Source organism: Streptomyces sp. NPDC020983, from assembly GCF_044333485.1.
Lineage (GTDB): Bacteria > Actinomycetota > Actinomycetes > Streptomycetales > Streptomycetaceae > Actinacidiphila.
Genome location: NZ_JBIRRA010000015.1, coordinates 1 through 55,219, shown reverse-complemented (window position 1 = coordinate 55,219; position 55,219 = coordinate 1). Strand labels below are relative to the sequence as shown.

Below are 55,219 nucleotides of genomic sequence, written 5' to 3'. Positions count from 1 at the left end.
CGCGCCGGCAGGACGGCGTGGCGCCGCAGCCCGCGCCGGGCGTCCCGTCGCTCGCCGTGTGCGCCACCCGACGCTCCCTCGGCCGCCCTCGCGGGGGACGGGTCCCCCGGACGGCGCAAACCCGCCGCCTCGGGGGGCGGAGCAGGAATGCGGCGTTCCGGATCGGGTAGCCGCCGCAGCAGGGAGCGGCGGGCCGCGGTGCGGCCCGGACCGCCACCACACCCCATCCGCAGGGAGGCGTGTATGACGGGCAGCGGGCAGGACGGCGGCGCCGCGGCCGCGCTCTTCGACGTCGACGGCACGCTGATGGACACCGTGCAGCTGCACACCGTCGCGTGGTGGGAGGCGCTGCGCCAGAGCGGCCGGACCGTCGCCATGACCGACGTCCAGCGGGCCGTCGGGATGGACGGTACGCACCTGCTGGACGCCCTGGTGGGCGAGGACCGCGACCGCGAGGGCGACAAAGGCCTGAAGGCGGCGCACGACGCCCTCTACGCGCAGTTCTGGTCGCGCCTGGTCCCGCTGGAGGGCGCCGCCGACCTGCTGCGGGCGTGCGCCGCGCGCGGGCTGCGGGTCGTCCTGGCCTCCTCGGCGTCGGCCAGGGAGGCGGAGGTGATGCTCCGCGCCCTGGACGCCGGGGACGCGATCCACGCCGTGACCACGTCCGACGACGTGGAGGCCGGCAAACCCGCGCCCGACGTGGTGCAGCAGGCGCTCGAACGGGCGGACGTCGGCCCCGGCCGGGCCGTCTTCGTCGGCGACGCGGTGTGGGACCTGCGGTCCGCCGGAAAGGCCGGCGTCACCGGCCTCGGCGTCCTCACCGGCGGCGGTTACTCCCGCGAGGAGCTGCTGGCGGCGGGCGCGGCCGCCGTCTACCGCTCTCCCGCCGAGCTGCTCGACCGGCTCGACGGCAGCCCGATCGGCGCGCTGGCCCGGGGGAGGAGCCCCGGCTGAGCCGCCGCGCCGCCACGCCCCCCGAAACCCCCGACGAGAGGAGCGGCACGATGCCCGCCGGATCCAGCAGCAAGCGCGAACGGCAGTACGAGCACATCAAGGACAGCGCGCAGAAGCGCGGCGCGTCCGCGGGACGCGCCAAGGAGATCGCCGCCCGCACCGTGAACAAGGAGCGGGCCCGCTCCGGCGAGTCGCGCTCGGCGAGCAGGACGTCGACCGGTGACCCCAAGTCGGCCTCCCAGCGCGGCGGCCAGCGCTCGCACAGCGGCGCCCAGGGGCCGACCAGGGACCAGCTCTACGAGGAGGCCAGGAAGAAGAACGTCGAGGGCCGCTCGCAGATGAACAAGGAGCAGCTGCGCCGGGCCGTCGGGCGCTGAGCACCCGGAGGACCGGCCGCCGTCACGCCTCGCGCGTGGCGGCGGCCCGCGCGTGCAGCAGTTCCAGGGCGTCGAGCAGCACGGTGCGCCGGTACCACGACAGCCAGCGGGCGGTGTCGGCCGCCAGGGCGCCCAGCGCCGCGTGGAGGCCCGGCGGCGGCGTCCGGCCGGGCCCGGCCTGCTGCACGGACAGCGCGCCCGTGCACGCGGAGCCCGGCGCCACGACGGGTACGGCGTGCACGGTGTGCGCGCCCGCGATGTGCGCACGCTCCTCGCCCGGATGCGCCGGGACGGTCTCGGTGCCGGTGACCGGGCGCCCGCTGTCGTGCGCGCGGGCGGCGGCGGTGGCGGCGCTCACCACGTGCGCGTAGGCGTCGCAGTACTCCGCGGTGTGTCCGCGGTGGGCCTCGAGGACCAGCGCCCCGCCCTGCCCGCGGTCCGCGAGGTGCAGTGCCGCGGCGTCCGCGCCCGTGCGCTCCACGGCGCCGGCGACGACGGCCTGCAGCACCCGCCCGCGCTCGGCGGGATGCCCGCCGAGCGCGGCGAGCAGCGGCACGTCGGGCGGCGGTACGCGCCGCCGGCCCGCGAACCACGGCCCCGAGCGCGGGGGCGGGGGAGCGGACACCAGTGCCGAGGCGAGCACCCTCAGCGGCACGTTGCGGGCCTGCGACACGTCGCGCAGGAGGGCGAAGGCGGCCTGCGGCTCCGCCAGGCCGTAGCGGGCCAGCACCATGCCCTGCGCGACGCCGATCAGGCCGCGCGACCGCGCCCTGGCCCGCAGCCCGTACAGCTCCGCGCGCAATCCGGCCACGCTCCCGCCGGCGGGAGCCGCGCCCGCCGCCCCGGGCGCCTCCGGCAGGGGGGCCGCCGTGGGACCGGCCGCGAGGGCCGCGAGCGCGTCGGTGACGGACGCGTGCACTCCCACCCCGGGCAGCAGCGCCCGGACCAGCGCCTGCCGGGTCCGCGGGTCCGGGGTGACCGCCGCGACAACGCCCCCGTCGTACTGCCGGGTCGCCGCGTCGAGCGCCGCGACCGCGGCCTCGCCGAGCAGTGTGACGTCGGCGAGGTCCAGCACCAGCGGCTGCCCGAGCGTACGGGCGGCCGCCACGTGGCGGGCCATGCGCCCGGCGAGTGCCGCGGCGCGGGAGGCGTCCAGCACGCCTGCCAGGCGTACGACCTGCACGCCCCGCACGTCGGGACCGGTGGCGGCGGGCAGGACGCCGCCGGACGCTGCACGACGCGGATCCACCGCACACCCCGGCCCTCGGTCGGACTCCGGCCGCTGCCTGACCGCTTTCGCCTACCCCGCCACTCTTGCCGCCGGCCGCCGGGAGCCGCAAGCGCGCCCGGCGCCCGGTTGACCCGCCTCGGCCGGCCGCCCGCGGCGGACACGCCCCGCCGGGACAGCCCGGAGCCCCGGAGGCCGTTGGGCCGTCCGGGGCTCCGGGCGCCGTCGCCGCGCCTGCCTCGCGTGCCGTCAGGTCCGCGGGTCGCCGTCGTGCGAGCGGGCCGAGTGGTGCGTCTCGTCCTCCCGGGGCTCGTGCCATCCGGGACCCTCGCTCCCGGCCTCGCCGTGCGAGCGCATCGTGTGGTGGGTCTCGCCCTCCTGCGGTTCGTGCCACGACCCGGCCCGGGGCTGCGGCTCGCGCACGGGGCCGCGCCGGCGCTGCAGCGCACGGGCGCCCCACCAGAAGGCGAGGATGAGCACGCCCACGATGATGACGCCGAAGATCACGGCCCACGCGGTGACGCTCGACGACGCCAGCTCGGTGGTCTGCCGTACCGCTGTGATCACGGAAATCCGCCTCCCTTGCAAGTCCGGTCCGCGCGCGAGGCGGATCCGCTTCCGGTCATGGCCGGAAGAGCATCTTGATGGCGCCGTCTTCCTTCTTCTGGAAGGTCGCGTACGCGTCCGGCGCCTCGTCCAGTGGCACGTGGTGCGTGGCGAAGCCGTCGACGCCCAGCGGGTCGTCGTCGGTGAGCAGCGGCAGGATGTCGTCCGTCCAGCGGCGGACGTTGGCCTGCCCCATGCGCAACTGGATCTGCTTGTCGAACATGGTGAGCAGCGGCACCGGGTCGGCCGCGCCGCCGTAGACGCCGCTGACCGAGATCGTGCCGCCGCGCCGTACGAGCGCGATGGCCAGGTCCAGCGCGGCCATCCGGTCCACCCCCGCGACCTGCATCAGCTTCTCCGCCCAGGCCGACGGGAGCATGCCCGCCGCGGTCTGGGCGAGCCGGGCGGCCTGGCTGCCGTGCGCCTCGGTGCCGACGGCGTCGACGACCGCGTCCGGGCCGCGCCCGTCCGTGAGGTCCTTGACGGCGTCGACCAGCTCGTCCCGCGAGTCGTACTCGCGCAGGTCGAGGACCTTCACGCCGTCCGCCCTGGCCCGCTCCAGGCGCTCGGGCACGAGGTCGACGCCGATGACCGTCCCGGCACCGCGGTGCCGGGCGATCCGGCAGGACATCGCGCCGATCGGGCCGAGGCCCAGCACCGCGATGCTGCCGCCGTCCGGCACGTCGGCGTACGCGACCGCCTGCCAGGCGGTGGGGAGCACGTCGGAGAGGTAGACGAAGCGGTCGTCGTCCGGTCCGTGCGGCACCTTGATCGGGCCGAACTGCGCCTGCGGGACGCGCAGGTACTCCGCCTGGGCGCCCGGCACCGCGCCGTACAGCTTGGTGTAGCCGAACAGCCGCGCGCCCATGCCGTGCTCGGTGACCTGGGTGGTCTCGCACTGCGTGAACAGGCCGCGGGAGCACATCCAGCACGTGCCGCAGGCGATCTGGAAGGGGACGACGACGCGGTCGCCCGGCTTGAGGTTCCGCACCGCGGGGCCCGTCTCCTCCACGATGCCCATCGGCTCGTGCCCGAGGATGTCGCCGGGTGTCATGAACGGTGTCAGGACCTCGTACAGGTGCAGGTCGGAACCGCACAGTCCGGACGAGGTGACGCGGATGACGGCGTCGGTGTCCTCCTCGATCCGTGGATCGGGGACGTGCTCCACCCGGACGTCCCGCTTGCCGTGCCACACGGTGGCGCGCATACGTCTCCACCTTCCTTCGGACGTGCCCGCTGCGGACTCTTCCGGCCGCGTCCGGTCCTCACCGGCCCGGACGGCCACAGGTGCGCGTGCCCCGATTGTCCGCCGCGAAACGAGTCCGCGCGTGGTGTTTTGCGACGCTACGGACGGAAATGCGCGTCTATGAGATCCCCCGACGACGAGGACGGAAGGCGGAGACCGGCATGGGCAGGAACACGCAGGCCAACGACGCGCGGCGCAGCCGCCGCGGCGCCTCCGCGGAGGAGTCGGCGCGCGGCAGGGCGGGCACGGACCGGAAGACCGGGCCGGGCGGACCGGACACCCGCGCGCACGGCACCGACAAGGGCGGCCGCGGCGGCGGCCGCGGCGGGGGAGTGCCCCCGGAGCAGCACCCCGACCACCCGTGACCGCCGGGGCGGCCCGGACGCCCGCCGCGTCCGTGCCGCCCCGCGTCCCGCACCCCAGGAGGCCGCACATGGCCGTACGCCACCAACTCGTCAGGCGCCCCCGCGAGGACGTGTGGGAGGTGCTCGCCGACCGGGACGCCTACGCCGACTGGGTCGCCGGGACGTCCGCGTCCCACGGCGGCAGCGGCGACTGGCCCCGGGAGGGCGCGAGCCTGGAGTACGACGTCAAGCTCGGGCCCTGGTCGCTGACCGGCAGCACGGTGGTCCGCGAGGAGCACCGGCCGTCGCGGCTCGCGCTGGAGATCGACAGCGGCGCCCTCGGCACCGCGCGCGTCGACATCGAGGTCCGCCCGTGGGGCGGCGACAGCCTGGTCATCCTGGACGAGCACCCGCTGACCGGCTTCGGCGGCGGCGCCCACAACGGGGCTCTGGACGCGGTGCTCCACCTGCGGCACCGCCGCATGCTGGCGCGCCTCGCGCAGGTCGTCGAAGGCAGGGCGCGCAAGGCGCCGGGAGACGGGGACGGCGGCCCCCGTGCCTGACGCCGTGGTCATCGGCGCCGGGCCCAACGGCCTGGTCGCCGCGAACGTGCTGGCCGACGCGGGCTGGAGCGTGGAGGTCCTGGAGGCGCAGGACGAGCCGGGCGGCGCGGTCCGCAGCGACCGGGGCGTGGACCCCGGCTTCGTCAGCGACGTCTTCAGCGCCTTCTATCCCATGGCCGCTGCCTCGCCCGCCCTGCACGCACTGGAACTGGAGAAGGAGGGGCTGCGCTGGAGCCACGCGCCCGCCGTCCTCGCCCACCCCCTCCCCGACGGACGGTGCGCGGTCCTGTCCCGCGACCCGGACGCCACCGCGGGAAGCGTCGGCTCCTTCGCCGCCGGCGACGGCGAGGCCTGGCACGAGTGGTACGCCCTCTGGCAGCGCGTCGGCGGTCCCCTGCTCGACTCCCTCTTCACCCCCTTCCCGCCGCTGCGGGCCGGAGCCCGGCTGGCGGCGCGGCTGCGGGCGGCCGGCGGGCTGCGCTTCGCGCGGATGATGCTGCTGCCCGCCCGCCGGCTGGCCGAGGAGCAGTTCGCGGGGGAGGGCGGCCGGCTGCTGCTCGCGGGCAACGCCCTGCACGCCGACCTCGCACCCGAGAGCGCGGGCGGCGGGGCCTTCGGCTGGCTGATGTCGATGCTCGCCCAGGACGTCGGCTTCCCCGTACCCGTCGGCGGCGCGGGCGCGCTCTCCGCCGCGCTGGCCGCCCGGCTGGAGCGGCGCGGGGGCACGGTCCGCTGCGGCGAGCGCGTCACCGGCGTCGTGGTGCGCTCCGGACGCGCGGTGGCGGTGCGCACGGCCCGCGGCGAGGCGGTGCCCGCCCGGCGCGCGGTGCTGGCCGCGGTGCCGGCGCCGCTGCTGTACGGGAGCATGCTGCGCCCGGCGGACCTGCCCGCCGGACTGCTGCGCCTGCTGCGGAAGTTCCAGTGGGACCTCTCGACCTTCAAGGTCGACTGGGCGCTCGGCGGACCGGTGCCCTGGACGGCCGTGCCCGCGCGCGGCGCGGGCACGCTCCACCTCGCCGACGGCGTGGACGACCTGACGCGCTTCGCGGCCCAGCTGGCCACCCGCCGCGTGCCGGACCACCCCTTCGCCCTCTTCGGCCAGATGACCACCGCCGACCCGACCCGCTCGCCGCCCGGCACCGAGTCCGCGTGGGCGTACACGCACCTACCGCAGAACGTCGCGGGGGACGCGGGCGGGGACGGCATCACCGGCCGCTGGGACGAGCGCGAGCAGAACGCGATGGCCGACCGGATCGAGCGCCACGTCGAGCGCTACGCACCGGGCTTCCGCGCCCTCGTCCGCGCCCGCCGGATCCTGGCGCCGCCGACGCTCCAGCACCTGGACGCCTCCCTGCAGGGCGGTGCCGTCAACGGCGGCACCACCGCGCTCCACCAGCAGCTGGTCTTCCGCCCCGTCCCCGGCCTGGGCCGCCCGGAGACACCCGTCCGCGGCCTCTTCCTGGCCTCGTCCTCGGCCCATCCCGGCGGCGCGGTACACGGCGCCCCCGGAGCGAACGCCGCCCGCGCGGCCCTGGCGCGGCCACCGGTGAACGCCCTCGTGAGCCGGGCCCAGCGCCGCCTCGCGGACGGATGACCGGCACTTTTCTGCTCCGGCGCCCAGCGAGTACCCGGAACGCTCATGCGCCCAGCGGGTACCCGGAACCGGAGAGCCGGGGACCCACGACCGCGGAGGAGATCCGGCATGCCCACCACCGTCACCACCGCTGCGGAGGGATCCGGGCCCTCCACCGTCCCGCCCTCCCGTGCGGCCCCGCCGCCGCCACCGGTGAACGGGGAGGAGGGCGTGCCGGGCACGGATCGCTCCGGCGGCACGCACCTGACCCCCCACCTCCCGCCGCGGGTGGGCAACCCCGACCTCGCGGGCCAGGGCGGCCCGCGCCCGGAGGAGGACCGCGGCGGACGCGGTGACCCCGCCGCCCGCGACCCCGCGGCCGCACGGCCGCGGGCCGGGCGCGGGCACAGGAAGGCCCCGCGGCACCCCGTCCGGTGACGGGAGCGCGGGGCCCTCTGACAAAGGTCACCATCGATACCAGCGGCGGCGTCCGCCGCCTTCGGCGGCCCGGAAGACGAAACCGAGCAGCCAGACGACGAGGACCACGGCGGCGACCCACCACAGGACCTTCAGGGCGAAGCCGAGCCCGAAGAGAACCACGGCCAGCAACAGGACGAGAAGCAATGCAGCCATTGTTAACACCTCCGCCGGGCCGTCTGCCCCGCCTCACGCCGTCGATGCCCTCGGCGTCGCAACTTCCCCGGACGGCCGCATCCCGGTGTTTCACCCGGTCGGCGGGCGGTGCCACGAGGGCGGCGGCGGTGGACGGGCCGCCGCGGCGGTCGTGTGCGACGGTCGGAGCGGACAGCCGGAAAGGGGCGACCGATGAAGCTCGGGAAGGCGACGACGGCGGCGGAGCTGCTCCGCCGCGCACTGCCGGATCCGGAGGGCCCCGGACGGGTGCTCGCGCTGATGGGCCGTGTCGAGCGGGCCGAGGTGCTGGACGGGCCCGCCGGGATACTGCGGCGCGTCGTGCGGTCGGTTCCGCTCGGTGGCTGCCGGGACGTGCTGCACGGCCGCTGGCTGGGCCATCCGCTGCACCCCGTCACAGTGCAGCTGCCGGTGGGCGCGTGGACGTCCGCGGCGCTGCTGGACTGCACGCCCGGCGGGCGGCGCCCCGCCGCGCTGCTCGTCGCGGTGGGACTGTGCGGCGCGGCCCCCGCCGCCGTGGCGGGCCTCGTCGACTGGGCCGAGCTGGAGCCCGAGCAGGCCCGGGTCGGACTGCTGCACGCCACGCTCAACTGCGTGGCCGTGGGCTGGTACGCGGCCTCGCTCGCCGCGCGCCTGTCCGGCCACCGGCTGCGCGGGCGGGCCTACGCCCTCGCCGGGCTGTGCTCGGTGGGGCTCGCCGCGGCCGCGGGCGGCCACATGGCCTACCGCCAGGCGTCGGGCGCCAACCACGCCGAGGCCGTGGCCCGCCGGGTGCCGCCCGGCTGGCACTCCGTCGGGCCGGTCGACGGCATCCCGCACGGGCGGCCCGTGCGTCGCACGGTGGGCGACGTGGCGCTCGCCGTGGTGTGCGACGGCGACGGGTCGTGGACCGCGCTCGCCGACCTGTGCAGCCACGACGGCGGCCCGCTGTCGGAGGGCCGCGTCGAGGACGGCTGCCTGCGCTGCCCCTGGCACGGCAGTGCCTTCCGGCTCAGCGACGGCTGGAACGCCGCGGGGCCGGCCACCGCGCCGCAGCCCGCCTTCGACACCCGGGTCAGGGACGGCGAACTGCACGTACGGCTGCGCACCCGGCCCCCCGGCGCCGACTGACACGGGTCCGCCGCCGGACCGGCGCATCGCGGCGGCGCCGCGGCCCGGCGCCGGCGGGGCCGGCACGGCACGGCACGAGAGCAGGTGCCGGACATGGACGACGGAACGGACCGCGCCCTCCGCGACGTGCTCGACCGGCCGGCGCTGCTGTCCGCGGCCACCACGGCACTGGCCGGCACGCTGGACGCGGACGCCGGGACGCGCCGCCTGGCCCGCACGCCGGTGCCGCGGCTGGCGGGCCGGTGCGTGGTGCACGCCGTCCCCGGCAGGACGGTCCGCGAGGTCGCGGTGGTGCACCGCGACCCCGCCCGGCCCGCCGACGCCGGCGTCGCCTCGCACGCGGTGGCCGTCCCCGCGCCCTCCGGCGACGGCCCACTTGCCCGCGCGCTGCGGGGCGAAGGTCCGCTGCTGCCGCCGCGGGCGGCGTTCCCGGCTCCCGCGGCGCCCGGCGTCAGCGTCGGGATCGACCCCACCGAGGACCGCACCCTGCTGCCCGCCGGCGCCATCCTGCTGCTCCACACCGACAGCCTCGTCGAGCGCCGCGGCGAGGTGCTCGACCGCGGCACGACCCGGCTGCGCCGCGAGGCCGCCTCCCGCGCGGGCGAGCCGGTGGACGCCCTCGTCGAGCACCTGCCGCGCGGCACGGGCGCCGACACCGACGACGACACCGCCCTGCTCGCCGTACGGGTGCCCTGGCCGTCCCGGCGCGCGGGCGGTGCCCCCCGGGTGGGCCACGTGCACATGCGGATCCCGCAGCACCCCCCGAGGCTGAGGGCATGGCAGAAGAACGCTCCCGGCCGCCCAAGGCCGCAGCCCGCCGCACCGGTACACGCACCGCATCCGTCAAGGGCGCGGAGGACGCCGCCCTGCGGGCCGCCGACAGCCTCAGCCGGCTGATCGGCCACGCCAGCGACGGCTGTTCGGGAGTCACCCCTGCCGACGACGGCTGGCGCGTGTGCGTGGACGTCGTGGAGGTTCCCCGCATCCCCGACACCACGAGCCTGCTGGCGACCTACGAGGTGGACCTCGACGGCGACGGCACGCTCCGTGCGTACCGCAGGGTGCGCCGTTACCGCCGCGGCGCCGCCGACCAGTGAGGCGACCGCCCCCGGCCCGACCCGAGACCCCGAGCCAAGGAAGAAGCGTGCCGTCATGACCGTCATCGCCGAAGACGTCGTCTGCGCCCCCCGCGCAGGCACCCTCTACGACGTCCTGGACCTCATCCTCGACCGTGGCATGGTCATCGACGTCTTCCTGCGGGTGTCCCTGGTCGGGATCGAGATCCTCAAGGTCGACGCCCGCATCGTGGTGGCCAGCGTCGACACCTACCTGCGCTTCGCCGAGATCTGCAACCGGCTCGACCTGGACCACGACTCCACGAGCCGGACCGTCCCGGAGCTCTTCGGCGGCGCGAGCGGGGCGATGACCCGGGCCGGCACCAAGAAGGCCGCGCACTCGGTGGGCGACAAGGTCAAGGACGCGCTCGGCATGGGGGACGGGCACGACGAGGACGGGGACGACGACGAGCGCGAGGACGAGCGCGAGGAGAGGGGCGGCGGCAAGAAGCGTGCCCGGTCCCGCACCGCCGCGCACAGCGGCTCGGGCAGCCGCAGCAGCCGCACCCGGCGCCGCGACGAGGAGGACTGACCACCCGTGAGCATCTACCTCTACGGAGTGACCCGCGCCGGCGTGCAGCTCCCGCCCGGCATCCGCGGCGTCGGCGACCCGCCCGGACGGGTGCGCACCATCCCCGCCGGGGACCTGGCCGCCGTCGTCGGCGCCGCCCCCGACGGGCTGCGCGCCCGCCGCCGGGACCTGAAGGCGCATCAGGACGTGCTGCTCGCGGTGGGCGCCGCCGGCCCGCTGCTGCCCACCCGCTTCGGTGTCGTGGCCGCCGACGAGGACGCCGTGACCGGGCGGCTGCTCGCCGACGCCGGCGGCTACGCGGCCGCCCTCGACCGGGTGGCGGGCCACTGCGAGGTGAACCTCAAGGCGTCACCGGTGGAGGACGGCCTCGCCGGCCTCCTGCGCGAGGACCCGCAGCTGCGCCGGCTCCGCCAGGAGACCCGGCAGCGCCCCGGCTACGACATGAGCGTCCGCCTCGGCGAGGCCGTCGTCGGCGGGCTGCGGCGCAGGGCCGCCGAGGCGGCACGGGAGGTCGCCGACGCGCTCGGCGCCCTCGCCGCCGAGGCGCAGCCGGGCCCCGAGGTGCCCGGGTGCGTGCTCAACGTCTCCTTCCTCGTCGCCGCGGAGCGCGCCGCCGCGTGCCGCGCCCTCTTCGACGGCATGGCGGAGCAGCTCGCCGACCGCGCAGAACTGCGGCTCACCGGCCCGCTGCCCTGCTACAGCTTCTCCGCGCTGCCCGCCCCCGCAGGTGCCTGACATGGGCCTGGTCTCGGGACTGCTGCTGCTCCCGCTCGCCCCCGCCCGCGGCGTCTGCTGGATCGCCGGCGTGATGCAGGACGCGGCGGTCTCCGAGCTGTACGACCCCGGGGTCCTGCGGTCCCGGCTGGCTGCTCTGCACCGCGCCTACGACGAGGGGGAGATCGACGAGGAGCGGTTCGAAGCGGAGGAGGAACGGCTGCTGGACCTGCTCGACCGGTCCGCCCCCGCGCGTCGGTAGACGCCTCACCCCCCCGAAAGTCCCGAAAGGTGCTCGCACATGAACAGCACATGCAGGACCGCCGTCGCCGCGGCGGTGGCGGGCGGGTACGTCCTCGGACGCACCCGGAAGGCGAAGGTGGCCTTCGCCGTCGGAACCTTCCTCGCCGGCCGCCGGTTCGGGCTCACGCCGACGGCGCTGGCCGCCGAAGGGCTGCGCCAGCTCCGCGAGAGCCCCCAGCTGGCCGGGCTGCGCGACCAGATCGGCGGCGACCTCCTCGCCGCCGCCCGCGCCGCCGCCTCGACCTCCGCCGACCGCCGGTTCGCCGCCTTCGCCGAGACGCTCCGGGACCGGGTGAAGGAGGACATCGCGGACGGCGGGCCGGAGGACGACGCCGGCGAGGAGGAGGACGAAAACGAGGCCGAGGCCGAGGACGAGGCCGAGGAGGAGGCCGAGGAGGAGCCGGAGCGCGAGGCCCCCCGCCACGGCTCCGGCCGTGAGCGCCGGAATCCCCCCGCCCAGCGCGCGGTGGACACCGCGAGGAAGCGCGCCGCCGCGGGGAGGCCCGGACCGTCGAAGAAGAGCGCGGCCAAGAAGACGGCGGCCAAGAAGACGGCGGCGAAGAAGACCGCGGCGAAGAAGACCGCGGCGAAGAAGACGGCGGCGAACCGGTCGCGGTCCACGGCGAGCCGGCAGGGGAGGTAACGGGAGATGGCCAGGCAGAAGGAGCAGGAGAAGGAGTCCGGCACCGGACTGGACAACCTGCGCGAGGAATTCCAGCACCTCCTGGGCGACTTGACGCAGGGCTGGATCGACAAGGCGAGCGGCAGGGTCGCCGATCTCACCGACCGGCTCAGCGACGTCGCCGAGGGCAACGGCGGTGGCGACGGCGGCGGCGGCATGCTCGGCATCGGCAGCCGCATGCTGCACGGCGACTCGCCGCTCAAGGCGGCGGTCGGGCAGAAGACGAAGGACGCCAAGGACAAGGTCGTCGGGAAGGTGAAGGACGTGGTCGGAGGCGGCGGCGGCGCGGGCAAGGGCGGCAACGTCAAGGCCGTCAACATCGTGGAGTCGCTGGACGTCGGGGTGGCGCGGCGCACGGCCTACGACCAGTGGACGCAGTTCGAGGACTTCAGCGACTTCATGAAGGGCGTCCGGGGCGTGTCCCAGGAGGACGACACCACGACCACCTGGCACGCCAAGATCGGCCCCTCCAGCCGCAGCTGGAAGGCGACCATCCAGGAGCAGATCCCCGACGAGCGGATCGTCTGGACCTCCGAGGGCGCCAAGGGCAGCACGACCGGCTGCGTGAGCTTCCACGAACTGGGCCCGAGCCTGACCCGGATCCTGGTCGTGGTCGAGTACAGCCCGGCCGGGTTCTTCGAGAAGACCGCCAACCTCTGGCGCGCCCAGGGCCGCCGCCTGCGCCTCGACCTGAAGCACTTCGGCCGTCACATCACCCTGCACGTGGACGAGGAGCTGGAGGGCTGGCGCGGCGAGGTCCGCGACGGCGAGGTCGTGCGCTCCCACGAGGAGGGCCTGGAGGACGACGAGGCCGAGGAAGGCGAGAACGGCGAGGAGGCGGAGGGCGCCGAGGACGCGGAGGGTGCCGAGGACGCGGAGGGTGCCGAGGACGCGGAGGGTGCCGAGGAGGACGAGGACTTCGACGAGGACGAGGACGTCTACGACGAGGACGAGGAGCCGGCCGACGACGAGGAGCCGGCCGACGAGTACGACGAGGACGAGGAGGACGGCGAGGAGGAGGACGAGGAGGACGAGGAGCCGGAGAAGGCGCCCCGGAGGCGCGGAGGCGGTCGCCGATGACCTCGCTCGGGTTGCCGGAGACGGCCGTCCCCTACGGCTACGACCCGACGCCGTCCACCTCGAACCTCGCCGACATCCTGGAACGCATCCTGGACAAGGGCATCGTGATCGCCGGGGACATCAAGATCGACCTCCTCGACATCGAGCTGCTCACCATCCGGCTGCGGCTGTTCATCTCCTCCGTCGAGACGGCCAGGAAGGCCGGGATCGACTGGTGGGAGACCGACCCGGCCCTCTCCTCCCGCGCCGCCGAGAACGCCCTCGCCCGGGAGAACCGGGAACTGCGCGACCGTCTCGCGGAGCTGGAGGGCGGCGGCCGGACGCGTACGCCCAAGCGCGACCGGGTGAAGGGGGAGGCATGATCCCGCCCCCGCCCCCGCCGGCCGATGCCGCCGTCACCGTCGCCTTCGCGGTGCGGCGGCGCGGTGCGGGCGGAGGGGCGCCGCAGGCACCGGGTCACGCGGGCGGTGGCCCGCTGCGGCTGCTGGCGCTCCCCGGCACCGGCCTCGCGGCCGTCGTCCAGTCGCTGCCCGCCGCCGGTTTCACCGAGGAGGCGCTGCGCAGCAGGCTCGCGGACGCCGGCGAACTCGAGAGCTGCGCCCGCGCCCACCACGCCGTGGTCACCGCGGCGGCCGCGCACGGCCCGGTCGTACCGCTGCCCCTGGCCACGCTGTTCACCGGCGACGGCAGTGCCGCCGCCGCCCTCGCGGTGCAGGAGGCGCGCTTCCTCGCGGCACTGGACCGGGTGACCGGGCGCGCGGAGTGGTCCGTCAAGGTGTACGTGGGCCAGGACGCCGCCGCCGGCGGCGGCGGCCCCGGGCCGGGCGGCGGGGGAGGGGGCGGCGCGGCCTACCTGGAGAGGGTGCGCGGCCGCGAGCGCGAGCGGCAGGCCCGGCAGGAGGCCGTCGGGCAGGTGGTCCGCCGCGTCCACGAGACCGCCGCCGCCTTCGCGGTGGCGGCGGTGCGCCGCACGCCGCACGGCCCCGCCGTCACCGGCCGGGAAAGGCGCCAGGTGCTCAACGGCGCCTACCTCGTCGAGGAGGGCAGGGCGGCGGACCTGGCCGCCGCCGTCCGGGCGCTCGCCGGTCCGCACGACGGCTTCGCGGTGCACGTCGACGTGTCGGGCCCGTGGGTGCCGTACTCCTTCACCGGCGAACCCGCGGCCGGCCCCGTCGACGGGACCCGGGAGCCCGCGCTGTGAACGCCGCCGACGACGTCGTCCCCTGGCTCGGTCCCGACAGCGGCGCGCCGCTCGGCGTGCCGCTCGTCGACCTGCTCGACCGGGTCCTCGCCACCGGCGTCGTCATCAGCGGCGACCTGGTCATCGCGATCGCCGACGTCCCGCTGGTGCGGCTCTCGCTGCACGCCCTGCTCGCCTCCGTCAGCGAGCGCGTTCCCGCCCCGTGGAGCGACGGAGGCCCGCTGTGACCGGCGCCCGGGTGGACCTCGATCCGGACAACGCCGCCCGCGACCTGGTGTCCCTCGTCCTCACCCTGGTCGAGCTGGTCCGCCAGCTCCTCGAACGCCAGGCGGTCCGCCGTCTCGACCGGGCCGAACTCACCCCGGAGCAGGAGGAGCGCCTCGGCACGGCCCTGATGCACCTGGACGGCGCGATGAACGACCTCTGCGCCCACCACGGCCTGCGCCGCGAGGACCTCAACCTCCACCTCGGCCCGCTCGGGCCGCTGCTGGCGGAGCCCTGGTAGGGCGAGGGCTACCGCCCCGCCGCCCCGCCGCCGAGGCGGTCCTCGACGTGGACGACGTGCAGCTCCGTGCCGTCGTCGTGCCGCTTCGAGCGCCCGAACAGGCCGACGGAGAACGTGCCGTGGTCGTCCAGCTCCTCCGGCGACACGTACGTCAGGACGTCCTGGTGACGACCCGTCACCACCCACCCGGGTGCGTCGGCGAGGTCGATGACGTCGAAGTCCGCCGCGGGCGTGCCGACGTGCACGGGGCCGAACTCCCGCAGGATCCCGGCCGCCTGCGCGGCGAGATCCCCCTCGGGCGCCGCGAGCACCACGCAGGTGCCGTGCTCGAAGAGCACCCAGGACCTGTGGGGGTCGCCGAGCAGGCGGCGCCAGACGCCGGCGAGTACGTCGGGGTTCACACCCGCCATCATGCCGCAGCCGCGGGCCGGTAGGCTCGCGGGATGACCGACCGAGCGCACGGCGCCGCCGACGGCCGCCCCACCGGGACGGCATGAGCGTACGCACCCGGGTCTCCGCCTATGCCGTCGCGCTGCGCGACGGCCGGCTGCTGCTGGCCCGGCTCGCCCCCGCCTCGCCCGTCTTCGCCCCGGGCCTGTGGCACCTGCCCGGCGGCGGCGTCGACCCGGGCGAGCAGCCGGTCGAGGCCCTCACCCGCGAACTCCACGAGGAGACCGGACTGCCCCTCACCCGGGCCCGCCTCCTCGACGCCCGCACCTACACGGCCGGCAGGCACGGCGTGGACTGGCACCTGACCGCGCTCTTCTACGCCGTCGAACTGGGCGGCGCCGCCCCGGAGGTCACCGAGACCGGCGGCAGCACCGAAGCGGCGGCCTGGATCCCGCTGGCGGACCTGCGCGAGCCGGACCTCTCCCCGCCCGCCGCCGACGCGGTACGGATGCTCGGCACCGGTGCCTCCCCGGCGCCCCCTCAGGTCCGTGCGCCCGCCGGCCCCGCTCCCGATGGGCTGTGAGAGCGGCGGGGCCTCCCGCCCGCGGGTGTTCCCCGGCGCCGCGCCGCCGCCCGGCCGGGAGGACCGCTGCCCGTCCGGTGGGTCGGGCGGCGGTCCGCGGGTACGGCGGGCGGCCCGCCCGTGACGTCCGGCCGCTGGAGCACCCACGGCATCGAGATCGCCGCGGACCGCGTGACGAAGCGCTTCCTGCCCGGCAGCCGCGAGCGGGCCGCACGCGAGTGGCGGGCGCTGACGCTGCTGTCGGCCCACGCCCCGGGGCTCGCGCCGGAGCCGCTCGCCGCCGAACTCGCCGCGGAGCGGCCCGTCGTGGTGATGTCCCGGCTGCCCGGCACCCCGCTGCGGGACGCCGCACCCGCGGCGGAGCAGCTCGACGCCCTCGCCGCGGCCCTGACCGCGCTGCACTCCGCCGTGCCGCCCGCGGTGCTGGACACGGTGCCGCCGCGGGCCGGCCGTCCCAGCGCGCTGCGGCCGTACCTCGACCGGTGGGCGGCCGAGGTGCGGCCGCGGGCCGCCGGCACCGTGCGCCGGGCCATGGAGGCGGGAGTGGGCTGGCTCGCCCGCTCGGGTCCGGACGACGCGGAGCGGGCGGGCGTGCCCGCCGTCCTCGGGCCCGGTGACGGCAACCTGGCCAACTACCTGTGGGACGGCTCCCGGGTCCGGGCCGTCGACTTCGAGGAGTCCGGCCGCAGCGACCGCGCCTTCGAACTCGCCGAGATCACCGAGCACGTGGGCGCCTGGGCCGGCCGGCCGCTGGACGTCCCGGGCCTGCTCGCCCGTCTCGACCTCACGCGCGCCGAGGCCGCCCGGCTGCGTGCGTGCCGCCGGCTGCTCGCCCTGGTGTGGCTCTTCCTGCTCGCCCAGGACGACCCGGCGAACCCCCGCAATCCGCCCGGCACCGCCGTGCGGCAGGCGGTCCGTGTGCTGGAGCTGCTGGGCTGAGGGTACGTCCCCGGGCGCGGACGGCGCCCGCGGGTGGCTGCGCGTGCCGTCGGAGGCGGCAGGCCGGCCGCGCGGACGCGCGCGGCGGCGGGGAGCCGGCGGCGAGGGCGGACCCGGCGTCCGCCGACGGTCAGATCTCCGGGTCGTCCATGATCTCCCGGACCTCCTGCGCGCAGCGGCACGAGGCGGCGATCCTGGCGGCCCAGCGCAGCGCCTCCTCGCGCGAGGGGACGTCGACGACCGAGAAGCCGCCGAGTACGGCCTTGGTCTCCGGGAACGGGCCCTCCCCGACCGTCCCGTCGGGGGCCACGACACTCGCGCGCTGCGTGTGCAGCCCTCCGCCGAAGACCCACACCCCCGCCTCCTGCGCCTCCCGCACCACGGCGTGCGCGGCCTCCGCCACCGCGGGCAGATCCTCCTCGGGGAAGTCCATCGCGCCGTCGTCGAACGAGATCAGATACCGCGTCATCCCTGGCTCCCTCGGCGTCGGTCCCTCCGCTGCGGTTCACCTTACGGCGGACAGCACCCCGGGGGACGGGCACACGCCCGACCTTCCCGGGGCACGGCGGCGGGCGGCGGAGTGGTACGTACCTTCCGGGCCCGATGCATTGACAGCGCCGGACGTTCGCAGTTCGCTGCCGGTGGCACCTGTTGCTTTCAGGACCCCCCTCCCCGTTGACAACGTTGTCTGCCGGACCGGAACCCGCGGCGGACGGACGGTGTCGACCAGACCTGGAAGGCCGTCATGCGCCTGCACCCCATGCGTTCCCCGCTGACCGCCCTGGCGGCGGCCCTCGCCGCGCTGCTGCTCGGCGCCCCGGGCGTCCGGGCGGCGAGTCCCGCCGTGTCCGCCGGCACGGCGGGCCTCGCCGCCGCCGTCTGCAACGCCTACTGCGACGCCCGCGACCCGGCACTGAGCCCCCAGGACCGGCAGCCCGTCACCGCGGGCATCTTCTCCCGCACCCTCACCCTGCACGTCGACGACGCCGACGCGATGGGCTGGGCGTCCGTCGACAACGGCAACCCCGGCGACGAGGTGTGGCTCGACCGGTCCTTCGACGGCGGGCGGACGTGGAGCTCGGGCAGCAAGCTCGGCGACACCACCGTCCCCGCGGGACAGCGCGGCCGGCGCACCCTCATGTACAACGTCGACGACTGGAACACCGAGGGCGTCGGTGCCCTGCGCGCGTGCGGCAAGGCCGGCGACCGCCCGGACATCGCCTGCACGCAGTGGGCGCGGACCACCTGGAACGCCTGGGACCGGCGGACGGCCGCCGCGACCGCGCTCATGACGTCCTTCGACCGCGGCACCAAGCTCTTCGGCGGCAACGGCTGGTGGACCGGCGCGAACGCGCTCACCGCGATCATCGACAACATCCGGGTGTCCGGCATGCCCAGCTACCGCTACGCGATCGCGGAGACGTACGACGCCAATATCGGCGCCCAGCAGGGCAACTTCACCAACGAGTACCTGGACGACACCGGCTGGTGGGGCCTGGCCTGGGTCGACGCCTACGACCTGACCGGCGACAGCCGCTACCTGGCCACCGCCCGGGCCGACGCCGACCACATGACGGCCTACTGGGACGGCACGTGCGGCGGCGGGGTGTGGTGGAGCCAGGCCCGGACGTACAAGAACGCCATCACCAACGAGCTCTACCTCCAGCTCACGGCGGCCCTGCACGACCGGATCGCCGGCGACACCGCCTACCTCGGCCGTGCCCAGGCCGAATGGGCCTGGTTCCGGGGCAGCGGGATGATCAACGGCGACCACATGGTCAACGACGGCCTCACGAGCGGTTGTGCCAACAACGGCCAGACCACCTGGACGTACAACCAGGGCGTGGTCCTCGGCGCGCTCACCGAACTCTCCCGCGCCACCGGAGACACGGGGCTGCTGGCCACGGCCCGCACCCTCGCCGACGCCTCCACCGTCCGGCTCGCGCAGGACGGGGTGCTGCGGGAGCCCGGCGAGGGCGACTCCTGCACCGGCGACGGCCCCAGCTTCAAGGGCGCCTACGTCCGGGGCCTGGGCAGGCTCGACGCGGCGCTTGCGGACCGTCCCTACAGCGGCGTGCTGAACACCTGGGCCGGCTCCGCCTACGCCCACGACCGCAACGCCCTCGACCAGTACGGCCCGCACTGGGCCGGGGGTGCGGGGAGCAGCGACTACGGCTGCCAGCAGAGCGTGCTGGACCTGCTGAACGCGGCCGGCTGACCGGCCTTCCGCTCCGGCCGGGCCCGGCTCGCCCGGCCGGAGCCGGACGCGCCGGGGCCGTGGGTCAGCCGACCGGGATGCCGGGGTTGACCAGGCCGTTGCCGCCGGTCACCGTGTTGTCCGCGGCGACGGTCACGGGACAGGTGGCGGCGTCGTAGTTCGTGACGTGGACGGCGTAGCGGTCCGGGCCGGTCGCGCCGGTCAGGTCCGAGGCGTTGCCGCGGAAGACGGTGCCGCAGCCCCAGCCGTCGTACTGGCTGTGCGTCTGGAAGCCGTCGTTCGTGGTGCGGCTGCCGCGGTTGCCGGTGACCGTGTAGCCGTTGCCCTTGACGTCCACCCACGAGTCGTCGTAATTGGCGCCCGTCAGCCCACTGCCGTCGAAGGTGTTGCCGGAGATCACACCGCCCGTGGTGCCCTCCTTGACGTCGACGTTCTCGCCGCCGATGTTCGGGCCGATGACGTTGTCGCTGATGCGCACGTGGTCGCTGGTGTCGGTCAGGGTGTTGGCGGTGCCGACGTAGACGCCCTCGCCCTTGCCGTCGCCCGCGGTGCCGGTGTCGTGGATGAAGGAGTTCTGCACCACGCCGTAGCTGCTGGAGGTGCGGAAGTGGACCCCCTCCATCGTGGTGCCGTACACCTGCACGCCGTCCACGGTCACGTGGTCGGAGGAGTCGATCATGATGCCCTTCTGGGCGTGCGTGAGCGTGACACCCCGGATCGTCCAGTACGGGGAGGAGGTCAGCTGGACGACGTTGCCGCCGCCGGTGGAGGTGGTCAGGACGGCGCCGCGCGAGCCGGTGAGGACGATGGGCGCGGCCGCGGTGCCCGCCGCGGCGATCTTGAAGTTGCCGGTGTAGGTGCCGTCCGCGAGGGAGATGGTCTGTCCGGGCCGCGCCGCGGCGAGCGCCGCCTTGAGCGACGTGCTGTCCGTCACCTGCACGAGCTGCCCGGCGGTGGGGGTTCCGGTGGGCGTCGCGGTGGCGGTCGGGGGCGCGGTGGTGCTCCCGGCGGAGCTGTCGGCGGCGGCGGCGCCCGGAAGCAGGGCGAGCGCCGCCGCGGTGAGGAGGGCGGCCGCGGCGGCGGCGGAGCGGCGTGGGGGGAGGGGCATGACGGGTGCCTCCAGGGGCGGTGGGGGGACACGGCCGCGGCCGTGCCCGTACCCGTGCGCCACGCCGCGGCGGCTGCGACAAGGGGATAGCGGCGCCCGCCCGGGCGCGTCAAGAGGCCGGGACGAGATGAGGACTAGACCAATCCGGCCCGGTGGTCCCCGCGTTCCGGCCGGTCCCGGGGTGCCCGCGCCGCGGCGCCCGCCCCTCAGTCGGTCATCGGCGCGCCGGGCGCCTCCGCCGTGCTGACCCGCGGCAGCGCGTACGGGTGCTCGTCCCGCAGCCACGCGACCAGCTGCTCGCGCACCACGCAGCGCAGGTCGAACAGGTCGCCCGCGTCCTTGGCGGTGAGCAGGGCGCGCAGCTGGAGGGTCGTCGGGGTGGTGTCGATCACCACCAGGTTCCACGCCCGGTGGTCCCACTCGGGGGCCTGCTCCAGGATCTCGTGCAGCCGCTTGCGCATGGCGTCGACGGGCGTCGCGTGGTCGACGTGGAAGAGGACCGTGCCCGTCATCCGCGGGTCGCCGCGCGTCCAGTTCTCGAACGGCCGGCCGGTGAAGTAGGACACCGGCATCGTGATGCGCCGCTCGTCCCACGTCCGCACGATGAGGTAGGTCAGGGTGATCTCCTCGACCGTCCCCCACTCGCCGTCCACCACGACGTTGTCGCCGATCCGCACCATGTCGCCGAAGGCGATCTGCAGGCCCGCGAAGAGGTTGCCCAGCGTGGACTGGGCGGCGACGCCCGCCACGATGCCGATGATGCCCGCGGACGCCAGCATCGAGGCACCGAGCGTGCGCATGGCCGGAAAGGTGAAGAGCATCGAGGCGACCGCGATCACGCCCACGGCGGCGGTGAACGCCCGCTGGATGAGCGTCGACTGGGTGCGCAGCCGGCTGATCTTCGCGACGTCCCGGGAGACGGCCGCGTAGCGCGCGTACGCCGAGTCCGTGACGGCGGTCGCGACCCGCACGGTGAGCCACGCCGTGGCGGCGATCAGCGTCAGCGTCAGCACCTCGCCGGTGGCCGTGACGCGTGGCCCGCGCAGCACGTGTGCGGCGCGGTAGCCGCCGCGCAGGATCGCCGCGCAGATGAGCACCTGGAGCGGCAGCCGGCAGCGCCGCAGCAGGTGCCACAGCGGCGTCTCGGGGTGCCGCGCGTCCACCGCGCACAGCGCTCTGTCCACGGCGTATCCCACGGCCAGCGTCACCCCCAGCGCCGTCCCCACCACCAGCACCGGTCGCAGTGCGCCTTCCATGCTCACTCCTGTCCCTCCACGTCGCCCCCGTCGTCCGACGGCACCCGGTACGCGTACCCGCCGGGCGCCGCCGAACCCTGTGAGGCGCGTCCCTTCGCGCTGCGTGCGCGCGCGGCAGCGGACCGGAGGCGGCACTCCGGAGGGCTCAGAGGGTGACGACGAGCTTGCGCGCCGACACCCCCGCCCGCAGGCGGCGCAGCGCGTCCGGGACGCGTTCGAGGCCGTGGCCGACGACCTCCGCGTCCGGCGCCGCCCGGTAGGCGCCCGAGGCGAGCGCGGCCGGCAGGAAGCCCGCGTAGATCGCCGGCCCGACCTCGTTGTCCCGGAGCGTGCCGCCCCAGATGCCGCTGACCCGGACACCGCGCAGCCGGGCGCGCCAGGCGGCGAGGCGTACGGCCGGCGCGGGCTGGGCCGCCGCGACCCGCCGGGCGCCCCCGGCGCGGGCGGCGATCGCGACGCACCTGCGCAGCGACCCGGCGCCGATCGCGAGGGCGCCGGCGAGCGGTTCGCCGCCGATCAGGTCCAGGACCTCCGCGACGGCGCCGCGGCCGCGCCGGTCGACCGTCCCGGCGGCGCCCAGCGACCGCAGGTAGCCGAAGTTGTGCGGGGACGCGGTGGCCAGGACGCGGTAGCCGGCGTTGCGGGCGAGCTGGACGGCGTTGCTCCCGACGCTCGTCGAGGCGCCCCACACGAGCACCGTCTCCCCGCGGTCGGCGGGGTCCGGGCCGGGCAGCGCCAGCCCGAGGTGGTCGGTCTGGAAGAGCCCGGTGGCGGCGGTCGACAGCCCCAGCGGCAGCACGGCCGCCTGCGCGAAGGGCAGGGTGTCGGGGATGCCGGCGACCATGTGCTCCAGCAGCACCGCGTAGTGCTGGAAGGCGCCCTCGGCCGCGCGGTTGCGCGTCCTGTCGACCCCGGCGGCGTGCCCGAGGACCCGGTCGCCCGGCCGCAGCCGCGTCACGCCCGGGCCGGTCGCGACGACCTCGCCCGCGACGTCGGAGCCGATGACGGCGGGGAAGTCCAGCCAGGGGAGGGCCACCCGGTAGAGGAGGCCGGGCAGCCCGTCCACCGGGTTCACCGCGACCGCCCGCACCCGGACGACGACCTCCCCCGCCCCGGGCGGCGTGCTGGGCGCGGGCCCCGTCTCGAAGGGCCTGCCGGGCCGGGGCAGCCACAGCGCGGTGTTGGGTTCGGTCATCGCGGGATCCTCTTCGCCGGCGGACGGTCCGGGTCCGGTGGCGGCCGGCGGCCGCGGACCCGCAGCGGCAGAGTAGGCAGTGTCTAGAAAGTAGTCAATGTCTAGTCGCCGGTAGCATGGGTCCATGGCCCACCGCCCCTTCCACCACGGCAACCTGCGGGCCGTGCTGCTCGACCGGGCGGAGGCCGTGCTCCGCGAGCGCGGTCTCGACGCGCTCTCGCTGCGTGAGCTCGCCCGTGAGGCGGGCGTGAGCCACGGCGCCCCGCGCAGCCACTTCGCCGACCGCAGGGCCCTGCTCGACGCCCTCGCCGAGCGCGGTTTCGCGCGGCTCGCCGACGAGCTGCGGGAGGCCGCCGCGCGGGAGCCGGCGGACCCCGCGCGCACCCTGCGTGCGGCCTGCTCGGCCTACATCGCCTTCGCGGTACGGGAGCCGGCGCTGCTGGACCTGATGTTCGCGGCGAAGTCCGACACCCCGCCGCAGCCGGTGCGCGAGGCCGCGGAGCGGCTGTTCGCCACGCTGGCCGGAATCATGGGTACCGGTGTCGCGGCGGGTGCGTACGACGCAGCCGACGTCGGGCGGCTGACGCTGCTGCTCTCCGCCACCGTGCAGGGCGCGGCGGCGCTGCGCACCTCCGGGCGGATCACCGAGGAGCAGGGAGAGAGCCTGGTCGACGACGCCGTGGCGGTCTTCCTCGCGGGGCTGCCGTCCCGCCGGTAGGGGCCCCGGCGTTCCCGCCGGGCTGCCGGCGGCGCTCGCGCCGGACGAGCGTCCTACGCGTCGCGGAAAGCCCACGTGGTGTCCGAAAACCTTGCCCGCCAAGGTGGTTGACGGTCCGCCACATCCTTTGACAAGATCCCGATTCTTCGGTGAACGAGATGTGACGACGGGGGTTTCACATGCCGGTGGGAGCGCTCCCATGACGATGCTCAACGATGCGGACGGCCGGTCGCCGTCCGCCGCCGCGGAGGCCGCGGCAGCGGTCAAGGGCTACGTCGACGACCTCACGCTGGCGCTCGCGCAGATCGAGGTCGCGGCGATGGCCGACGTCGTCGAGTGCCTCGTCTCGGCGCTGCGCGACGGACGCCGGGTGCTGGTCGCCGGCAACGGCGGCAGCAGCACGGCCGCGCTCCACATCGCCAGCGACCTGGCCGCGGCCGGGCAGGGGTTCGGCCCGGAGCGGCAGGCCGTGGCCCTGACCGAGAACATCGCCCGGGTCACGGCGATCGCCAACGACTACTCCTACGACGAGATCTTCTCCCGGCAGCTCCCCTCCTGGGCCCGGCCCGGAGACGTCCTGCTGCTGCTGAGCGTCAGCGGCCGCTCGCCCAACCTGGTGCGGGCCGCGGTCACGGGCCGCGAGCTCGGGATGACGGTGCTGGCCGCGCTCGGCGCCCCCGGCGACGTCGCCGCGCTGGCGCACCGCCACGTCGTCCTCGGCCAGGCGGACTACGGCCTCACCGAGGACCTGCACGTCTCGCTCGGCCACATGGCCGTCCGCGTGCTGGGCGGTGGCGCGGCCTGCCGCGTCCCGGCCGCCGGCGGCGCGGGCGGGGGGTGAGCGCGATGAGCCGTTTCACCTCGCGGGTCTTCCTGACCGTCCGCTACCTCGTCGGCCTGTTCGGGCTGACGCTGACGCGTACCTCGACCGAACTGACCAGCTTCCGCATCCACGCGGGCCACGGCCGGCACGACGGCTCCACACCGCCGCCGGCCGAGCTGGCAGCCGTCCTGGACGACCGCAACCCGCAGCTGGAGGAGCTGCGGGCGCGCTACCGCCGGCTGGACTCGCCGTACCGGCCCGGCAGCTTCTGGCGCCGCAGCCGCCGGCTGCGCGACCTGAACCTGACGTTCTTCCGCGGCGACAACGCCTACGTGTGGCAGCTGCGCCAGGTCGGCGACAACGCCCGGCTGAAGTTCTTCCTGCTCGCCCAGTACATCAGCCGGCAGGACACCCACAAGCTGCTGGAGCGCACCCGCGAGGACGGCGCCTTCGGCTGCTGGGCCTTCGACTTCCAGGGCCTGCCGACCGTGAGCCGCGACCTGCTGGACTCCGTCAACGAGATGTACTTCCTGGACCGGCACTGGGACCTGCTGTCCCGCAAGGACTTCACCGTCCTCGACATCGGCGCGGGCTACGGCCGCCTCGCCCACCGCATGGCCGAGTGCGTCCCCGGCCTCGCGCGCTACCTGTGCGTCGACGCGATCCCCGAGTCGACCTTCCTCAGCGAGCACTACCTGCGCCACCGCAAGGTGACCAAGGCGACCGTGATCCCGCTCGACGAGATGGCGGACCGGCTCGCGGACGAGCGGCCGGATCTCGCGGTCAACATCCACAGCTTCTCCGAGATGCCCCTGTCCGCGATCGAGGCGTGGGTCGGGCTGGTCGCCCGGCTGGAGGTGCCCGCCCTGATGATCGTGCCCAACGAGGGGGACAAGCTGCTCAGCCTGGAGAACGACTACCTGCGCACCGACTTCACCCCCGTGCTCGAACGCCACGGCTACGTGCTCGCCGCCCGCGAGCGGACGATCGCCGACCCGGACGTCCGCGAACTCGTCGGCGTCGGCGACTGGTTCATGCTCTTCCGGCGCGAGGGCGCGACGCCGGCCCCGGAGGCGTCGTGACCGGCGGCGCGGCGGCGCCCGGGACCGCACCGGACGTCCGCGAGCGCGTGACGCTGGAGTTCACCGGGCTGGACGGCGGCGCCGCCGAGCTGACGTGGGGCCAGCGCTTCGTCTGGGACATCCTGACCGCCCTGGCCCCGCACAACCACTTCATCAGCCTGCGGCTGCGCGTGCACCTGCCGCCCGACGCCACCCGCGAGCGGGTGCTCGGCGCCCTGCACGCGCTCGTCCGCCGCCACGAGGTGCTGCGCACCCGCTTCCCGCTGGGCCCGGACGGCGAGCCGCGGCAGGAGTGCGACGGCCAGGGCGAGCTGACCGTCGAGATCGCCGACACCACGCCCGGCCGGGTGCGGCGGACCGCGGAGCAGGACGAGGACCGGCTGTGGCACGAGCCCTTCCGGCACGCGCGGGAGTGGCCGCTGCGGGCGAGCGTCGTCACCGCGGACGGCAGGCCGCGGCAGGTCGTGCTCGTCCTGTCCCACCTCGCGGCCGACGCGTGGGGCCTGACCGGGCTGCGCGCGGACTTCCTCGCGCTGCTGCGCGGCGGCGGTGCGGAACAGGCGCCGCTGGCCGGCGTCCAGTCGCGGGCCCGCGCGGCCTACGAGGCGTCGGAACCGGGGCGCCGGACGGGCGAGGCCTCCCTCGCCTACTGGCGGCGGGCCCTCCGGACGGCGCCGCAGACCGTCTTCCCCAACCTGCCCGAGCCGGGGGAGGCCCCGCTCTTCCCCGGCGTCGGCCTCCAGTCGGTCGCGCTGGCCGCCGCCGCGCAGGCCGTCGCCGGCCGGCTGCGGGTGAGCCCCTCGGCGGCGCTGCTGGGCGCGCTGTCGGCGCTCCTGGCCCTGCGCAGCGGGACCGGCGCGGTGCCGCTCGCGCTCGCCACCGGCAACCGCTTCACGCCCGCGGACGCCGCCTCGGTGGGTACGTACTACCAGGTCGCCCCGGTGCTCGTCCCGGTGGACGCCGGGTCGCTGGCCGGCACCGTCCGCTCCGCGCACCGGGCCTCCTCGCTCGCGTACCTGCGCGGCAACGGCGACCCGCGCGAGGTCGCCCGGCTGCTCGCCGCGGAGAAGGTGCGGCGCGGGGTCGCCCTCGGGACGCTGAGCACGGTGAACATCGCCCCCGAGGCGGGCCCCGCCGCACCGCTGCCGGAGCGCACCGCCGCCGAGCTGCGGTCGCTGGCCGCCGACACGGTGGTCACCGACCTCGAAGGCCGCGACGAGGAGCAGCTGAAGCTCTACTTCCACGTCAAGGCGCTGCGCTCGCGGGCGGTCGTCGAGCTGTTCACCGACAGCCGGTACCTGGACGCGGCGACCTCGCGCGCGCTGCTGGCCGGACTGGAGACCGTCCTCACCGAGCTGTTCGAGGCCGGTGACCTGGACCTCGCCCGGGTCGCCGGGCTGACGGGCGTCACCCCGCTCCGGCAGCCCGTGGACGCGGCCGTCGCCGACCACTGCCGGATCTCCCCGCACGCGGTGGGCGCCCTGCTCGCCGCACTGCCGGGAACGTCCGCCGCCCGGGTCTTCACCGAGCCGGCCGGCGAGGGGAGCAGCGGCGTGCGGCTGGTCGGCTACGTCGTGACCGAGCAGCCCACGACACCCGAGCGGCTGCACGCCGCCGTGCTCGACCGGCTCGACGGAGCCCTGACCATGGCGCCGCACCACTACGTGCTGTGCCGCGACGCCCCCGACCGGCCGGAATCCCGCGCCGCGTGGGAGCGGATGCCGGTCGTCCTCCAGGGCAGCGGCCGTCCGGGCGACCCGCCCGCGGCCGCGGGCCCGACACCCACCACCGAAGCTCGCCTGGGGGCATGAGCGTGCTGTCCATCATCATCCCGACCTACAACCAGGTCGACTGCCTGGAGCTGACCCTGCGGGCGCTGACCCGCCAGTCGGCCGGCCGGGACCTCTTCGAGGTCGTCGTGGCCGACGACGCCTCCGTCCAGGACGTCCGCGCGGTGGTCCGCCGCCACGAGGACGCCCTCGACGTGCGCTACGTCCGGCACGAGACCAACCGCGGCCGGTCGGCGGCGCGCAACACCGGCGCCGCGGCGGCCCGCGGCGACCGGCTGCTACTCATGGACGCCGATTCGATAGCCTCCCCCGACCTCGTCGAGCGCCACCTGCGCCGGCCCGGCGACACCGGGCCCGAGGTGGTCTACGGCCGCCGTACCGAACCCAGCTGGGGCACCTTCGCGGCGCTCGCGGCCGGTACCCCGCCCGCCGACGGCACGCTGCTGCCGATGGAGGGCGACCACCGCGACCTGCCGCAGACCGACCCGGACGCCTTCGACGTCTACCGGCGCACGGGGTGGATGTTCGGCTTCACCCACAACCTCTCGCTGCCGCGCGACCTCTACGAGGCCGTGGGCGGGTTCGACGAGTCGTTCGTCCAGTGGGGCTACGAGGACACCGACTTCACCTACCGCATCTACCGGCACTTCGGCCGCGACAGCAGCCGCTTCCGCTACGACCCCGCGGCCGTCTGCCACCACGCCCCGCACTTCAGGGACTGGACGACGGAATGGGAGCGGACCAAGCCCGTCCTGCCCTTCCTCGTCGACAAGTACCGGCACTACGACATCGAGTTCTTCACCCACCCCTCGGACAACCACCGCCGGGTCGCCCGCACGCTGCCCTACTACGAGGACTGCCGGGAGTTCCTCCGCGACCACCCCGGGCGGGTCCCCGCCGACCGGGTGGCCAAGGTGCTCGGCCTGCCGGACTCGGCGAGCAGCCTGTGGATCGGCTTCGGCCTGGCCTCCGCGGCCTCCGCGGGCCGCGCCACCACCGTCGACCACGGCGCGCCCTTCGGACCCGGCAACCCGCACCTGTTCGGGGTGCGCACCCACTACCCGGACGGCGCCTTCGACGCCGCCGTGCACCTCGACCTGTGGCGGATGCTCACGCCCATCGACCTGTCGGCGCTGGTCATGGACAGCCTGCGGATCGCGCGCAGCGCGCTGCTCGTCCAGTCCCGGCGGATCCACCGGGACCCCGCGGACGGCATCGGCATGATCGACGACCTCGGCTACCTCGTGTCGATGCTCGGACCCCGCTACGCGGCCGAGATCCGCCACGAGGACGACGAGGTGGCCGTCCTCGCCCTCGCCCCGCGGGAGGACGCCCGATGACCGCCCCGGCACCGGCACCCGTGGCCGCCGTCGCCTTCGACCTCGACGGCACGCTCGTGGACCTGGAGCACTTCCACCACGCCGCGTGGCTCGCCGCCGCCCGGCAGGCGGGGGTGACCCTCACCCGGGAGGAGGCCCTGCAGCGCCTGCCGCACCTCGTCGGCGGCCCCGACCCGCTGGTCGCGGCCGAGATCGCGGCCCTCTCCCCGTCCGGCGCCCCCGCCGAGGAGATCCTCGCGGCCAAGCACCCGGCCTTCGAGGAACTCATGGGCGGCGTCCCGGAGATCGTGCCGCGCGCCGGTGTCCGCACCGTCCTGGAGCGGCTGCGGGCCCGGGGCCTGCCGCTCGCCGTGGGCACCGCGACCGGACGGGACACCGCGCTGGCCGTCCTGCGCCGGGCGGGCCTGCTGGAACTGTTCGGCGAGGCCCGCGTGGTCGCCGCACAGGACGTGCCGCGGCTCAAGCCCGCGCCGGACGTCTACCTGGCCACCGCGCGGCTGCTGGGCGTACCGGCGGAGCGGCAACTCGTCTTCGAGGACTCCGTCACCGGGGCCGCCGCGGCCCGCGCCGCGGGCAGCCGCGTCGTGGCCGTGCCCACCGTGCGCGACCCCGGCTACCTGCGGCGGTTCGACGAGGCGGGGGCCGCTGCCGTGGCCGGGGACTGGGCCGACCCCGGCCTGGCGTCCCTGCTCGACCGCCTGCTCGGCGGCGGCAGCCGCGGCACGGCCGTGGGGGGCGCGTATGTCCGCGCCTGACCGCGAGCCGCCCGCCGCCGACCGCGGTCCGCTGACCGCGGCGCAGCGCCGCCTGTGGTTCCTGAACAAGCTCGACCCGGACGACGCCGCGTACAACATCTCCGCCGCCGTACGGCTGCGCGGCGACCTCGACACCGCCCGGCTGGTCCGCGCGCTCGACACCGTGATCGCCGGGCACGAGAGCCTGCGCACCCGCTTCACCGACTGCGACGGCGAGCCCGTGCAGGAGGTCCTGGCACCGCGCACCACCCCGGTGCACCGCGCCGACGCCGCGGGGGAGGAGGAGCTGCGGCAGGCCGTGGAGGAGCTGATACGGCGTCCCTTCGACCTGGCCGAGGGGCATCTCGTGCGCGTCGGGCTGCTGCGCGCGGCGCCCGACGACCACGTGCTGTGCGTCGTCACCCACCACATCGTCGGCGACGGCTGGTCGCTCAACCTGCTCTACCGGCAGACGGCCGACACCTACCGCGGCACCGCCCCCGCCCCGCCGGGCCTGCGCTACCTCGACCACGCCCGCGCCCAGCAGCCCCCCGGTGACGCGTCGCTCGCGTTCTGGCGGAGAACCCTGGAGCAGCCGCCCGGGCTGGAGCTCCCGCTGGACCGCCCCCGCCCGGCCCGCCGCACCTCGGCCGGCGTCGCGGTGCTGCGCTCCTTCGACGACGGCACCTGGGAAGAGGTGCAGCGCGTCGCGCGCGAGCTGCGCTGCACGCCCTTCATGGTGCTCATGACGGCCTACCAGCTGATGCTCGGCCAGCTCAGCGGCCAGGACGACCTGTGCGTCGCGACCCCGGTCGCCGGACGGGACGACGTGGCGGCCGAGTCGGTCTTCGGCTACTTCGTGCGGATGCTGGTGCTGCGCGCCGACCTGTCCGGTGACGTGACCGTACGCGACCTGGTCCGGCGCACCCGGACCGCGTGCATGGGCGCCTTCACCCACCAGGAGATCCCCTTCGAGGAGCTGGTCGCCGGCCTGGGCCTGCCCCGCGAGCCGGGCCGCAACCCCTTCTTCCAGGCCGTCTTCACCCTGCACTCCACCATGGACGTGTCGGCCACCGGCTTCGACGGCGCCGAGGGCTTCCCCGGCGTCACGGCCGAGGGGTACGGCGACGGGCCGCGGCACACCCTCACCGACATCGCGGCGGACGTCTTCATCACCCCGACCGCGATCAACGCCCGGGCCGGGCAGGACCGGATGGACGTCCTGCTCACGGCGGGGGCCGACGTCTTCACGCCGGAGACCGCCGAGCGCTTCGCCGACCGCTTCGCCGCCGTCCTGCGCGCCGTCCTGGGCGGCCTGGACACGCCCGTACGCGACCTGCCGCTCGTGGGCGCCGACGCCGAGGCCGAACTGCTCCGGCTCGGCACCGGGCCGGCCGTGCCCGGCGGCCCGCCGCTGCTCGCGGCCGTGGAGGCGGCCGTCGCCGCCGCGCCCGGCGCGGTCGCCGTCCGCAGCGGCGCCGACGAGGTCGGCTACCGGGAGCTGTGGGAGCGTGCCGGGGCACTCGCCGCCGACCTGCGCGCGGCAGGCGTCGAGCCCGGCCACCTGGTCGGGGTGAGCCTGCCGCGCGGGCCCGGGCAGATCGCCGCGCTGCTCGGCGTCTGGCGGGCCGGGGCCGGCTACGTCCCCCTCGACCCCGCGCTGCCGGGGCGCCGCAGGGACGCGATGACCGAGCAGGCCGGCGTGGCCGCCGTCGTGACCGCCACCGGTGTCCGGCCGGGTGTGCGCAGCCCGGTGCGGGCGGCGGACCCGGCCTACGTCCTGTTCACCTCCGGCTCCACCGGTACGCCCAAGCCCGTCCTGGTCGGCCGTGCGGCCCTGCGCGAGCGCGCCGCCTGGATGGCCCGGGCGTACGGGCTGGGCCCCGCCGACCGTGTCGTGCAGTTCGCCGACCTCGGCTTCGACACCCACGCCGAGGAGATCTGGCCGGCGCTGTCGGCCGGCGCCACGCTGGTGCTGCTGCCCGGCGGGACGCGGACGCTGCCCGACGTGCTCGCCGCCGACCCGGACGTCACCGTGCTGGACCTGCCCACCGCCTACTGGCAGGCACTGCTGGACCTCGACCCGGCCTGGCCGCGGGCGCTGCGGCTGGTGATCCTCGGCGGCGAGCAGGCCGACGCCTCCGCGGTCGCCCGCTGGCGTGAGCGGCACGGCGACCGGGTCCGGCTCGTCAACACCTACGGCCCGACCGAGGCCGCGATCATCGCCACCGCGACCGACCTGACGGCCGCGGACGCCGTTCGGCGCCCGCCCGTCGGCTGCCCCGTCGGCGGGGTGCGCGCGTACGTGCTGGACGCCGCCGGGCGCCTCGTGCCGCGCGGCGCCGCGGGCGAACTGCACCTGGCCGGCGGGCTCGCCGACGGCTACCTCGGCCGACCCGACCTCACCGCCGAGCGCTTCGTCCCCGACCCGCGCGGCGGCGGGCTGATGTACCGCACCGGCGACCGCGTCCGCTGGCGCACCGACGAGCCCGTGCTCGAATTCCTCGGCCGCCTCGACCGCCAGCTCAAGGTGCGCGGCGTGCGCATCGAACCCGGCGAGGTCGAGGCCGTGCTGACCGCCCACCCGGCGGTGGGCCAGGCCGTCGTCACCGCCGTGGACCAGCTGCTCGTCGCCCACGTCACCGGCAGCGCCACGGCCGAGGAGGTACGCGCCCACGCCGCCGAACGGCTGCCCGCGCTGCTGGTGCCCGGCGCCGTCACGGTGCTGGACGCGCTGCCGCTCACCGCCAACGGCAAGGTCGACCTCGCGGCGCTGCCCGCCCCGGCCGCGGGCGCCGCCCGCGGCGCCTTCCAGCCGCCCCGTACCGACGCCGAGCGCCTGGTCGCGGAGATCTTCGCGGAGCTGCTGGGGATCGGACGGGTGGGCGTCTTCGACGACTTCTTCGCCCTCGGCGGGCACTCACTGCTGGCGGTGCGGGCCACCGGCCGCCTGCGCGCGTCGGTGGGCCTCGACCTGCCCGTCCGCCTGCTGTTCGAGCAGCCCACCGTCGAGGCCTTCGCGCGGGCGGTGGAGGCCGAACTCGTCGCCGAGATCGAGCGCCTGACGGACGACGAGGCGGTCGCCCAGCTCGCGGACACCGCGGCACCGACCGAGCAGGGGGCGCGATGAGCACGCCACGACCGACGGCGGCCGGCCCCCGCGCGGCCCTCACCGTGCCGCGGCTGCTCGCCGCCCGCGCGGCCGCCCAGCCCGACCACGTCGCCGTGCGCCAGGCCGACGGCACCCTCTCCCTGCGCACCTGGCAGGCCCGTACGCAGGCGATCGCCGCCGGGCTGCGGGCGGCGGGAGTGCGGCCGGGCGACCGGGTCGGGCTGCTCTACGGGGCGCGGGACTGGATCGCCTACGCCTGCTCCTACACCGGCGTGCTCGCCGCCGGAGCCGTCGCGGTGCCGATCTCCACCCGCACCGCGCCGGCGGAGGCCGCCTACATGCTGGAGCACAGCGGGGCGACCGCCCTGCTGCACGGGCCCGGCGCCGAACGCTTCGACATCCCCGTGACGCTCCGCTGGGGCCCGCAGGACGTCGACGCGCTGCCCGACGCCGGGCCGGTCGAGGGGCCGCGCCCCGGCGACCCCGCGCAGATCCTCTACACCTCCGGGACCACCGGGCGGCCCAAGGGCGTGCTCGCCGCGCACGCCAACCTCACGTACGGCATGCGGCTCGACCCGCCGCTGCGGACCCTCGCGCACTCCCGGCTCTTCCTGCACGCCTTCCCGATCGGCACCAACGCCGCCCAGACCATGCTGTTCAACGCGCTCACCGCGCATCCCGGGATGCTGGTCACCGCGCGCTTCGCGCCCGACCCCTTCGCCCGGCTGATCGAGCAGCACCGGGTGGGCAGCGTCTTCGTCGTCCCGGCGATGGCGATCGAGCTGCTGGCCTCCGGTGCGCTGGAACGGCACGACACCTCCGGCGTCGCGCTGTTCGGCTCCACCGCCGCGGCGCTGCCGCCGAGCGTGGCCACCGGTCTCGCGGCCGCGCTGCCCGGCGCGACGATCGTCAACTACTACACCTCCACCGAGGCCGCGCCCACCCAGACCAGCATGATCTTCAGCCCGCAGCGGCCCGCGGCCATCGGCCTGGCCGCGGCGGGCGGCGCACTGCGGGTGTGCGACGAGGAGGGGCGGCCCTGCCCCGCCGGCGTCACCGGCGAGGTGTGGATGCGCAGCGCCGGCGGCGCGCCCCGCTCGTACCTCGACGACCCCGGCGCCACCGCGCAGGTCTTCCGGGGCGGCTGGACGCGGATGGGCGACATCGGCTACCTGGACGCGGACGGCTACCTCTTCCTCGTCGACCGGGAGAGCGACGTCATCAAGAGCGGCGCGGACAAGGTGTCGACCATCGCCGTCGAGGCGGCACTGCACGAGCACCCGGACATCGTCGAGGCGGCCGTCCTCGGCCTGCCCGACCCCGTCCTCGGCCGGGCCCCGGCCGCCGTGCTCGTCGCCACCCGCGAGCTGCGGCTCGCCGAGGTGCGCCGCTTCCTCGCCACCCGGCTGGCCGCCCACGAGCAGCCCAGCCGGATCGCGCACATCGGCGAGCTGCCGCGCAACGCGGGCGGCAAGGTCGTCAAGCACCGGCTGCGGGAGCTGTTCGAGCCCGTGGCCGCAGCACCCGCAGCAACAGGCACGGGTACAGGCACAGGAGAGGAAACGGCGACACATGGCTGAGGCAGCGACCGGCATCCCCATGACCCCCGCCCAGCAGGGTCTGTGGTTCGCCGAGCGGGCCATCGGGGCGTCGGCGGCGTATCTGGTCCCGGCGATCGTGACCGCACCGGACGGCACCGGGGCCGCCGCCCTGGACGCGGCCTGGGCCGCGCTGGCCCGGCGGCACCCGCTGCTCGCCGCGACCGTCACCGAGACGGACGGCGAACCGCTGCTGGTGCCCGGAGCCCCGGCCCCGGTCGCGCACCGCGCCGTCACCGCCGGCCGGCTCACCGCCGAGCTGGCCGCCGAACTCGCCACCGGCTTCGACTTCACGGACACCGGGGCGCCCGCCGGGCCCTTCGCCCGCTGCACCGTGCTGAACGTCGACGACGGGCGCACCGTCGTGATGGCCGTCGCCCACCACCTCGTCCTGGACGGGCTCGGCCGCGACATCCTCGTCGCCGCCCTCGGCGCCGCCGTGCGCGGCCGCGACCTGGGCAGCGGGGACCTCGGCACCTTCGACACCCTCGCCAGGGCGCAGACCCGGCGGGTCGCCGCCGCCCTGCCCGCCGCCCGCGACTTCTGGTCGCGGCGGCCCGTGCCGCCCTCCGACGCCGTCCTGCCGGGGCTCGCCGCCACGCCCGCCGCGGCCGAGCCCGCCACCCACCTCGACCTCGGCTGGACCCCGGAGCTGGACGCCGCCCTCGCCGCGGGCAAGGAGGCGCTCGGCGTCACCCGCTTCGAGGTGCTGCTCGCCGGGATCCACGCGCTGCTCGCCCGCTACGGCAACCCGCTGGTGTCGGTCGCCGTGGACGTGTCCACCCGCACCCCGGAGACCGCGGGCGAGCTGGGCATGTGGGTCAGCGAGCTGCCCGTCACCCTCGCCGCCGCACCGGAGGCCTCCTTCGCCGAGCTGGCCCGCGCGGTGCGTGCCGAGGCGCGCGCCGTCTACGGCCACCGGGAGGTGCCCTTCGGCCGCGCGGTGACGCACCTTCCGCCACGGCTGGCGATGGCGCCGGTGTCCACCAGCTACATCCGGCTCGGCGCGGAGTCGGACGGGCAGGCGTCCTCCCCGGTGGACCGGCTCTTCGCCACCGCGACCGTCCGCGCCGCGATGCACCTGCACTTCATCGACACCCCGGAAGGCCTCACCGGGCGCATCCACATCCCCACCCGGCTGCTGCCCGCCGCCGACGGCGAGCGCGCGATCGCCCACTTCCGCGCGCTGCTCGCCGCGGGCCTCGCCGACCCCGACCGCCCCGTCGGCGACCTCGACCTGCTCCTGCCGGCCGAACGCGCCCTGCTGGCCCGGCTCGACGGCCCCGCCCGGCCGCGCCCGGCCGCCACCGTCCTGGACCGCGTCCGGGACGCCGCCGGGGCCACGCCCGACGCCGTCGCCGTGGAGAGCGGCGGCAGCACCCTGAGCTACCGCGAACTCGTCGCCGCCGCGCACCGGGTGGGCCACGGGCTGCGCCGCCGCGGCATCGGCGCCGGCGACGTCGTCGGCCTGTGCGCCCACCGCGGCACCGAACTCGTCGCCGGGCTGCTCGGCATCCTCGCCGCCGGCGCCGCCTACCTCCCGCTGGACCCCGCCCTGCCCCCGGCCCGGCTGGACTTCCTGGCCGCCGACGCCGGTACGAAGCTGGTCCTCGGCCACGCCGACGCCCTGCCCGGCGTCGCCGCGAGCCCGGCCGAACCGCTGCCGCTGGACGGTCTCGCCGCCTTCGCGGACGAGCCGGAGACCGCGCCCGCCGCCACCGACCCGGACGGCCTCGCCTACGTCATCTACACCTCCGGCTCCACCGGCCGCCCCAAGGGCGTCGAGGTCGGCCACGCGGCCCTCGCGAACCTCGTGGCCGCCGTCGGCGAGCTGACCGGCGCCGGACCGGCCGACCGCTGGCTGCAGCTCACCAGCCTGTCCTTCGACATCAGCGGCCTGGAGCTGTTCGCCCCGCTCACCTCCGGCGGCCGGGTCGTCGTCGCCGGCGACGCGGCCGTCCGCGAGGGCGCGGCGCTCGCCCGGCTGATCGGCGACGCCGGGATCACCCATGTGCAGGCCACCCCGTCCGGCTGGCAACTGCTGCTGGACGCCGGCTGGACCGGCGCGCCCGTCACCGCGCTGTGCGGCGGCGAGGCACTGCCGCTGCCGCTCGCCAGGCGGCTGCGCCCGCTCGTCGGGCGCCTCGTCAACGTCTACGGCCCGACCGAGACCACCATCTGGTCCACCGCCGACGACATCCCCGCCGACCCCGACCGGATCACCCTCGGCGGCCCGCTCGCCAACACCGCGCTGCGCGTGCTGGACGACCGGCTCCGCCCCGTGCCGCCCGGCGTCCCCGGCGAGCTGTGCATCGGCGGTGCGGGGCTCGCCCGCGGCTACCGGGGGCGGCCCGACCTCACCGCCGAGCGCTTCGTCACGGGCCCGGACGGCCGCCGCTGGTACCGCACGGGCGACCGCGTCGTCCTCGGGCCGGACGGGCGGCCGGAGTTCCTCGGACGCCGCGACGACCAGATCAAGCTGCGCGGCCACCGCATCGAACTCGGCGAGATCGAGCGGGTCCTGCAGGAGGCGCCCGGCGTCGCGCAGGCCGCGGTCGCCGTCCACGGCGGCGAGCTGGTCGCCTACCTCACCGGCGGCGCCGACCCCGCCGCCGTACGCGCCCGGGCCGCCGAGCGGCTGCCGCGCTACATGGTCCCGCGCGACCTCGTGCCGCTGGACGCGCTGCCGCTCACCTTCAACGGCAAGCTCGACCGGGCCGCACTCCCCGCGCCCGAGGCGCCGGCCGGCGCGCCCGCCGGCCCGGCCCCCGAGGGCGACGCGGACCTGACCGAGGTCGTGGCCGGCATCTGGCGGGAGGTGCTGCGCGTGGACCGGATCGCGCCGGACACCACCCTCTTCGACCTGGGCGGGCACTCGCTGACGATCATGCAGATCACCGCCCGCATCCGCGACCGGCTCGGCGTCGACGTCCCCTTCGACGCCTTCTTCGACACCCCCACCGTCGAGGGGGTCGTCGCCACCGTCGACGAGCTGCTGCAGGAGGAGAGCGCATGACCGCCCCCGCCACCCCGGACTCCGGACTCCACCACGAGCTGGCCGGCCTCGTCGCCGAGGCCAGTGACGGGCTGATCAGCCCCGCCGAGGCGCTGGAGGAGCCCGAGTCGCTGGGTCTGCTGGGCCTGACCTCGCTGGGCTTCGTCCGGCTGATCCAGGCCGTCGAGCTGCGCTACGGCGTCGCCGTCGGCACCGACGACGACCTCACCGCCCTCGACACCGTGCCCGCGCTCGCGGAGTACCTGCGCGCGCAGGGCGCCGCGTGACGCACCGCAGACCGGCGGCGCCCGGACGGCGCGCCGCCGGCCGACCAGCCAGGACAACCGCAAGAAGAGGCAGGCAGTGAAGGACATCGTCGACGCCGTCGTCTCCGGCCGCACCGGGGCCCGGGACATCGCCGCCCTGCGGCTGCCCGGCAGCTACCGGGCAGCGACGCTGCACAAGAGCGAGGCCGGCATGTTCGAGGGCATGGCCACCGCCGACAAGGACCCGCGCAAGTCGATCCACCTGGACGAGGTGCCGGTGCCCGAGGTCGGCCCCGGCGAGGCGCTGGTCGCGGTCATGGCCAGCTCGATCAACTACAACACCGTCTGGTCGGCCATCTTCGAGCCCGTCCCCACCTTCGCGTTCCTGGAGCGCTACGGGCGCCGCGGCGAGCTGGCCCGGCGGCACGACCTGCCCTACCACGTCATCGGCTCCGACCTCGCGGGCGTCGTGCTGCGCACCGGGCCCGGCGTGACGCGGTGGCAGCCCGGCGACGACGTCGTCGCGCACTGCCTGAGCGTGGAGCTGGAGTCCGCGGACGGCCACGGCGACACCATGCTCGACCCGGAGCAGCGCATCTGGGGCTACGAGACCAACTTCGGCGGCCTGGCCGAGATCGCCCTGGTCAAGTCCAACCAGCTGATGCCCAAACCCGGTCACCTGACGTGGGAGGAGGCCGCCGCCCCCGGCCTGGTCAACTCCACCGCCTACCGGCAGCTCGTCTCCCGCAACGGCGCCGCGATGAAGCAGGGCGACAACGTCCTCATCTGGGGCGCCAGCGGCGGACTCGGCTCCTACGCCACCCAGCTCGTCCTCTCGGGGGGCGCGACCCCGATCTGCGTCGTCTCCAGCGAGCACAAGGCGGCGATCTGCCGGGCGATGGGCGCGGAGGCCGTCATCGACCGCAGCGCCGAGGGCTACCGCTTCTGGCGCGACGAGCACACCCAGGACCCGAAGGAGTGGAAGCGCTTCGGCGCCCGCATCCGCGAACTGACCGGCGGCGAGGACGTCGACATCGTCTTCGAGCACCCCGGCCGCGAGACCTTCGGCGCCAGCGTCTACGTCACCCGCAAGGGCGGCACCGTCGTCACCTGCGCCTCCACCTCCGGCTACACCCACGAGTACGACAACCGGTACCTGTGGATGTCCCTCAAGCGCATCGTCGGCACCCACTTCGCCAACTACCGCGAGTCGTGGGAGGCCAACCGGCTGATCGCCAAGGGGAGGATCCACCCCACCCTCTCCCGTGTCCACCCGCTCGCGCAGGCCGGCCAGGCCGCGTACGACGTGCACCGCAACCTCCACCACGGCAAGGTCGGCGTGCTGTGCCTGGCCCCGCGCGAGGGCCTCGGGGTGCGCGACGAGGAGATGCGCGCCCGGCACCTGGACGCCATCAACCGCTTCCGCACCGACCGGTCCCCGGCCGGCTGACCCTCCCCGCCGCCCCTGTTGACCTTCACCCTGGGGGAGGACCCAGCATCGGCGGTGCCGGGCGACAGCGCCCGGTACGAGGAGGGCGGGCATGGAGCTGCTGACCATCGGCGCGTTCGCGCGGGCCTCCCGGCTGTCGCAGAAGGCGCTGCGCCTCTACGACGAGCTGGGCCTGCTGGCCCCCGCACGCGTCGACCCGGCCACCGGCTACCGCTACTACGCGCCCGGGCAGCTGGAGCAGGCCCGGCTCGTCGCGTGGCTGCGGCGGCTCGGCATGCCCCTGGCCCGTATCCGGCACGTGTGCACCCTGGAGACGGGGCAGGCCGCGCAGGAGGTACGCGCCTTCTGGGCCGGGGTCGAAGCCGACACCGCCGCGCGGCGGGACCTCGCCGCCTTCCTCGTCGGCCACCTCTCGGGGAAGGACCCGTCCATGTCCACGACCACCGCACCGCTCGCCATCCGCTACGCCGCCCTCTCCGACCGCGGCCTGGTGCGCGAGCGCAACCAGGACACCGCCTACGCCGGGAGGCGGCTGCTGGCCGTCGCCGACGGCTACGGAGGGGCGGGCGCCGGGGCCAGCGCCGCCGCCGTCGGCGTCTTCGAGCAGCTGGACGCCGCCGCCCTCCCGGCCGGTGAGCTGCTGGGAGCCCTGGAGGACGCCGTCGAGCAGGCCGTACGCGCCGTGGACGGCGCCGCCGAGGCCGCCGACGCCGCCGAATCCGGCACCACGCTCTCCGTGATGCTGTGGACCGGGTCGCAGCTCGCCCTCGTCCACATCGGCGACTCCCGCGTCTACCTGCTGCGCGACGGCGAGCTGTTCCGCATCACGCACGACCACACCGTGGTCCGCGCGATGGTCGACGACGGCCGGCTGAGCCCCGACGAGGCCGCCTCCCACCCCCAGCGTTCGCTGCTGGTCCGCGCGCTCGGCGGCGGCGCCGACGCCACCGCCGACCTGAAACTCCAGGACGCCCGGCGCGGCGACCGCTACCTCCTGTGCTCCGACGGCCTGCCGGCCGCCGTCCCCGCACAGGAGATCCACCGGGTGCTCGCCTCGGTCCCGGAGCCCGAGCCGGCCGTCAGGGAGCTGGTCGCCCTCGCCAACGGCCGCGGCGGCCCCGACAACGTCAGCTGCGTCGTCGCGGACGTGGTGGAGGGCCGGGGGTAACCGCGGCCGGTCCGTCCCGGGCGGCTGCGCGGGAGCCGGTGGGGCGCGTACTGTTGCGGGCGACACGCATCGGCGCCCGCCCCGGCTCTCCTCCCGGGCGGGCCGAGTGGGGGAAGAAGGGTGCGTGCCCGATGGTGATCGGGCTCCTCTCCGCAGTCGCCGCCGTGCTCTACGGCGGCACGGTCTCCGTCCTCGCCTTCACCGCGACCTTCGCGCGGCGCCCCGCGCTGCGCCGCGCGGCCCGCAGCACCCTCGCCGTCCTGGTGAGGGACGCGGCGGAACGAAGGGGGGCCGGCCCGCTCGCCTGATGACGGTGGCACCCCGCGCGGCCCCGGCGGGCGGCGGGACGGGCGCCGGCGGGGTCCGGACGGGGCTCCCGCCGGTCCGGACCTCCCGTCACGCGCCGGGCGCGCGGACTGCGGCGTACGGGCGAGAGCAGGAAGGTTTTCCGGCCGGCCGGGTATCCGCAGGGGACAGCGCGCAGGAGAGGAAGTGACCGACCGGTGCGACCGACGGCAGACCGTATCGCGGACCCGTGGGGGACCAGGACACCCGTCCCGCAGGGCGGCGAGTGGCCCGAACGGGTGGACGTCCAGCTCGCCGACGGCCTCGCGCCCGCGGACGTGGACAAGTGGGTGCGTTCGGCCTCGCTCCTGCACTCCAACGGCGACGCCATGGACATCGCCGTGGCCGGCGGCCGGATCGTGGGGGTGCGCGGCCGGGCCTCCGACCGGGTGAACCGCGGGCGGCTCGGCCCCAAGGACCTCTTCGGCTGGCAGGCGAACAACGCCTCCGACCGGCTGACCCGGCCGCTGGTCCGCGAGAACGGCCGGCTCGTCGAGAGCGACTGGGACACCGCCATGGAGCGGATCGTGAGCCGCTCCAGGGACCTGCTGGCCGCATCCGGTCCCGGCTCGCTCGCCTTCTACACCTCCGGCCAGCTGTTCCTGGAGGAGTACTACACCCTCGCGGTGCTGGCCCGGGCCGGTATCGGCACCAACCACGTCGACGGGAACACCCGGCTGTGCACGGCGACGGCGGCCGAGGCCCTCAAGCAGAGCTTCGGCTGCGACGGGCAGCCCGGCTCCTACGCGGACGTCGAGCACGCCGACACCATCGCCCTGTACGGGCACAACGTGGCGGAGACGCAGCCCGTGCTCTGGATGCGGATGCTGGACCGGCTGGAGGGCGCCGACCCGCCGCGCCTGCTGGTCGTCGACCCCCGCCGCACCCCCGCGGCCGCCCGCGCCGCGGTCCACCTCGCGCTGCGCCCCGGCACCAACCTGGCGCTGATGAACGCGCTGCTCCACGAGATCGTCCGGCGCGGCGCGGTCGACGAGCGGTACGTGGCCGCGCACACCGTCGGTTTCGACGAGCTGGCCGCGCAGGTCGCGGACTGCACCCCGGCGTGGGCCGCCGGCATCTGCGGCGTCCCGGCCGCACGCATCGAGGAGGCGGCGGAGCTGCTGTGCGGCGCCCGCCGCCTGATGTCGACCGTGCTCCAGGGCTTCTACCAGTCGCACCAGGCGACCGCCTCCGCCGTCCAGGTGAACAACGTGCACCTGCTGCGCGGCATGCTCGGCCGCCCCGGCTGCGGCGTCCTGCAGATGAACGGCCAGCCCACCGCGGAGAACACCCGCGAGTGCGGCGCCAACGGCGACCTGCCGGGCTTCCGCAACTGGGACAACGAGGCCCACGTCGCCGACCTGGCACGGGTCTGGAACGTCGAGCCGGAGGCGATCGCCCACTACGGGCCGTCCACGCACGCCCTGCAGATCCTCCGCTACGCCGAGCAGGGCAGCGTGAAGATGCTGTGGATCAGCGGCACCAACCCCGCCGTCTCCCTGCCCGAACTGTCCCGCGTCCGCGCGGTGCTGCAGCGCCCCGGGCTGTTCACCGTGGTGCAGGACATCTTCCGCACCGAGACCGCGGAACTGGCCGACGTGGTGCTGCCCGCGGCCACCTGGGGCGAGAAGACCGGCTGCTTCACCAACGCCGACCGCACCGTCCACCTGTCCGACAAGGCGGTCGAACCGCCCGGTGAGGCGCGCGCCGACCTGGACATCTTCCTGGACTACGCGCGCCGGATGGACTTCCGCGACAAGGACGGCGGCCCGCTGGTCACCTGGCACGACCCGGCCGCGGCCTTCGAGGCGTGGAAGCGGTGCAGTGCCGGCCGCCCCTGCGACTACACGGGCCTGTCCCACGAGCGCCTGCGCGCCGCCCCCGGCGGGATCCAGTGGCCCTGCAACGACGAGCACCCGGACGGCACCGCGCGGCTGCACGGCGACGGCGTGCAGTGGGCGCACCCGGACGTGTGCGAGAGCTACGGCAAGGACCTGGTGACCGGAGCGGAGATCACCGAGGTCGAGTACCGCTCGCTCAACCCCGACGGCAAAGGGCTGCTGCGTGCCGCCGCGTACAGCCCACCGCACGAGGCACCGGGCGGCGCATACCCGTTCTGGCTCACCACGGGCCGCACCCTCTACCACTTCCACACCCGCACCAAGACCGGGCGCGTCCCGCAGCTCGACGCCGCGGCCCCCGAGGTGTGGGTCGAGGTCAGCCCGCCCGACGCCGGGGAACTGGGCCTGGCCGAGGGCGATCTCGCCGAGGTCGCCACCCCGCGCGGCAGCGTGCACGCCCGGGTCCGCGTCAGCGGGGTGCGGCCCGGCGTGCTCTTCCTGCCCTTCCACTACGGCTACTGGGACGTTCCGGGGGTGGGGGAGGACGGCGGCCGGCACCGTGCGGCGAACGAGACCACCGTCACCGACTGGGACCCCGTCTCCAAGCAGCCGCTGTTCAAGTCCTGCGCCGCGCGTATCCGGCTGCTGGAGCGCGGCGACGGCAGCCCCGCCCCCGCCCCCGCGGTCGCCGCCTCGGCCCCCGTGCCCGCCGCGTCCCCGGCCCGTTCCCGGAAAGGAGACCGCCCGTGAGCGGCATCGGCCTCACCCTGCGCGCCCTGCACCACGGCGAGCGCGCCCTCGCGAGGGAGCTGCTGCGCGTGGCCGAGCGGCACCGCACCGACCACGAGGTGCACCACGTCGCCACCGACCTCGCCCGCTGGTCGCAGGAGCACACCGAACGCCTCGCCGGGACGGGGCGGCACCACGGGCTGGACCTCGGCGGCTCCGGCGGCGAGCCCCCGGGCTTCCTGGAGGCCGTACGGGAGAAGGCCGCGCAGGCCGCCGGGCGGCGGCCCGAGCCCGCCCTGCTCCTGCTGCACGACCTGCGCGAGCTGCACCTGGCCGCCGCGGGCAACTCCGTGTACTGGGACATGCTGGGCCAGGCGGCCCAGGCCGCACGCGACCAGCGGCTGCTGGAGCTGGCGGCCGACTGCCACCCGCAGACGCTGCGTCAGATGCGCTGGGCCCTCACGATGGTCAAGCAGCTGTCGCCGCAGGCCCTCCTCGCCGTCTGAGCCCGGCCGGACCGCCCCCGGGCGCCCCTCAGCGCGGCGGCCGCGGGCGCCCGGCGGCGGGTGTGCCCGGCGGGTCGGGGCGGTGGACGTACTGGAAGACCAGGCCCAGGACGCCGGCCAGCAGCACGCCCAGGCCGAGCAGGAAGAGCCACACGCCGAAGACGATCCCGAGCGCGCACAGCGCGGCCCCGGCCCCGACGACGGGCGGAAAGGCGCTGCGGGCCGGGAAGAAGTCCACCGGCCCCGCGCGCTCCGCGATCTCGCCGTCGCGGCGGTCCTCGGGGCGGGCGCCGTCCTCCCGGGCCGTCCGGGTGAAGAAGGCGGCGATCAGCGCGGACATCAGGAAGGCGACGCCCAGCACCGCGCTGCCCGCCGGTTCGCGCGACCAGATCCCGTACCAGAGCCCGGTACCCAGGAAGAAGCCGGACACTCCGCCGAAGAGCCACGCCTCGGTCGTCATCGCTTCGCCTCCCCGTGCGGGTCGGGAGTGGCCTGGCCCGCGGGCGTGCGCGGCACGGGGAGGCCGGACGCCTCCGGGTGGTGCAGGTCGAAGGCGGGGGAGTCGGACCGCACGCGCGGCAGGGTGACGAAGTTGTGCCGCGGGGGCGGGCAGGACGTCGCCCACTCCAGGGAGCGGCCGAAGCCCCAGGGGTCGTCCTCCCCGACCCTGGGCGCACGGCGCGCGGTCCGCCACACGTTGTAGAGGAAGGGCAGCGTGGACAGGCCGAGCAGGAAGGCGCCGACGGACGACACCGTGTTCAGCGTGGTGAAGCCGTCGCTCGCGAGGTAGTCGGCGTAGCGGCGCGGCATCCCCTGCTCGCCGAGCCAGTGCTGCACGAGGAAGGTGGTCTGGAAGCCGGCGAAGAGCGTCCAGAAGTGGATCCGGCCCAGCCGCTCGTCGAGCATCCGCCCGGTCCACTTCGGCCACCAGAAGTAGAAGCCGCCGAACATCGCGAAGACCACCGTGCCGAACAGCACGTAGTGCAGGTGCGCCACCACGAAGTAGCTGTCGGTCACGTGGAAGTCGAGCGGCGGCGAGGCGATCAGCACCCCGCTCAGCCCGCCGAGCAGGAAGGTGGTGAGGAAGCCGACCGCCCACAGCATGGGCGTCTCGAAGGAGAGGCTGCCGTGCCACATCGTGCCGACCCAGTTGAAGAACTTCACCCCGGTCGGCACCGCGATCAGGAACGACATCAGGGAGAAGAACGGCAGCAGCACCATGCCGGTGGCGAACATGTGGTGCGCCCACACCGTGGCCGACAGCATGGTGATCGCGATGGTCGCCCCCACCATGCCGATGTAGCCGAAGACCGGCTTGCGGCTGAAGACCGGCACGATCTCGGTGACGATCCCGAAGAACGGCAGGGCGACGATGTAGACCTCCGGGTGCCCGAAGAACCAGAACAGGTGCTGCCACAGGATCGCCCCGCCGTTGGCCGCGTCGAAGACGTGGGCCCCGAACTTCCGGTCGGCCTCCAGGGCGAGCAGCGCGGCCGTGAGCACGGGGAAGGCCAGCAGGGCCAGGATCGAGGTGAAGAGGATGTTCCAGGTGAAGATCGGCATCCGGAACATCGTCATGCCCGGTGCCCGCAGGCACACGATCGTCGCGACGAAGTTCACCGCGCCCAGTGTCGTGCTCAACCCCGACAGCACCAGGCCCGTCGCCCACAGGTCGCCGCCCGCGCCGGGGGAGTGGACGACGCTGTTCAGCGGGGCGTAGGCGAACCAGCCGAAGGCGGCCGCCCCGCCGGGGACGACGAAGCCCGACACGACGGTCAGCGCGCCGAAGAGGTACAGCCAGTACGTCACCGCGTTCAGCCGCGGGAAGGCGACGTCCGGCGCGCCGATCTGGAGCGGCATCACGGCGTTGGCGAAACCGGCGAACATCGGTGTCGCGAAGAGCAGCATCATGATCGTGCCGTGGATGGTGACCAGCTGGTCGTACTGCGCCGTGCTCCACAACTGGAGTCCCGGCCGGGCGAGTTCCGCGCGCATCCCCATCGCCAGCAGGCCGGCGAAGAGGAAGAAGGCGAACGCCGTCACCATGTACATGTTGCCGACGACCTTGTGGTCGGTCGTCGTCAGGTACCGCAGCAGCCGCTCGCCCAGCCTGCTGCCCCGCACCACCGCCTCCGGCGCGGGCCCGCCCGGCGCGGGCCCGTCCTGCTCCCGCTCCGGCTCCTGCCGGGTACGCGTCATCGCTTCCTCCGCTCGGGCTCGGCCAGTGCTTCCTCGGCGTACCGCCGCTGCTCGGGCGTGGCCCCCACCTCGACCCGCCGCCCGGCGTACCAGCGGCTCAGCGCCACCTGGAGGCGCCGGAGCCGGCCGTCCCCGGCGGCGGCGGTCTGCGGCACGGGCAGGTCGCGCACCACGAAGCGGTACAGCCGCGCCGGGTCGGCGGGCGCGTGCTCGGGCTCCAGCGCCCCGTGGACGCTCTGCCGTACGACGCCGGTCTGCGTACCCTGCGTCAGGACCTCGCGCTCGTGGGCCTGGAGCGCCAGGCACAGCCGCTTGGTGACGGCGAAGGCGACGACCGGGCCGAGGACGAGGCAGACGCGGAAGACCCAGGTGAGGGCGTTGACGGACAGGTGGAAGGCGAAGGCGGCCACGTCGTTCCCGCCGGCGGCGAAGAGCACCCCGTACGCGACGACGCCCGCCACGCCGAACGCGGTGCGCACCGGGCGGTCCCGCGGCCGGTCGCACAGGTGGTGCTCGCGGTCGTCACCGGTCACCCACCGCTCCATGAGCGGACAGCCCAGCAGCAGGACGGACAGCACCCCCGGCAGCACCACCGCCGGCACCAGCACGTTCCACATCACGGTGTGGCCGGCCGCGCTGGTCTCCCAGTCCGGCATCAGCCGCAGCGCCCCCTCCAGGAAACCGAGGTACCAGTCGGGCTGGGCCCCCGTGCTGTCCTGGTCGGGCCGGTAGGGGCCGTACACCCAGACCGGGTTGATCTGGGCGACCGCGGCCAGCACGGCGAGCGTCGCGGTGACGAACAGGAACAGTCCGGTGGACTTCGCGGCGAAGTACGGGAACATCGGGCGTCCCACCACGTTGCGGTTGGTGCGGCCGGGCCCTCCCCACTGGGTGTGCTTGAGGTGGAAGACCAGGATCAGATGGGCCGTCACCAGGGCCAGGAGCAGGGCCGGGACGAAGAGCACGTGCAGCACGAACAGCCGCCCGATCAGCACGTGCCCGGGGAAGGCACCGCCCCACAGCAGGTAGGCGAGGTAGGTTCCCGCCACCGGGACCGACAGGACGATGCTGTGCGCGGTGCGCAGGCCCGTTCCCGACAGCAGGTCGTCGGGCAGCGAGTAGCCGCAGAAGCCCTCCAGCAGCGCCAGGAGGAACAGCAGCACCCCGATCATCCAGTTGATCTCGCGCGGCTTGCGGAAGGCGCCGGTGAAGAAGTTGCGCAGCATGTGCACCGTGAGTGCGGCCACGAACAGCAGCGCGGCCCAGTGGTGCATCTGGCGGACCATCAGCCCGCCGCGCACGTCGAAGCTGATGTGCAGCGTGGAGTCGTACGCCTCGGACACCGGCAGCCCGTCGAGCGGCGTGTAACTGCCGTGGTAGAGGATCTGCCGCGAACCGGAGTCGAAGAAGAGCGCCAGCCACGACCCGGTGAGCAGCAGGACCACGAAACTGTAGAGCGCCAGCTCGCCCAGCAGGAAGCTCCAGTGGTCGGGGAAGGCCTTGCGCAGCACCGCGCGGGCAGCAGCGGCGAGCGGCAGCCGGCGGTCGAGCGCGTCGACGCCCGTCAGCGCCGCTGCGCGCAGCCGCGCCCGGGCACGCTGCCGCCGCCCGCGAAGAATCAGCACCTGCCGACCACCCTCCCTGCACACCCGGACACACCCGGCGGGGGGGCGCGGGCCCCCGCCCCCCCCCCCCCCCCCCGCCCCCCCCCCCGGGCCCCCGCCCCCCCCCCCCCCCCCCCCCCCCCCCCCCCCCCCCCCCCCCCCCCCCGGGGGGGGGGGCGGCCCGCCCCCCCCCCCCCCCCCCCGCGCCGGGTACCCCGGAGCGGCGCCGGCTCACACGGAACCGCCCGTTCGGCCCAACGGCGGATCGGGCGGTTCCGGGCGCGTTCAGCCGCGCGCGGCCTCGCGGACCGCCTCGGGAGCCTTCTTGTCGAGCGAGACGCGCACCAGCGCGGCGGCGAGCACCGCGGGCTCCGCGTCCGCGCCCTCGGCGAGGTCCGCGAGCTTTCCGGGCGAGGCGGGCAGGCCCAGGGCCCGGGCGCCCTGTTCGGCCTTGTCGCCGAAGTAGGGGGCGACCTGCGGCCACACCGCCTGGACCTCGCGCAGGAAGATGTCCGCGCCGGCCGGGCCGACGCCGGGGAACTCGCGCAGCCGTTCGCGCACGCCCGCCGGGTCGCCGTCCGCCGCGTCGCGCAGCCGGCGCAGGTCGCCGCCGTAGCGCTCCTGCGCCAGTTCGGCGCCCTCCCCGAGCCGGGTGGCGGTGCTCTCGTCGTAGCGCCGGTAGCCGCCGCGGCCCAGCGCGTCGACCCGCTCCTGCCAGGTGGCGTCCGCCATCCCGCGCGGATCGCGCATCCCCGCCGCGGACAGCTCCTCGGCCGCGGCGACCGCGATGTCCGCCTTGATCCGGGTGCTCAGCAGGTCCGCGAGCACCAGCAGCCGGTAGAGCGGCTGCGGGGTGTCCTTCAGGCGGATGCCCGCCTGGTCGGCGTACGTGCGGCCGTAGCGGTCCAGGAGCGCGTGCGTGATGTCCTGCCGGTCGGTGCCGGCCATGTGACCCACCTCCCACCGGGTGCGTGGACCCTGCGGGTACCCGCCCCGGAGCGGACGAACCACCGCGCCGGGCGCTCCGCGCGGGCCGCCCGGGGGAACCCGGCCCCGTCCCCCTCCCGGGCCGCCCGCCGGCGTCACCAGCGCATGGTGTCGGTGTCCGTGAGCCGGGCACCCATGTTGCGCTCCATCATGCGCAGCGCCGCGTCCGCCAGGTCGGCGTGGATGTGGGCCACGGCGTCGCGCAGCACCGTCACGTCCAGGTGCCGGATGTGCGCGTCCAGCGCCGAGTAGAGCACGCACTGCTCGGTGGCCTGGCCGCACAGCACGACGTGGCCGACGCGGTGCTGCTGGAGGAGGTATTCCAGGGGCGTCTGGTAAAAGACCGAATGGCGGGCCTTGACGACGAAGAGCGAGTCCTCGTCGGGCACCACGGGCCGCACCAGCTCCGCGTGCGGCCCCTGCAGGGCGGCCGTGACCAGCTCGTCGTGGTGGGAGCGCCAGCGGCCGAAGTTGTCGTTGACGTAGATCACCTCGACACCGTGGCGGCGTGCCCCGGCGATCGCCCGGCTGACGGCGGGCAGTACCTTGCGCACCGACTCGACCAGCAGCTCCGCGTCCGGGTGGTCGTAGGTGTTGATCATGTCGACGACCACGAGCGCGGTCCCCGAGTGCGTGTCCATTCCCCCATCCTGCCCCCGGCTCGCCGGGTACGCCGTGCGCACCGCGATCGGGGAAATGATCCGTTTCACCCGATTGGACGGGTATGTCGCCGGGTAGTCGGTGGACATGAGCGGCTGGAACCGCAGCCACGGCCAGTGAAAGCCGGCGACGCCGGACGGGCCCCTCGGGTGAGGAGAGCGGACGATGGTCCTTTCCCTGCACGAACGACGAGTGATCGCCGACCTCGAACGGCTGCTCACCCGAGACGATCCCCGGCTCTCCAAGACACTCGCGGACTTCGGGCGCACCCACCCGGAGCCGCTGCACCCGACGGCACCCCCCGCACCGGAGGCCGGCCAGGAGCCGGCCGGGCCCCCGGGCGCCGAGCGGGCCCGCCGGGTCACCGTGTGGGCGAGCGTCCTGGCGCTGGTGCTGCTCTTCGCGGCCTTCGCCCTCTCCGCCGCCGGACAGCTGCTCGCCGCGAGCGTGTGCGCGCTCAGCGGGGTGGCGAGCTGGGGGGTCTACCGCGCCGGGCGGCACCGCGGCCCCGACCGGCCACCCGGGCCCGGCGGCTGAGCCGGCCGCCCGCGGGCGCCGCCGCCTCAGCCGGAGAGCGGCTGCTCGGCCCAGATGGTCTTGCCGTGGGTGGTGTAGCGGGTGCCCCAGGTGTCGGCGAGCTGGGCCACCAGGAAGAGCCCGCGCCCGCCCTCGTCCAGGCCGCCTGCGTGGCGCAGGTGGGGTGAGGTGCTGGAGGCGTCGGTGACCTCGCAGACCAGCCGGTCGGTGCGGATCAGCCGCAGCGTCAGCGGCGGGCGGCCGTAGCGGATCGCGTTGGTGACCAGCTCGCTGACGATGAGCTGGGTCGTCGTCGCCTCCTCGGCGGCGTTCCACCGCTTCAGCTGCTCGGCGGCGAGGTCCCGGGCCCGCGACACGGAGGCGGGCTCCGGCGGCACCTCCCACGACACCACGTCGCGCCCGGGCACCGGCCGCGGCCGGGCGAGCATCAGGACGCCGTCCTCCTCGCCGGACCGCACCGGCCGGACGGCCTCGACGGCCCGCGCGGCCATCGTGTCCAGGTCGTCCGCCGGGCGCGCCAGCGCCCGCGCCAGGGTGTCCGGCGCCGGAGCGCCGTCGGGGCCGAGCACCACGCCGCGCGTGTAGAGGGCGAGGACACCGTCCTCGGGCAGGTCGAGATCCACCGACTCGAAGGTGCCGTGCTCGCCGAAGGGCGGCCCCACGGGCATGCGGACCGGCTCCGCCGGCCGGTCCGGCCGGACGAGGAAGGGCGGCGGGTGTCCGGCGCTCGCGGCCTGGCAGCCTCCGGTGACCGGGTCGTAGAAGACCAGCAGGCAGGTCGTGGTGACGCCCGGCGGCTCACCCGAGGCCCTGTTCGTGGCCAGGATCTGCCGCACAAGGTGCTCCAGGTGCGTCAGCAGCTCGTCGGGCGCCAGATCCATGCTGAGCAGCGCCCGTACGGCGGTGCGTGCCCGCCCGGCCCGTGCGACGGCCTGGACGCCGTGCCCGGTGGCGTCGCCCGCGACCAGCGCGACCCGCGCGCTGGACAGCGCGATGACGTCGCACCAGCTGCCGCCCTTGCCCTTGTAGAGCCGCCCGGGCAGATAGCGGCGGGTGTGCTCCATCGAGGGGTGGGCGGGGACGACGTCGCGCAGCAGCGCGTGCCGCAGCGCCTGCCGCGAACGGGCCGAGCGCGCCTCCCTGCGCCCGTTGTCCAGGCACACCGCGCCGTGCGCGGCGAGCGCGGCGGCCAGCTCCAGGTCGCCGGGCGCGAACGGGGGCGCGGCAGGGCCGCGGTAGAGGTGCAGCAGGCCGAGCACGATGCCGTGCGCCGCCAGCGGGAGGGCGGCGAGCGCGTGCGCGGGACGGGCGTCCGGGGCCAGCCACGGCGTGTCCGGTCCGACGCCCGACTCCAGCAGCGGCATCCCGCCGCTCAGGGAGCGCGCGTACGGGCTGCCCGCCGGATAGGCGACGCCGGCGCCCACCGGCACCCCGCCGGGCGCCCCGCCTCCCGCACGGCAGGACGCCGCGCGCCGCAGCCCCGCCGACGCCCCGTCGACCGGGCCGGGGGGCGGGGCGTCGCCGTCCACCACCCCGTCGAGCAGGTCGACGGCGGCGAAGTCGGCGAGGCCGGGCACGGCGGCACGGGCCAGCTCGTCCGCGGTCCGCAGTACCTCAACGGTCGTGCCGACCGAGGTGGCGGCCGCGCGCAGCAGGTCGCTCCCCGCCGCGTGCCGCTCCTCGCGCCTGGCCACGCCCCCAGTGTCGGGGCGAGGCCCGGGCACCGCCACCGCTGGTCCGGCGGGGCGGCCGCACGAGGAGCGTGCCGCGCCGACGAGGACGGCGACCCGTCCCCCCGGGGCAGCCCGGCCCGCGTCCGCGCAGGCCGCGCGGCTGCGGCACGAAGGGGGCCGCCGCGTGGCAGGTGGCCGGCGGGCAGGGGTGTCCCCGGCCCCGTTGCGGGCCGCGGCCCCGCGCCCGGACCCGCTCCGGAGGGAGCGGCCGCGCCCCCACGACGCGGCCGCCCCTGCCCGTGCGGACCCTCCGGCCCCCGGCCCCCCGTCCGTCCGCCGGGAAGTCCCGCGGCCTACGGCGCCCGCGCTGCGGGACATCTCTTGACGGATCCTCTGTGAGCGCTAACAATGACAGCCGACACACAGATCGGAGAGCCATGTCACAGACCGCGCAGACCACCGGCCGGCCACGCCGGGCACCGACCATGGCGGACGTCGCCAAGGTCGCCGGCGTGTCGCACCAGACCGTCTCGCGCGTGCTGAGCAACCACCCCAATGTACGTGACACCACCCGGGCCGAGGTGCTGCGGGCGATCGAGCAGCTCGGCTACCGGCGCAACTCCTCCGCCCGCGCGCTCGTGACCCGCCGCACGCTCACGCTCGGCGTCGTCGCCTGCAACCCCACCCTCTTCGGACCCGCCAGCACCCTCTTCGGGCTGGAGGAGGCCGCGCGCGACGAGGGCTACATGGCCTCGGCGGTCACGCTGCGGCGCTACACCGCCAAGGCGCTGGAGGAGGCGATCGACCACCTCAGCGACTGGGGGGTGGAGGGCATCGTGGTGATCGTGCCGCACCGCGAGGCCGTGGCCGCGCTCGCCGAACTGCGGCTGCCCTTCCCCGTCGTGACCGTGGAGGGCGGGCACTCGCTGCCGATAGCGGGCGTCTCCGTCGACCAGGAGCTCGGCGCGCGGCTGGTCACCGGCCATCTGCTGAACGCCGGGCACCGCACGGTGTGGCACGTGGCAGGCCCGCCGGACTGGCTGGAGGCCGAGGCGCGCGTCAAGGGGTGGCGGGAGACGCTGGAGGAGGCGGGGGCCGAGGTGCCGCCGCCGCTGGTGGGGGACTGGACGCCGCTGTCCGGCTACCGCGCGGGCCAGGAGCTGGCCGGGCGGGTCGCGGCGGGCGGTGCGCGGCGCGGCTCCTCCGGTGTGACCGCGGTCTTCGTGGCCAACGACCAGATGGCGCTGGGCGTGCTGCGGGCCTTCCGCGAGGCGGGCCTGTCCGTGCCGGGCCAGGTGGCGATCGCGGGCTTCGACGACATCCCCGAGGCGGAGTTCTTCGCGCCGCCGCTCACGACCGTACGGCAGGACTTCGCCGCCGTCGGCCAGGCCAGCATCCGGCTGCTGGTCGACCGCCTGGAGGCGGGCGGCGGTCCGGGCACCGCGGGCTCCGAAGGCGACGTCGAGCGCGTGGTGATCGAGCCCCGGCTGATCGTGCGGCGCAGCAGCACGTCGCTGTGACGGCGGCGGCGTCCGCGCGCGGGGCCCGGGCGGGCGCCCCGCGCGCCCGCCGCCCCCCGGTGACCCCCGCCGCCCGCCCCGCACCCCCGTACCGCCGCACCCCCTCGTACCGCCGCACCGCCCGAACGGTCCGCCCCCGCGCGGACACGGCTCCACCCGTACCTCTCGCAGCGCCCCGCACACCTTTCGACCACTCCCGGGAGACCCGCACATGACGCACACCAGCACGACACCGCCGGCCGCCGGCGCCGTTACGGTCGGTATAGATTTCGGGACGCTGTCCGGGCGCGCCCTGGTCGTCGCGGTCGACGACGGCCGTGAACTGGGCAGTGCCGTCCACGAGTACGCGCACGGTGTCGTGGAGTCGGCGCTTCCGGGCGGCGGCCCGGCGCTGCCGCCGGACTGGGCGCTGCAGATTCCGCAGGACTGGCGGGACGTGCTGCGGTTCGCGGTGCCGCGCGCGCTGGAGGCGGCCGGTGTGCGGGCGGACCAGGTCGTCGGTGTGGCGGTGGACTTCACGGCGTGCACGGTGCTGCCGGCGACGGCCGAGGGTACGCCGCTGTGCGAGCTGGCGGCCTTCTCGGCGCGCCCGCACGCCTATCCCAAGCTGTGGAAGCACCACGCGGCCCAGCCCGACGCCGACCTGGTCGTGCGGGTCGCGGAGGAGACCGGGCAGCCGTGGCTGGCCCGCTACGGCGGGAAGATCTCCAGCGAGTGGCAGTACGCCAAGGCGCTGCAGGTGCTGCGTGAGGACCGCGAGGTCTACGACGCCGCGGAGCGCTGGATCGAGGCGGCCGACTGGATCGTGTGGCAGCTCACGGGCGCGGAGAACCGCAACCTGTGCACGGCGGGCTACAAGGGCATGTACCAGGACGGCGGTTACCCCGACGAGGGCTTCCTCGCGGCCCTGCACCCGGATTTCGCCGGGTTCACCGCCAAGGTGGAGCACCCGCTGTCCCAGCTCGGCACCGCCGCGGGCACGGTGACGGAGGCGGCGGCCGAGCTGACGGGGCTGCGGGCGGGCACGGTGGTGGCGGTGGGCAACGTCGACGCGCACGTCACCAGTGCCGCCGCGCAGGCCCTGGAGCCCGGCCACATGCTCGCGATCATGGGCACGTCGACCTGCCACATCATGAACTCCGAGGTCTTCGCCGAGGTGCCGGGGATGTGCGGCGCGGTGCAGGGCGGTGTGGTGCCGGGCCTGTGGGGCTACGAGGCGGGGCAGTCGGGGGTGGGTGACATCCTGGCGTGGGCGGTGCGGACCGTGCTGCCGCACGAGTACGCGGCCGAGGCGCGGCGGCGCGGCATCTCGCCGCACGAGCTGCTCACGCAGAAGGCGGAGGCCCAGCCGGTGGGCGGGCACGGACTCATAGCGCTGGACTGGCACAGCGGCAACCGCTCGGTGCTGGTCGACCACCACCTGTCGGGGCTGATGGTGGGCCTGACGCTGGACACCCGCCCGGAGGACGTCTACCGGGCGCTGATCGAGGCGACCGCGTTCGGCACCCGCACCATCGTGGAGACCTTCGAGCAGTCGGGGGTGCCGGTCGCGGACTTCACCGCGGCGGGCGGGCTGCTGAGGAACGCCTTCCTGATGCAGACGTACGCCGACGTGCTGAACCGCCCGATCAACGTGCTGGCCTCCGAGCAGGGCCCGGCGCTGGGCGCCGCGATCCACGCGGCGGTCGCGGCAGGTGCCTACCCGGGCATCAGGGAGGCGTCGGCGGTCATGGGACGCATCAAGCGCGAGGCGTACACTCCCGACCCCGAGCGGGCCGCCGCCTACGACCTGCTCTACGCCGAGTACCGCACCCTCCACGACCACTTCGGACGCGGCGGCAGCGCCGTCATGCACCGCCTGCGCGCCCTGCGCGCAGCCCGGTGAGACGACGGGCTGCGCAGGGGGACGGGCCCGGTGCGCCGGCCCGGGGACACCGGGCCGGCTCCGTACGCCGCGGGCGGCGTACGGGCGGCACCGGTGCATGTTAGCGATCACTATTTTCCGTGTTAGCGCTCACTCCGAGCAGATTTCAGAGACGAGGTACTCCGCCATGAGCAGCAGCCCTCCTCCGGCGTCCGCGGGCGATCCGCTCGCCCGGCTGCGCCGCGAGGTCAGCGATCTGCACCAGGAGCTGGTGCGTTACCAGCTCGTCGTGTGGACCGCCGGAAACGTCTCCGCGCGCGTTCCCGGGTCCGACCTGTTCGTCATCAAGCCGAGCGGGGTCGACTACGACGCCCTCACCCCGGACAACATGATCGTGTGCGACCTCCAGGGGCGGGTCGTGGAGGGCGCGCTGTCGCCGTCCTCCGACACCGCGGCGCACGCGTACGTCTACCGGCACATGCCGGAGGTCGGGGGAGTCGTCCACACCCACTCCACGTACGCGTGCGCGTGGGCGGCGCGGGGCGAGGCGGTACCCTGCGTCCTGACCGCGATGGCCGACGAGTTCGGCGGCGAGATACCCGTGGGGCCGTTCGCGCTCATCGGTGACGACTCGATCGGGCAGGGGATCGTCGAGACGCTGCGCGGCCACCGCTCGCCGGCGGTGCTCATGCAGAACCACGGCGTCTTCACCATCGGCAAGAACGCCCGCGCGGCGGTCAAGGCCGCGGTGATGTGCGAGGACGTCGCCCGCACGGTGCACATCTCGCGTCAGCTCGGCGCGCCGCTGCCCATCCCCGGCGCCGACGTCGACCGGCTGTACGACCGCTACCAGAACGTGTACGGCCAGCAGCCCGCCGCTCCGGCCGAGCCGACGGCCCGCCCCGCCACCCCCGAGGACACCCGCCCCGCCGACCGAGGAGTCACCGCATGACCACCGCGTCCACGCCGCCGTCCGCCGCCGAGCGCGAGGTCTGGTTCCTCACCGGCAGCCAGGGCCTGTACGGGCCCGGCACGCTCGCCCAGGTCGCCGAGCAGTCCCAGGCCATCGCCGCGCAGCTGGCCGCCATCCCGGGCTCGCCCGTTCGCGTCGTGTGGAAGCCGGTGCTGACGGATGCGGCGGCGATCACGGGTGTGGTGTTGCGGGCGAATGCGGATGAGGGGTGTGTGGGTCTGATTGCGTGGAT

The 55,219-nt window shown here is 75.6% G+C and carries 55 protein-coding genes and 1 pseudogene; 41 read left to right on the top strand and 15 right to left on the bottom strand.

Annotated features, from left to right (window positions below; translation table 11 throughout):
• Positions 1-243: 243 nt before the first annotated feature.
• Both ACH4SE_RS28845 and ACH4SE_RS28840 read left to right on the top strand, forming a co-directional pair.
• Positions 244-954 (top strand): HAD family hydrolase, encoded by a 711-nt coding sequence (locus ACH4SE_RS28845; RefSeq protein WP_398546431.1) that lies wholly within the window; start codon positions 244-246, stop codon positions 952-954.
• Positions 955-1,004: 50 nt separating this feature from the next.
• The gene (locus ACH4SE_RS28840; RefSeq protein WP_398546430.1) at positions 1,005-1,331 is read left to right on the top strand and encodes a plasmid stabilization protein; all 327 of its coding nucleotides are present in this window, start codon (positions 1,005-1,007) and stop codon (positions 1,329-1,331) included.
• A gap of 22 nt (positions 1,332-1,353) precedes the next feature.
• On the opposite strand, the gene ACH4SE_RS28835 is transcribed toward ACH4SE_RS28840, so the two are convergent.
• The 3 genes from ACH4SE_RS28835 to ACH4SE_RS28825 form a co-directional block, all read right to left on the bottom strand.
• The gene (locus ACH4SE_RS28835) at positions 1,354-2,580 is read right to left on the bottom strand and encodes an ANTAR domain-containing protein (protein WP_398546429.1); all 1,227 of its coding nucleotides are present in this window, start codon (positions 2,578-2,580) and stop codon (positions 1,354-1,356) included.
• A 228-nt stretch (positions 2,581-2,808) separates the two neighbouring features.
• Positions 2,809-3,126, bottom strand: coding sequence for a DUF6479 family protein (locus ACH4SE_RS28830; RefSeq protein WP_398546428.1), 318 nt, complete (start codon positions 3,124-3,126; stop codon positions 2,809-2,811).
• Between the two features lie 55 nt (positions 3,127-3,181).
• Positions 3,182-4,372, bottom strand: coding sequence for a zinc-dependent alcohol dehydrogenase (locus ACH4SE_RS28825; protein WP_398546427.1), 1,191 nt, complete (start codon positions 4,370-4,372; stop codon positions 3,182-3,184).
• 200 nt (positions 4,373-4,572) lie between these two features.
• On the opposite strand from ACH4SE_RS28825, the gene ACH4SE_RS28820 reads away from it, so the two are divergent.
• From ACH4SE_RS28820 to ACH4SE_RS28805, 4 genes are all read left to right on the top strand, one after another.
• Positions 4,573-4,776, top strand: a complete 204-nt coding sequence (locus ACH4SE_RS28820; protein ID WP_398546426.1) for a hypothetical protein — start codon at positions 4,573-4,575, stop codon at positions 4,774-4,776.
• A gap of 68 nt (positions 4,777-4,844) precedes the next feature.
• Positions 4,845-5,318 (top strand): SRPBCC family protein, encoded by a 474-nt coding sequence (locus ACH4SE_RS28815; RefSeq protein ID WP_398546425.1) that lies wholly within the window; start codon positions 4,845-4,847, stop codon positions 5,316-5,318.
• Complete coding sequence (locus ACH4SE_RS28810; RefSeq protein ID WP_398546424.1) at positions 5,311-6,912, top strand: phytoene desaturase family protein; 1,602 nt, start codon at positions 5,311-5,313, stop codon at positions 6,910-6,912. The genes ACH4SE_RS28815 and ACH4SE_RS28810 overlap by 8 nt, the downstream gene beginning before the upstream one ends.
• Positions 6,913-7,020: 108 nt before the next feature.
• Positions 7,021-7,329 carry a hypothetical protein gene (locus ACH4SE_RS28805; RefSeq protein ID WP_398546423.1) on the top strand — a complete coding sequence of 103 codons (309 nt, stop codon included), beginning with the start codon at positions 7,021-7,023 and terminating at the stop codon, positions 7,327-7,329.
• A 27-nt stretch (positions 7,330-7,356) separates the two neighbouring features.
• Here ACH4SE_RS28805 and ACH4SE_RS28800 read toward each other — a convergent pair whose 3' ends face one another.
• Complete coding sequence (locus tag ACH4SE_RS28800) at positions 7,357-7,524, bottom strand: hydrophobic protein (protein WP_398546422.1); 168 nt, start codon at positions 7,522-7,524, stop codon at positions 7,357-7,359.
• A 192-nt stretch (positions 7,525-7,716) separates the two neighbouring features.
• Here ACH4SE_RS28800 and ACH4SE_RS28795 point away from each other — a divergent pair, with 192 nt between their 5' ends.
• From ACH4SE_RS28795 to ACH4SE_RS28740, 12 genes are all read left to right on the top strand, one after another.
• Positions 7,717-8,652, top strand: a complete 936-nt coding sequence (locus tag ACH4SE_RS28795; protein WP_398546421.1) for a Rieske 2Fe-2S domain-containing protein — start codon at positions 7,717-7,719, stop codon at positions 8,650-8,652.
• A 93-nt stretch (positions 8,653-8,745) separates the two neighbouring features.
• Positions 8,746-9,549, top strand: coding sequence for a SpoIIE family protein phosphatase (locus ACH4SE_RS28790; RefSeq protein ID WP_398546420.1), 804 nt, complete (start codon positions 8,746-8,748; stop codon positions 9,547-9,549).
• The gene (gene gvpO, locus ACH4SE_RS28785; protein WP_398546667.1) at positions 9,519-9,749 is read left to right on the top strand and encodes a gas vesicle protein GvpO; all 231 of its coding nucleotides are present in this window, start codon (positions 9,519-9,521) and stop codon (positions 9,747-9,749) included. The genes ACH4SE_RS28790 and gvpO overlap by 31 nt, the downstream gene beginning before the upstream one ends.
• A gap of 55 nt (positions 9,750-9,804) precedes the next feature.
• Complete coding sequence (gene gvpJ / locus ACH4SE_RS28780) at positions 9,805-10,299, top strand: gas vesicle protein GvpJ (protein WP_398546419.1); 495 nt, start codon at positions 9,805-9,807, stop codon at positions 10,297-10,299.
• A 6-nt stretch (positions 10,300-10,305) separates the two neighbouring features.
• Complete coding sequence (locus ACH4SE_RS28775) at positions 10,306-11,034, top strand: GvpL/GvpF family gas vesicle protein (protein ID WP_398546418.1); 729 nt, start codon at positions 10,306-10,308, stop codon at positions 11,032-11,034.
• Position 11,035: 1 nt separating this feature from the next.
• On the top strand, positions 11,036-11,275 hold the full coding sequence (locus ACH4SE_RS28770) for a gas vesicle protein GvpG (protein ID WP_398546417.1): 240 nt from the start codon (positions 11,036-11,038) through the stop codon (positions 11,273-11,275).
• A gap of 39 nt (positions 11,276-11,314) precedes the next feature.
• Positions 11,315-11,959: a hypothetical protein gene (locus ACH4SE_RS28765; RefSeq protein WP_398546416.1), complete on the top strand. Its 645-nt coding sequence runs from the start codon at positions 11,315-11,317 to the stop codon at positions 11,957-11,959.
• A 6-nt stretch (positions 11,960-11,965) separates the two neighbouring features.
• Complete coding sequence (locus ACH4SE_RS28760; protein ID WP_398546415.1) at positions 11,966-13,078, top strand: SRPBCC family protein; 1,113 nt, start codon at positions 11,966-11,968, stop codon at positions 13,076-13,078.
• On the top strand, positions 13,075-13,440 hold the full coding sequence (locus ACH4SE_RS28755) for a gas vesicle protein (RefSeq protein WP_398546414.1): 366 nt from the start codon (positions 13,075-13,077) through the stop codon (positions 13,438-13,440). Before ACH4SE_RS28760 ends, ACH4SE_RS28755 begins: the two co-directional genes overlap by 4 nt.
• Positions 13,437-14,279, top strand: coding sequence for a GvpL/GvpF family gas vesicle protein (locus ACH4SE_RS28750; protein ID WP_398546413.1), 843 nt, complete (start codon positions 13,437-13,439; stop codon positions 14,277-14,279). Before ACH4SE_RS28755 ends, ACH4SE_RS28750 begins: the two co-directional genes overlap by 4 nt.
• Positions 14,276-14,506: a gas vesicle protein gene (locus tag ACH4SE_RS28745; protein ID WP_398546412.1), complete on the top strand. Its 231-nt coding sequence runs from the start codon at positions 14,276-14,278 to the stop codon at positions 14,504-14,506. Before ACH4SE_RS28750 ends, ACH4SE_RS28745 begins: the two co-directional genes overlap by 4 nt.
• Positions 14,503-14,784, top strand: a complete 282-nt coding sequence (locus ACH4SE_RS28740) for a gas vesicle protein K (protein ID WP_398546411.1) — start codon at positions 14,503-14,505, stop codon at positions 14,782-14,784. The genes ACH4SE_RS28745 and ACH4SE_RS28740 overlap by 4 nt, the downstream gene beginning before the upstream one ends.
• Positions 14,785-14,792: 8 nt before the next feature.
• On the opposite strand, the gene ACH4SE_RS28735 is transcribed toward ACH4SE_RS28740, so the two are convergent.
• Positions 14,793-15,194, bottom strand: a complete 402-nt coding sequence (locus ACH4SE_RS28735; protein WP_398546666.1) for a hypothetical protein — start codon at positions 15,192-15,194, stop codon at positions 14,793-14,795.
• Positions 15,195-15,277: 83 nt separating this feature from the next.
• On the opposite strand from ACH4SE_RS28735, the gene ACH4SE_RS28730 reads away from it, so the two are divergent.
• Both ACH4SE_RS28730 and ACH4SE_RS28725 read left to right on the top strand, forming a co-directional pair.
• Complete coding sequence (locus ACH4SE_RS28730) at positions 15,278-15,757, top strand: NUDIX hydrolase (protein WP_398546410.1); 480 nt, start codon at positions 15,278-15,280, stop codon at positions 15,755-15,757.
• A gap of 120 nt (positions 15,758-15,877) precedes the next feature.
• On the top strand, positions 15,878-16,696 hold the full coding sequence (locus tag ACH4SE_RS28725) for a phosphotransferase family protein (protein ID WP_398546409.1): 819 nt from the start codon (positions 15,878-15,880) through the stop codon (positions 16,694-16,696).
• Between the two features lie 130 nt (positions 16,697-16,826).
• Here ACH4SE_RS28725 and ACH4SE_RS28720 read toward each other — a convergent pair whose 3' ends face one another.
• Positions 16,827-17,165 carry a YciI family protein gene (locus tag ACH4SE_RS28720; RefSeq protein ID WP_398546408.1) on the bottom strand — a complete coding sequence of 113 codons (339 nt, stop codon included), beginning with the start codon at positions 17,163-17,165 and terminating at the stop codon, positions 16,827-16,829.
• A 276-nt stretch (positions 17,166-17,441) separates the two neighbouring features.
• Between ACH4SE_RS28720 and ACH4SE_RS28715 the strand changes: the two genes are divergently transcribed.
• On the top strand, positions 17,442-18,914 hold the full coding sequence (locus ACH4SE_RS28715) for a glycoside hydrolase family 76 protein (RefSeq protein ID WP_398546407.1): 1,473 nt from the start codon (positions 17,442-17,444) through the stop codon (positions 18,912-18,914).
• A gap of 64 nt (positions 18,915-18,978) precedes the next feature.
• Here ACH4SE_RS28715 and ACH4SE_RS28710 read toward each other — a convergent pair whose 3' ends face one another.
• The 3 genes from ACH4SE_RS28710 to ACH4SE_RS28700 form a co-directional block, all read right to left on the bottom strand.
• Positions 18,979-20,022 carry a NosD domain-containing protein gene (locus ACH4SE_RS28710; protein WP_398546406.1) on the bottom strand — a complete coding sequence of 348 codons (1,044 nt, stop codon included), beginning with the start codon at positions 20,020-20,022 and terminating at the stop codon, positions 18,979-18,981.
• Between the two features lie 206 nt (positions 20,023-20,228).
• Positions 20,229-21,278, bottom strand: a complete 1,050-nt coding sequence (locus tag ACH4SE_RS28705; protein WP_398546405.1) for a mechanosensitive ion channel family protein — start codon at positions 21,276-21,278, stop codon at positions 20,229-20,231.
• 145 nt (positions 21,279-21,423) lie between these two features.
• On the bottom strand, positions 21,424-22,473 hold the full coding sequence (locus ACH4SE_RS28700; protein WP_398546404.1) for a zinc-binding alcohol dehydrogenase family protein: 1,050 nt from the start codon (positions 22,471-22,473) through the stop codon (positions 21,424-21,426).
• A 124-nt stretch (positions 22,474-22,597) separates the two neighbouring features.
• On the opposite strand from ACH4SE_RS28700, the gene ACH4SE_RS28695 reads away from it, so the two are divergent.
• The 15 genes from ACH4SE_RS28695 (at position 22,598) to ACH4SE_RS28625 (ending at position 42,970) form a co-directional block, all read left to right on the top strand.
• A complete protein-coding gene (locus ACH4SE_RS28695) occupies positions 22,598-23,191 on the top strand; it encodes a TetR/AcrR family transcriptional regulator (RefSeq protein ID WP_398546403.1) in 594 nt (197 codons plus the stop codon).
• A 199-nt stretch (positions 23,192-23,390) separates the two neighbouring features.
• A complete protein-coding gene (locus tag ACH4SE_RS28690; protein WP_398546402.1) occupies positions 23,391-24,032 on the top strand; it encodes an SIS domain-containing protein in 642 nt (213 codons plus the stop codon).
• A gap of 5 nt (positions 24,033-24,037) precedes the next feature.
• The gene (locus ACH4SE_RS28685; RefSeq protein WP_398546401.1) at positions 24,038-25,096 is read left to right on the top strand and encodes a putative sugar O-methyltransferase; all 1,059 of its coding nucleotides are present in this window, start codon (positions 24,038-24,040) and stop codon (positions 25,094-25,096) included.
• A complete protein-coding gene (locus ACH4SE_RS28680) occupies positions 25,093-26,907 on the top strand; it encodes a condensation domain-containing protein (RefSeq protein ID WP_398546400.1) in 1,815 nt (604 codons plus the stop codon). Before ACH4SE_RS28685 ends, ACH4SE_RS28680 begins: the two co-directional genes overlap by 4 nt.
• Positions 26,904-28,226 (top strand): glycosyltransferase, encoded by a 1,323-nt coding sequence (locus ACH4SE_RS28675; RefSeq protein WP_398546399.1) that lies wholly within the window; start codon positions 26,904-26,906, stop codon positions 28,224-28,226. Before ACH4SE_RS28680 ends, ACH4SE_RS28675 begins: the two co-directional genes overlap by 4 nt.
• On the top strand, positions 28,223-28,981 hold the full coding sequence (locus ACH4SE_RS28670) for an HAD family hydrolase (protein WP_398546398.1): 759 nt from the start codon (positions 28,223-28,225) through the stop codon (positions 28,979-28,981). The genes ACH4SE_RS28675 and ACH4SE_RS28670 overlap by 4 nt, the downstream gene beginning before the upstream one ends.
• Entirely contained in the window at positions 28,968-32,090 is a 3,123-nt protein-coding gene (locus ACH4SE_RS28665; protein WP_398546397.1) for a condensation domain-containing protein, read from the top strand. The genes ACH4SE_RS28670 and ACH4SE_RS28665 overlap by 14 nt, the downstream gene beginning before the upstream one ends.
• A complete protein-coding gene (locus tag ACH4SE_RS28660) occupies positions 32,087-33,652 on the top strand; it encodes a class I adenylate-forming enzyme family protein (RefSeq protein WP_398546396.1) in 1,566 nt (521 codons plus the stop codon). The genes ACH4SE_RS28665 and ACH4SE_RS28660 overlap by 4 nt, the downstream gene beginning before the upstream one ends.
• Complete coding sequence (locus ACH4SE_RS28655) at positions 33,645-36,686, top strand: amino acid adenylation domain-containing protein (RefSeq protein ID WP_398546395.1); 3,042 nt, start codon at positions 33,645-33,647, stop codon at positions 36,684-36,686. Before ACH4SE_RS28660 ends, ACH4SE_RS28655 begins: the two co-directional genes overlap by 8 nt.
• Positions 36,683-36,952: a phosphopantetheine-binding protein gene (locus ACH4SE_RS28650; protein ID WP_398546394.1), complete on the top strand. Its 270-nt coding sequence runs from the start codon at positions 36,683-36,685 to the stop codon at positions 36,950-36,952. Before ACH4SE_RS28655 ends, ACH4SE_RS28650 begins: the two co-directional genes overlap by 4 nt.
• 76 nt (positions 36,953-37,028) lie before the next feature.
• Positions 37,029-38,381 carry a crotonyl-CoA carboxylase/reductase gene (ccrA, locus tag ACH4SE_RS28645; RefSeq protein WP_398546393.1) on the top strand — a complete coding sequence of 451 codons (1,353 nt, stop codon included), beginning with the start codon at positions 37,029-37,031 and terminating at the stop codon, positions 38,379-38,381.
• A 91-nt stretch (positions 38,382-38,472) separates the two neighbouring features.
• A complete protein-coding gene (locus ACH4SE_RS28640) occupies positions 38,473-39,549 on the top strand; it encodes a MerR family transcriptional regulator (protein WP_398546392.1) in 1,077 nt (358 codons plus the stop codon).
• Between the two features lie 131 nt (positions 39,550-39,680).
• Entirely contained in the window at positions 39,681-39,857 is a 177-nt protein-coding gene (locus ACH4SE_RS28635) for a hypothetical protein (RefSeq protein ID WP_398546391.1), read from the top strand.
• A 195-nt stretch (positions 39,858-40,052) separates the two neighbouring features.
• On the top strand, positions 40,053-42,485 hold the full coding sequence (locus ACH4SE_RS28630; protein ID WP_398546390.1) for a molybdopterin oxidoreductase family protein: 2,433 nt from the start codon (positions 40,053-40,055) through the stop codon (positions 42,483-42,485).
• Positions 42,482-42,970 carry a hypothetical protein gene (locus ACH4SE_RS28625; RefSeq protein ID WP_398546389.1) on the top strand — a complete coding sequence of 163 codons (489 nt, stop codon included), beginning with the start codon at positions 42,482-42,484 and terminating at the stop codon, positions 42,968-42,970. Before ACH4SE_RS28630 ends, ACH4SE_RS28625 begins: the two co-directional genes overlap by 4 nt.
• 28 nt (positions 42,971-42,998) lie before the next feature.
• Here ACH4SE_RS28625 and ACH4SE_RS28620 read toward each other — a convergent pair whose 3' ends face one another.
• The 5 genes from ACH4SE_RS28620 to ACH4SE_RS28600 form a co-directional block, all read right to left on the bottom strand.
• The gene (locus tag ACH4SE_RS28620) at positions 42,999-43,430 is read right to left on the bottom strand and encodes a cytochrome c oxidase subunit 4 (RefSeq protein ID WP_398546388.1); all 432 of its coding nucleotides are present in this window, start codon (positions 43,428-43,430) and stop codon (positions 42,999-43,001) included.
• On the bottom strand, positions 43,427-45,169 hold the full coding sequence (gene ctaD / locus ACH4SE_RS28615; protein WP_398546387.1) for a cytochrome c oxidase subunit I: 1,743 nt from the start codon (positions 45,167-45,169) through the stop codon (positions 43,427-43,429). The genes ACH4SE_RS28620 and ctaD overlap by 4 nt, the downstream gene beginning before the upstream one ends.
• The gene (locus ACH4SE_RS28610; RefSeq protein ID WP_398546665.1) at positions 45,166-46,791 is read right to left on the bottom strand and encodes a cytochrome bc complex cytochrome b subunit; all 1,626 of its coding nucleotides are present in this window, start codon (positions 46,789-46,791) and stop codon (positions 45,166-45,168) included. The genes ctaD and ACH4SE_RS28610 overlap by 4 nt, the downstream gene beginning before the upstream one ends.
• Positions 46,792-47,058: 267 nt before the next feature.
• Positions 47,059-47,721 (bottom strand): endonuclease, encoded by a 663-nt coding sequence (locus ACH4SE_RS28605; RefSeq protein WP_398546386.1) that lies wholly within the window; start codon positions 47,719-47,721, stop codon positions 47,059-47,061.
• Positions 47,722-47,855: 134 nt separating this feature from the next.
• Positions 47,856-48,401, bottom strand: a complete 546-nt coding sequence (locus ACH4SE_RS28600) for a cysteine hydrolase family protein (RefSeq protein ID WP_398546385.1) — start codon at positions 48,399-48,401, stop codon at positions 47,856-47,858.
• A 184-nt stretch (positions 48,402-48,585) separates the two neighbouring features.
• Here ACH4SE_RS28600 and ACH4SE_RS28595 point away from each other — a divergent pair, with 184 nt between their 5' ends.
• Positions 48,586-48,957, top strand: a complete 372-nt coding sequence (locus ACH4SE_RS28595; protein WP_398546384.1) for a DUF3040 domain-containing protein — start codon at positions 48,586-48,588, stop codon at positions 48,955-48,957.
• A 26-nt stretch (positions 48,958-48,983) separates the two neighbouring features.
• On the opposite strand, the gene ACH4SE_RS28590 is transcribed toward ACH4SE_RS28595, so the two are convergent.
• On the bottom strand, positions 48,984-50,651 hold the full coding sequence (locus tag ACH4SE_RS28590) for a SpoIIE family protein phosphatase (RefSeq protein ID WP_398546383.1): 1,668 nt from the start codon (positions 50,649-50,651) through the stop codon (positions 48,984-48,986).
• Between the two features lie 416 nt (positions 50,652-51,067).
• On the opposite strand from ACH4SE_RS28590, the gene ACH4SE_RS28585 reads away from it, so the two are divergent.
• The 4 genes and pseudogenes from ACH4SE_RS28585 to ACH4SE_RS28570 form a co-directional block, all read left to right on the top strand.
• Positions 51,068-52,150, top strand: coding sequence for a LacI family DNA-binding transcriptional regulator (locus ACH4SE_RS28585; protein WP_398546382.1), 1,083 nt, complete (start codon positions 51,068-51,070; stop codon positions 52,148-52,150).
• Between the two features lie 211 nt (positions 52,151-52,361).
• Entirely contained in the window at positions 52,362-54,035 is a 1,674-nt protein-coding gene (gene araB / locus ACH4SE_RS28580; protein ID WP_398546381.1) for a ribulokinase, read from the top strand.
• A 166-nt stretch (positions 54,036-54,201) separates the two neighbouring features.
• The gene (locus ACH4SE_RS28575) at positions 54,202-54,966 is read left to right on the top strand and encodes an L-ribulose-5-phosphate 4-epimerase (protein WP_398546380.1); all 765 of its coding nucleotides are present in this window, start codon (positions 54,202-54,204) and stop codon (positions 54,964-54,966) included.
• Positions 54,963-55,219: pseudogene (locus ACH4SE_RS28570) on the top strand (L-arabinose isomerase); the annotation flags it as partial. The gene ACH4SE_RS28575 and the pseudogene ACH4SE_RS28570, both read left to right, overlap by 4 nt.

Coding starts and splice junctions, on each gene's coding strand:
- ACH4SE_RS28715 (WP_398546407.1), top strand. CDS start 17,442: ATGCGCCTGCACCCCATGCGTTCCCCGCTGACCGCCCTGGCGGCGGCC.
- ACH4SE_RS28685 (WP_398546401.1), top strand. CDS start 24,038: ATGAGCCGTTTCACCTCGCGGGTCTTCCTGACCGTCCGCTACCTCGTC.
- ACH4SE_RS28820 (WP_398546426.1), top strand. CDS start 4,573: ATGGGCAGGAACACGCAGGCCAACGACGCGCGGCGCAGCCGCCGCGGC.
- ACH4SE_RS28595 (WP_398546384.1), top strand. CDS start 48,586: ATGGTCCTTTCCCTGCACGAACGACGAGTGATCGCCGACCTCGAACGG.
- ACH4SE_RS28605 (WP_398546386.1), bottom strand. CDS start 47,721: ATGGCCGGCACCGACCGGCAGGACATCACGCACGCGCTCCTGGACCGC.
- ACH4SE_RS28840 (WP_398546430.1), top strand. CDS start 1,005: ATGCCCGCCGGATCCAGCAGCAAGCGCGAACGGCAGTACGAGCACATC.
- ACH4SE_RS28815 (WP_398546425.1), top strand. CDS start 4,845: ATGGCCGTACGCCACCAACTCGTCAGGCGCCCCCGCGAGGACGTGTGG.
- ACH4SE_RS28750 (WP_398546413.1), top strand. CDS start 13,437: ATGATCCCGCCCCCGCCCCCGCCGGCCGATGCCGCCGTCACCGTCGCC.
- ACH4SE_RS28655 (WP_398546395.1), top strand. CDS start 33,645: ATGGCTGAGGCAGCGACCGGCATCCCCATGACCCCCGCCCAGCAGGGT.
- ACH4SE_RS28695 (WP_398546403.1), top strand. CDS start 22,598: ATGGCCCACCGCCCCTTCCACCACGGCAACCTGCGGGCCGTGCTGCTC.
- ACH4SE_RS28635 (WP_398546391.1), top strand. CDS start 39,681: ATGGTGATCGGGCTCCTCTCCGCAGTCGCCGCCGTGCTCTACGGCGGC.
- ACH4SE_RS28575 (WP_398546380.1), top strand. CDS start 54,202: ATGAGCAGCAGCCCTCCTCCGGCGTCCGCGGGCGATCCGCTCGCCCGG.
- ACH4SE_RS28805 (WP_398546423.1), top strand. CDS start 7,021: ATGCCCACCACCGTCACCACCGCTGCGGAGGGATCCGGGCCCTCCACC.
- ACH4SE_RS28675 (WP_398546399.1), top strand. CDS start 26,904: ATGAGCGTGCTGTCCATCATCATCCCGACCTACAACCAGGTCGACTGC.
- ACH4SE_RS28720 (WP_398546408.1), bottom strand. CDS start 17,165: ATGACGCGGTATCTGATCTCGTTCGACGACGGCGCGATGGACTTCCCC.
- ACH4SE_RS28790 (WP_398546420.1), top strand. CDS start 8,746: ATGGACGACGGAACGGACCGCGCCCTCCGCGACGTGCTCGACCGGCCG.
- ACH4SE_RS28600 (WP_398546385.1), bottom strand. CDS start 48,401: ATGGACACGCACTCGGGGACCGCGCTCGTGGTCGTCGACATGATCAAC.
- araB (WP_398546381.1), top strand. CDS start 52,362: ATGACGCACACCAGCACGACACCGCCGGCCGCCGGCGCCGTTACGGTC.
- ACH4SE_RS28795 (WP_398546421.1), top strand. CDS start 7,717: ATGAAGCTCGGGAAGGCGACGACGGCGGCGGAGCTGCTCCGCCGCGCA.
- ACH4SE_RS28665 (WP_398546397.1), top strand. CDS start 28,968: ATGTCCGCGCCTGACCGCGAGCCGCCCGCCGCCGACCGCGGTCCGCTG.
- ACH4SE_RS28660 (WP_398546396.1), top strand. CDS start 32,087: ATGAGCACGCCACGACCGACGGCGGCCGGCCCCCGCGCGGCCCTCACC.
- ACH4SE_RS28800 (WP_398546422.1), bottom strand. CDS start 7,524: ATGGCTGCATTGCTTCTCGTCCTGTTGCTGGCCGTGGTTCTCTTCGGG.
- ACH4SE_RS28845 (WP_398546431.1), top strand. CDS start 244: ATGACGGGCAGCGGGCAGGACGGCGGCGCCGCGGCCGCGCTCTTCGAC.
- ACH4SE_RS28825 (WP_398546427.1), bottom strand. CDS start 4,372: ATGCGCGCCACCGTGTGGCACGGCAAGCGGGACGTCCGGGTGGAGCAC.
- ACH4SE_RS28710 (WP_398546406.1), bottom strand. CDS start 20,022: ATGCCCCTCCCCCCACGCCGCTCCGCCGCCGCCGCGGCCGCCCTCCTC.
- ACH4SE_RS28690 (WP_398546402.1), top strand. CDS start 23,391: ATGACGATGCTCAACGATGCGGACGGCCGGTCGCCGTCCGCCGCCGCG.
- gvpJ (WP_398546419.1), top strand. CDS start 9,805: ATGACCGTCATCGCCGAAGACGTCGTCTGCGCCCCCCGCGCAGGCACC.
- ACH4SE_RS28770 (WP_398546417.1), top strand. CDS start 11,036: ATGGGCCTGGTCTCGGGACTGCTGCTGCTCCCGCTCGCCCCCGCCCGC.
- ACH4SE_RS28700 (WP_398546404.1), bottom strand. CDS start 22,473: ATGACCGAACCCAACACCGCGCTGTGGCTGCCCCGGCCCGGCAGGCCC.
- ACH4SE_RS28670 (WP_398546398.1), top strand. CDS start 28,223: ATGACCGCCCCGGCACCGGCACCCGTGGCCGCCGTCGCCTTCGACCTC.
- ACH4SE_RS28735 (WP_398546666.1), bottom strand. CDS start 15,194: ATGGCGGGTGTGAACCCCGACGTACTCGCCGGCGTCTGGCGCCGCCTG.
- ACH4SE_RS28760 (WP_398546415.1), top strand. CDS start 11,966: ATGGCCAGGCAGAAGGAGCAGGAGAAGGAGTCCGGCACCGGACTGGAC.
- ACH4SE_RS28620 (WP_398546388.1), bottom strand. CDS start 43,430: ATGACGACCGAGGCGTGGCTCTTCGGCGGAGTGTCCGGCTTCTTCCTG.
- ACH4SE_RS28650 (WP_398546394.1), top strand. CDS start 36,683: ATGACCGCCCCCGCCACCCCGGACTCCGGACTCCACCACGAGCTGGCC.
- ACH4SE_RS28730 (WP_398546410.1), top strand. CDS start 15,278: ATGAGCGTACGCACCCGGGTCTCCGCCTATGCCGTCGCGCTGCGCGAC.
- ACH4SE_RS28640 (WP_398546392.1), top strand. CDS start 38,473: ATGGAGCTGCTGACCATCGGCGCGTTCGCGCGGGCCTCCCGGCTGTCG.
- ACH4SE_RS28765 (WP_398546416.1), top strand. CDS start 11,315: ATGAACAGCACATGCAGGACCGCCGTCGCCGCGGCGGTGGCGGGCGGG.
- ACH4SE_RS28585 (WP_398546382.1), top strand. CDS start 51,068: ATGTCACAGACCGCGCAGACCACCGGCCGGCCACGCCGGGCACCGACC.
- ctaD (WP_398546387.1), bottom strand. CDS start 45,169: ATGACGCGTACCCGGCAGGAGCCGGAGCGGGAGCAGGACGGGCCCGCG.
- ACH4SE_RS28705 (WP_398546405.1), bottom strand. CDS start 21,278: ATGGAAGGCGCACTGCGACCGGTGCTGGTGGTGGGGACGGCGCTGGGG.
- ACH4SE_RS28755 (WP_398546414.1), top strand. CDS start 13,075: ATGACCTCGCTCGGGTTGCCGGAGACGGCCGTCCCCTACGGCTACGAC.